This is a genomic window from Streptomyces sp. ST2-7A (assembly GCF_021390475.1).
Lineage (GTDB): Bacteria > Actinomycetota > Actinomycetes > Streptomycetales > Streptomycetaceae > Streptomyces.
The window spans coordinates 1-57,671 of record NZ_JAJUWS010000036.1; the positions used below are offsets into that span (position 1 = coordinate 1).

At 70.8% G+C, this 57,671-nt stretch carries 45 protein-coding genes (1 of these 45 running past the window's edge); 28 read left to right on the forward strand and 17 right to left on the reverse strand.

Annotated features, from left to right (window positions below):
- Positions 1-35 precede the first annotated feature (35 nt).
- The 5 genes from LZF96_RS19770 to LZF96_RS19790 form a co-directional block, all read right to left on the reverse strand.
- Positions 36-962 carry an iron chelate uptake ABC transporter family permease subunit gene (locus tag LZF96_RS19770; protein ID WP_233874601.1) on the reverse strand — a complete coding sequence of 309 codons (927 nt, stop codon included), beginning with the start codon at positions 960-962 and terminating at the stop codon, positions 36-38.
- A gap of 140 nt (positions 963-1,102) precedes the next feature.
- A complete protein-coding gene (locus LZF96_RS19775) occupies positions 1,103-2,128 on the reverse strand; it encodes an iron ABC transporter permease (protein WP_233874467.1) in 1,026 nt (341 codons plus the stop codon).
- The gene (locus LZF96_RS19780) at positions 2,125-3,159 is read right to left on the reverse strand and encodes an ABC transporter substrate-binding protein (protein WP_233874469.1); all 1,035 of its coding nucleotides are present in this window, start codon (positions 3,157-3,159) and stop codon (positions 2,125-2,127) included. The genes LZF96_RS19775 and LZF96_RS19780 overlap by 4 nt, the downstream gene beginning before the upstream one ends.
- 270 nt (positions 3,160-3,429) lie before the next feature.
- Positions 3,430-4,284 (reverse strand): siderophore-interacting protein, encoded by an 855-nt coding sequence (locus tag LZF96_RS19785; RefSeq protein ID WP_233874472.1) that lies wholly within the window; start codon positions 4,282-4,284, stop codon positions 3,430-3,432.
- 665 nt (positions 4,285-4,949) lie between these two features.
- Positions 4,950-5,354 (reverse strand): VOC family protein, encoded by a 405-nt coding sequence (locus LZF96_RS19790; protein ID WP_233874475.1) that lies wholly within the window; start codon positions 5,352-5,354, stop codon positions 4,950-4,952.
- Positions 5,355-5,611: 257 nt separating this feature from the next.
- On the opposite strand from LZF96_RS19790, the gene LZF96_RS19795 reads away from it, so the two are divergent.
- The 15 genes from LZF96_RS19795 to LZF96_RS19865 all read left to right on the forward strand — a co-directional run bounded on the left by LZF96_RS19795 (position 5,612) and on the right by LZF96_RS19865 (position 25,352).
- Entirely contained in the window at positions 5,612-6,958 is a 1,347-nt protein-coding gene (locus tag LZF96_RS19795) for a salicylate synthase (RefSeq protein WP_233874478.1), read from the forward strand.
- Positions 6,955-8,034: a ketoacyl-ACP synthase III family protein gene (locus LZF96_RS19800; protein WP_233874482.1), complete on the forward strand. Its 1,080-nt coding sequence runs from the start codon at positions 6,955-6,957 to the stop codon at positions 8,032-8,034. The genes LZF96_RS19795 and LZF96_RS19800 overlap by 4 nt, the downstream gene beginning before the upstream one ends.
- Entirely contained in the window at positions 8,034-9,734 is a 1,701-nt protein-coding gene (locus LZF96_RS19805) for a (2,3-dihydroxybenzoyl)adenylate synthase (protein ID WP_233874485.1), read from the forward strand. Before LZF96_RS19800 ends, LZF96_RS19805 begins: the two co-directional genes overlap by 1 nt.
- Before the next feature lie 6 nt (positions 9,735-9,740).
- Complete coding sequence (locus LZF96_RS19810) at positions 9,741-10,055, forward strand: phosphopantetheine-binding protein (RefSeq protein ID WP_233874488.1); 315 nt, start codon at positions 9,741-9,743, stop codon at positions 10,053-10,055.
- A complete protein-coding gene (locus LZF96_RS19815) occupies positions 10,052-11,587 on the forward strand; it encodes an amidohydrolase family protein (RefSeq protein ID WP_233874491.1) in 1,536 nt (511 codons plus the stop codon). The genes LZF96_RS19810 and LZF96_RS19815 overlap by 4 nt, the downstream gene beginning before the upstream one ends.
- Complete coding sequence (locus tag LZF96_RS19820) at positions 11,584-12,444, forward strand: 2,3-dihydro-2,3-dihydroxybenzoate dehydrogenase (protein WP_233874494.1); 861 nt, start codon at positions 11,584-11,586, stop codon at positions 12,442-12,444. The genes LZF96_RS19815 and LZF96_RS19820 overlap by 4 nt, the downstream gene beginning before the upstream one ends.
- A 153-nt stretch (positions 12,445-12,597) precedes the next feature.
- A complete protein-coding gene (locus LZF96_RS19825) occupies positions 12,598-13,326 on the forward strand; it encodes an isochorismatase family protein (RefSeq protein WP_233874496.1) in 729 nt (242 codons plus the stop codon).
- Positions 13,323-15,281 carry an anthranilate synthase family protein gene (locus tag LZF96_RS19830; RefSeq protein WP_233874498.1) on the forward strand — a complete coding sequence of 653 codons (1,959 nt, stop codon included), beginning with the start codon at positions 13,323-13,325 and terminating at the stop codon, positions 15,279-15,281. Before LZF96_RS19825 ends, LZF96_RS19830 begins: the two co-directional genes overlap by 4 nt.
- A 114-nt stretch (positions 15,282-15,395) precedes the next feature.
- Positions 15,396-16,424 carry a ketoacyl-ACP synthase III family protein gene (locus LZF96_RS19835; RefSeq protein WP_233874500.1) on the forward strand — a complete coding sequence of 343 codons (1,029 nt, stop codon included), beginning with the start codon at positions 15,396-15,398 and terminating at the stop codon, positions 16,422-16,424.
- Between the two features lie 113 nt (positions 16,425-16,537).
- Entirely contained in the window at positions 16,538-17,662 is a 1,125-nt protein-coding gene (locus LZF96_RS19840) for a 3-deoxy-7-phosphoheptulonate synthase (RefSeq protein WP_233874502.1), read from the forward strand.
- Positions 17,663-17,829: 167 nt separating this feature from the next.
- The gene (locus tag LZF96_RS19845; RefSeq protein WP_233874504.1) at positions 17,830-20,181 is read left to right on the forward strand and encodes an amino acid adenylation domain-containing protein; all 2,352 of its coding nucleotides are present in this window, start codon (positions 17,830-17,832) and stop codon (positions 20,179-20,181) included.
- A gap of 338 nt (positions 20,182-20,519) precedes the next feature.
- Positions 20,520-22,136 carry an aldehyde dehydrogenase gene (locus LZF96_RS19850; protein ID WP_233874506.1) on the forward strand — a complete coding sequence of 539 codons (1,617 nt, stop codon included), beginning with the start codon at positions 20,520-20,522 and terminating at the stop codon, positions 22,134-22,136.
- Positions 22,133-22,624: a type II toxin-antitoxin system RatA family toxin gene (locus LZF96_RS19855; RefSeq protein WP_233874509.1), complete on the forward strand. Its 492-nt coding sequence runs from the start codon at positions 22,133-22,135 to the stop codon at positions 22,622-22,624. Before LZF96_RS19850 ends, LZF96_RS19855 begins: the two co-directional genes overlap by 4 nt.
- 33 nt (positions 22,625-22,657) lie before the next feature.
- The gene (locus LZF96_RS27130) at positions 22,658-24,628 is read left to right on the forward strand and encodes an SRPBCC family protein (RefSeq protein ID WP_233874512.1); all 1,971 of its coding nucleotides are present in this window, start codon (positions 22,658-22,660) and stop codon (positions 24,626-24,628) included.
- 136 nt (positions 24,629-24,764) lie between these two features.
- Positions 24,765-25,352 (forward strand): YdeI family protein, encoded by a 588-nt coding sequence (locus LZF96_RS19865; protein ID WP_233874516.1) that lies wholly within the window; start codon positions 24,765-24,767, stop codon positions 25,350-25,352.
- A gap of 250 nt (positions 25,353-25,602) precedes the next feature.
- Here the strand turns inward: LZF96_RS19865 and LZF96_RS19870 are convergent, their stop codons facing one another.
- Both LZF96_RS19870 and LZF96_RS19875 read right to left on the reverse strand, forming a co-directional pair.
- Positions 25,603-26,784: a 3-hydroxybenzoate 6-monooxygenase gene (locus LZF96_RS19870; protein WP_233874518.1), complete on the reverse strand. Its 1,182-nt coding sequence runs from the start codon at positions 26,782-26,784 to the stop codon at positions 25,603-25,605.
- A gap of 93 nt (positions 26,785-26,877) precedes the next feature.
- Positions 26,878-28,389, reverse strand: a complete 1,512-nt coding sequence (locus LZF96_RS19875) for an MFS transporter (RefSeq protein ID WP_233874521.1) — start codon at positions 28,387-28,389, stop codon at positions 26,878-26,880.
- 92 nt (positions 28,390-28,481) lie between these two features.
- On the opposite strand from LZF96_RS19875, the gene LZF96_RS19880 reads away from it, so the two are divergent.
- The gene (locus LZF96_RS19880; RefSeq protein ID WP_233874525.1) at positions 28,482-29,072 is read left to right on the forward strand and encodes a CGNR zinc finger domain-containing protein; all 591 of its coding nucleotides are present in this window, start codon (positions 28,482-28,484) and stop codon (positions 29,070-29,072) included.
- Between the two features lie 29 nt (positions 29,073-29,101).
- Here the strand turns inward: LZF96_RS19880 and LZF96_RS19885 are convergent, their stop codons facing one another.
- The 8 genes from LZF96_RS19885 to LZF96_RS19920 all read right to left on the reverse strand — a co-directional run bounded on the left by LZF96_RS19885 (position 29,102) and on the right by LZF96_RS19920 (position 37,732).
- Positions 29,102-30,247, reverse strand: coding sequence for an acyl-CoA dehydrogenase family protein (locus tag LZF96_RS19885; protein WP_233874528.1), 1,146 nt, complete (start codon positions 30,245-30,247; stop codon positions 29,102-29,104).
- A gap of 501 nt (positions 30,248-30,748) precedes the next feature.
- A complete protein-coding gene (locus LZF96_RS19890; protein WP_233874531.1) occupies positions 30,749-32,449 on the reverse strand; it encodes an AMP-binding protein in 1,701 nt (566 codons plus the stop codon).
- Positions 32,446-33,489 carry a transketolase family protein gene (locus LZF96_RS19895; protein ID WP_233874534.1) on the reverse strand — a complete coding sequence of 348 codons (1,044 nt, stop codon included), beginning with the start codon at positions 33,487-33,489 and terminating at the stop codon, positions 32,446-32,448. The genes LZF96_RS19890 and LZF96_RS19895 overlap by 4 nt, the downstream gene beginning before the upstream one ends.
- Positions 33,486-34,400 carry a transketolase gene (locus LZF96_RS19900; protein ID WP_233874537.1) on the reverse strand — a complete coding sequence of 305 codons (915 nt, stop codon included), beginning with the start codon at positions 34,398-34,400 and terminating at the stop codon, positions 33,486-33,488. The genes LZF96_RS19895 and LZF96_RS19900 overlap by 4 nt, the downstream gene beginning before the upstream one ends.
- An 87-nt stretch (positions 34,401-34,487) precedes the next feature.
- Positions 34,488-35,513 (reverse strand): N-acetyl-gamma-glutamyl-phosphate reductase, encoded by a 1,026-nt coding sequence (gene argC, locus LZF96_RS19905; RefSeq protein ID WP_233874540.1) that lies wholly within the window; start codon positions 35,511-35,513, stop codon positions 34,488-34,490.
- Positions 35,510-36,373: a RimK family alpha-L-glutamate ligase gene (locus LZF96_RS19910; protein WP_233874543.1), complete on the reverse strand. Its 864-nt coding sequence runs from the start codon at positions 36,371-36,373 to the stop codon at positions 35,510-35,512. The genes argC and LZF96_RS19910 overlap by 4 nt, the downstream gene beginning before the upstream one ends.
- 81 nt (positions 36,374-36,454) lie before the next feature.
- Positions 36,455-36,637 (reverse strand): lysine biosynthesis protein LysW, encoded by a 183-nt coding sequence (locus LZF96_RS19915; RefSeq protein ID WP_233874546.1) that lies wholly within the window; start codon positions 36,635-36,637, stop codon positions 36,455-36,457.
- 162 nt (positions 36,638-36,799) lie between these two features.
- On the reverse strand, positions 36,800-37,732 hold the full coding sequence (locus LZF96_RS19920; RefSeq protein WP_233874550.1) for a LysR family transcriptional regulator: 933 nt from the start codon (positions 37,730-37,732) through the stop codon (positions 36,800-36,802).
- 270 nt (positions 37,733-38,002) lie between these two features.
- Between LZF96_RS19920 and LZF96_RS19925 the strand changes: the two genes are divergently transcribed.
- The 11 genes from LZF96_RS19925 (at position 38,003) to LZF96_RS19975 (ending at position 51,419) form a co-directional block, all read left to right on the forward strand.
- Positions 38,003-38,893, forward strand: a complete 891-nt coding sequence (locus tag LZF96_RS19925; protein WP_233874553.1) for a family 3 encapsulin nanocompartment shell protein — start codon at positions 38,003-38,005, stop codon at positions 38,891-38,893.
- 46 nt (positions 38,894-38,939) lie between these two features.
- On the forward strand, positions 38,940-39,974 hold the full coding sequence (locus LZF96_RS19930; protein WP_233874556.1) for a sulfotransferase: 1,035 nt from the start codon (positions 38,940-38,942) through the stop codon (positions 39,972-39,974).
- Positions 39,971-40,741 carry an SDR family NAD(P)-dependent oxidoreductase gene (locus tag LZF96_RS19935; protein ID WP_233874558.1) on the forward strand — a complete coding sequence of 257 codons (771 nt, stop codon included), beginning with the start codon at positions 39,971-39,973 and terminating at the stop codon, positions 40,739-40,741. The genes LZF96_RS19930 and LZF96_RS19935 overlap by 4 nt, the downstream gene beginning before the upstream one ends.
- Positions 40,742-40,798: 57 nt before the next feature.
- Positions 40,799-42,661, forward strand: coding sequence for a M20/M25/M40 family metallo-hydrolase (locus LZF96_RS19940; RefSeq protein ID WP_233874561.1), 1,863 nt, complete (start codon positions 40,799-40,801; stop codon positions 42,659-42,661).
- Complete coding sequence (gene cysC / locus LZF96_RS19945) at positions 42,658-43,278, forward strand: adenylyl-sulfate kinase (protein ID WP_308294245.1); 621 nt, start codon at positions 42,658-42,660, stop codon at positions 43,276-43,278. The genes LZF96_RS19940 and cysC overlap by 4 nt, the downstream gene beginning before the upstream one ends.
- Positions 43,275-44,204, forward strand: coding sequence for a sulfate adenylyltransferase subunit CysD (cysD, locus tag LZF96_RS19950; RefSeq protein WP_233874563.1), 930 nt, complete (start codon positions 43,275-43,277; stop codon positions 44,202-44,204). Before cysC ends, cysD begins: the two co-directional genes overlap by 4 nt.
- A gap of 2 nt (positions 44,205-44,206) precedes the next feature.
- Positions 44,207-45,613, forward strand: a complete 1,407-nt coding sequence (locus tag LZF96_RS19955) for a sulfate adenylyltransferase subunit 1 (protein ID WP_233874565.1) — start codon at positions 44,207-44,209, stop codon at positions 45,611-45,613.
- 225 nt (positions 45,614-45,838) lie between these two features.
- Positions 45,839-45,988: a hypothetical protein gene (locus LZF96_RS19960; RefSeq protein WP_233874567.1), complete on the forward strand. Its 150-nt coding sequence runs from the start codon at positions 45,839-45,841 to the stop codon at positions 45,986-45,988.
- Positions 45,989-46,162: 174 nt separating this feature from the next.
- Positions 46,163-48,439, forward strand: coding sequence for a TOMM precursor leader peptide-binding protein (locus tag LZF96_RS19965; protein WP_233874569.1), 2,277 nt, complete (start codon positions 46,163-46,165; stop codon positions 48,437-48,439).
- Positions 48,440-48,492: 53 nt separating this feature from the next.
- On the forward strand, positions 48,493-50,037 hold the full coding sequence (locus tag LZF96_RS19970) for a SagB family peptide dehydrogenase (protein WP_233874571.1): 1,545 nt from the start codon (positions 48,493-48,495) through the stop codon (positions 50,035-50,037).
- 218 nt (positions 50,038-50,255) lie between these two features.
- Entirely contained in the window at positions 50,256-51,419 is a 1,164-nt protein-coding gene (locus LZF96_RS19975) for a sensor histidine kinase (RefSeq protein ID WP_233874574.1), read from the forward strand.
- 19 nt (positions 51,420-51,438) lie between these two features.
- Here the strand turns inward: LZF96_RS19975 and LZF96_RS19980 are convergent, their stop codons facing one another.
- On the reverse strand, positions 51,439-52,044 hold the full coding sequence (locus LZF96_RS19980) for a DNA-binding response regulator (protein ID WP_233874577.1): 606 nt from the start codon (positions 52,042-52,044) through the stop codon (positions 51,439-51,441).
- A gap of 508 nt (positions 52,045-52,552) precedes the next feature.
- Positions 52,553-53,689 carry a tryptophan dimethylallyltransferase family protein gene (locus LZF96_RS19985; RefSeq protein ID WP_233874584.1) on the reverse strand — a complete coding sequence of 379 codons (1,137 nt, stop codon included), beginning with the start codon at positions 53,687-53,689 and terminating at the stop codon, positions 52,553-52,555.
- A gap of 1,159 nt (positions 53,690-54,848) precedes the next feature.
- Between LZF96_RS19985 and LZF96_RS27135 the strand changes: the two genes are divergently transcribed.
- On the forward strand, positions 54,849-57,671 hold the 5' end (the start) of the coding sequence (locus LZF96_RS27135; RefSeq protein ID WP_233874586.1) for a non-ribosomal peptide synthetase. Its footprint extends 4,587 nt past the window's final position; 2,823 of the gene's 7,410 nt are visible here — the first part of the coding sequence; its start codon is at positions 54,849-54,851; its stop codon lies off the right edge, out of view.

Genomic DNA, 57,671 nt, shown 5'->3' on the forward strand with positions numbered 1-57,671 from the left:
TGGGTGTTCCATCGGACGGGCGGTCGGGTGTGCGGTCATGTCCGCCTCACCTCCCTGGTCAGCAGCCAGATCAGATAACAACCGCCGATCGCGGTGCTCACCACACCGACCGGCAGGGCGACGGGCGCCAGCAGCGCCTGCGCGATCAGGTCGGCGCCGAGCAGCAGCACGGCTCCGGTCAGCGCGGCCGGCAGCAGCGGCACGCCGGCGGCGCCGGCCAGCCTGCGGCCGATCTGCGGGGCGGCCAGCGCGATGAACGCGATCGGCCCGGCGACGGCGGTCACCGTGGCCGTGCAACCGACGCCGATCAGCACCATCAGCAGCCGCAGCCGGTTCAGCCGGACCCCGGTGGTCACCGCGATCGCGTCGCCGAACGAGGTCTGGTGGATGGCGTGCGCCCGGCTGACCAGCAGCACCAACAGCCCGGCGATCACCGAGAACGGCAGCCACAGGTGGTGCCAGCCCACGCCGTTGAGGGAACCCGCGCTCCAGCCCACGGCGGCGATGGCCACCTCCAGTTCGGCGCGCAGCACGATCCAGGAGTTGACGGCGGTCATCATGGCGTTGACGCCGATACCGATCACCACGAGCCGCAGGCCGGAGAAGCCCCCCTTGGAGGAGAGCAGGTAAATGGCGGCGGCCACCACCAACCCGCCGACCACCGAGGCCAGGGCCCGCTGTCCCGAGGTGCCGGCCAGCACGGTGATGGCGAACAGCGCCCCGGTGTAGGAGCCGGTGTCCAGCCCGATCACGTCCGGGCTGCCCATCGGGTTGCGGGTGAGGTTCTGGAAGATCGCCCCGGCCAGTCCCAGCGCGACGCCGAAGGCCAGCGCGGCCGTCACGCGCGGCAGTCGCCACTCCACGATCACCACGGAGTCCTCGGGTCCGAACAGCACGGCGAAGACCTCGCCGGGGGTGGACCAGGAGGCGCCGAAGCACAGCCCGACCAGGGACAGACCCATCGCCAGGACCAGGAGCACCACCGTGAGCACCGCGGTGCGGGGCTCGACGCGCACGCGCGGCCGGCGGGGGCGGTCGCGCGGTTCGGACCGGCGGGACCTGTCGCGCGGTTCGCGGGTCACGGGCGGTTCACGCAGCTCTGTCACAGCGACCCCGCCCCGTAGCGGCGGACGGCCCAGATCAGCATCGGACCCCCGAGGAACGCGGTCACGATCGCCACCGGCACCTCACCGGTGGTCAACAGCACCCGCGAGCCGATGTCGGCGATCAACAGCAGGATCGGGCCCACCAGCATCGAGAGGATCAACAGCCACGGCACCGAACCGCCCGCGACCCGGCGGACCAGGTGCGGCACCATCAGGCCGACGAACAGGATCGGTCCGGCCAGCGCCGTCGCCGCCCCGCTGAGCACGGTGACCAGCAACAGCACCGCGCCCCGGATCCGGTTCACCCGGGCGCCCAGGGTGTGCGCCACGTTCTCCCCCAGGGCCAGGGCGTTGAGCGAGCGGCTGAGCAGCAGCGCGCCGACCAGCGCCACGACGACGGTGGTCACCGGCACCAGCACCGGCGCCTGTTCGCGGGCGGCCAGCGAGCCGACCGACCAGAACCGGTAGACGTCGAAGACGCCCGGGTTCATCAGTCGCAGGCCCAGCGCGATGCCGGTCAGCACGGCGGTCAGGGCCACGCCGGTGAGCACCAGTCGCAGCGGCGAGTGCCGGCCGACCGAGGCGACCAGCAGCGCGGCGAGCACCGAGCCGAGGATCGCGAAGCCCATCGTGCCCGCCGGGCCGGCGGCCAGTCCGAACGCCGACCCGAGGGTGATGGCGAACCCGGCGCCGGCGGTGACGCCGAGGATGCCGGGCTCGGCCAACGGGTTGCGGGTCATCGTCTGGATCAGCGCGCCGGCCACGGCCAGCGCCGCGCCGACCACGACCGCGAGCAGCGCGCGGGGCAGCCGGATGTCGCGCACGATCACGTGGTCGTCGGTTCCCCGGTGGTCCAGCAGCGCCCGCACGACCTCGGCGGGCGGGACCGGGCGGGCGCCGATGCCGATGCTCAGCACGGCGACGACGACCAGCAGCACCAGCCCGCCGATCAGCAGGCCGAACCGCGGCAGCTCCCGCCCGGTGCCCGCCGATGGGGACTTCCGGGTCGTGGCGGTCGTCACCGGTCCAGCAGCGGCGCGAACGACTCGTCGAGCGCCTCGAGTGCCATCGTCGCCTGACGGTAGGTCGCGGCCTCGGTGTAGCGGACGGGGAAGACCATCCCGGCCTCGACGGCGGGCAGGTTCTTCCACAACTCCGAGTCCATGACGTACTGCACCGTCTCGGGGACGCTGCCGTCGGCGTTCACGGTGTAGGTGATGGCGTCGGCGTCGGCGAACGCGTCGGGGAGTTCCTCGATGGAGGGGTACTCGCTGACCGCGCGCGAACCCGGGCCGGGCTCCTTGACCTCGCCGTAGTACGAGGCGCCGATGTCCTCGGCGACGTTGGTGCCCCAGGAGCCACCGAACTCGCGCTGGAAGGTGCCGCCCGCGACCTCACCGTAGGCGCCGACGTGGCCCAGCTCCAGGTCGGGCAGCACGTCCGCGTACTTCTCGGCCAGTTCGGCGGCGGCGGCCTCGTACTCGGCCTGCACCTCGTCGAACCGCTCCAGCGAGTTGGCGGCGTCGGCCTGCTGCCGGGACAGCTCGCGCCACGCGGACGGGACGGTCGGGCCGATCGCCACGACGGGGGCGATGGACTCCAGCCGGTCGAGGTCGAGGTCGCCGAGGACCGGGGCGGGCACGCCGATGACGATCAGGTCGGGGTCGGCCTCGGCGATCGCCTCGTAGTTGGTCTCGGCCGCCAGCTCACCGGCGATCTGCGGGATCTCCTGGTAGGTGGCGAGGTCCTCCTCGCTCATCATCGGCTCGCCGCGCTGCCAGGAGGAGATGCCGACCAGCGGGGCACCGGCCTCGATGAGGGCGGGCACGGCGTAGCCGGTGGCGACCACGCGCTGCGGGTCGGCGGGGATGGTGATGTCACCGTTGTCCGCCGCGAACACCCGGGTCTCGTCCGAGCCGTTGCCCTCGGGGGCCTCGGTGTTGTCGGTGGTGCCGTTGCCCTCGGCCTCGGCGTCGGAGGAACCGCCGCAGGCGGTCAGGCCCAGGGTGAGTGCCAGGGCACCGGCCAGAACCGCGGATCTGCGTATGGACATGCGAAAACTCCCTTTTCCTGCGGCGGCGTTGAGCCAAGAACTTAGGTAAGGCTTACTTTACTCGATGGTGATGGCGACGTGCCCGGGTGGGGCGGGTCGTGCGTTCCGAACCCGCCCACCCGGTGGTTCGGTCGGTGTGTCGGAGTGGTGCCGGGTACTTCGGCCACGCTTCGCCGGCGCCGGGTGTCCCGCCGGCGCCACGACGACGCGCCGGCGGGGTCCTCGACGGCTCCTCGGGTCACCGGTGCCCCGTCCGCGCCCGGCGGCGCGTCAGTGCTCGTGGTCGTCGTCGAAGTCGGCGACGCCGCGTTTCCAGTAGCCCGTGATGTCGTGGTCCCCCTTCGGCAGCCGCAACTCGTCGCGAACCCAGCGGCGCAACGGCTTGAGCTGCCCCGCCTCGCCGGCCGCCCACACGTACACCCGCTCGCCCTCCGGGACGGTCACCGCCGTCATGGCGTCCGCCAGCGCCGTCCCGACTCCCGCCGGGCGATCGCCCCGGTACAGCCAGCGCACCTCGACGCCCCCGGGCGCGGACAGGTCGATCTCCTCATCCGCGTCGGCGACCTCGACGAACGCCCAACCGCGCGCGGTAAGGGGCAATTCCTCCAGCCATCGCGCGATCGCGGGCAGCGCCGTGAGGTCACCGCCGAGCAGGTAGCGGTCGTAGGAGTGCGGGACGATCAGCCCGCCGGGCGGCCCCGCCACGTGCACCACGGTCCCCGGCCGCGCCAACCGCGCCCACTCCGAGGCGAGGCCACCGTCGTGCAGGGCGATGTCGATGTCGATCTCCCCCGCCACCGGGTCGTGGCGCCGCACGGTGTACTCCCTCGAGGTGGGCGAGGGGCGCGGCCAGCGCAGCATCAGCCCGTTCGGCTCGGGCAGCCGCAACGAGCCGTCGGGCTCGGGGAAGAGCAGCTTCACGTGCTCGTCCGGGGCGTGCGCCTCGAACCCCTCGGCGCCCTTCCCGCCCAGCGTCAGTCGCAACAGTCCGGCACCGACCATGCCGGTGCGCACCACCTCGGCCTCGCGCACGCGGATCGGGTAGCCCACCTTCTCGGCGGTCCGGCCCGCCCGGACCTCGGCGATCCGGTCCAGGTGGCGGTGGCGGTGGTCCTCCCGGATCACGCCGCACCCCCCGCCGGGGACGCCGCGTGGCGGATTCGGGCACACTCGGACAACGGGGTCCGGTTCATCGGGTCGCTCCTGCGGGGGTCGGCGCCGCCGGTGCGGCGTCCGTCGCGTCGGAAGTGGGGTGGGTGCCCCGTCCGGGTGGTCGACCCCGGGGGTCGACCGAACCGTCCGGATCGTCATCGGCGGCCGGGGGCGCCGATCCCACGAGCCCTGCGTCCCGGGCCGACATGCACCCTCCCTCGAATAAGCCAGGTAAGGCTAACCTAACCGTAGGTGGGAGCATGTGACAAGAGGCGCCATGAGCGAAGACCTCGCCATCGAGGGTGAAGTGGCACCACCTCACACGACGTCACGTTGTTCTGCCCGCCGAGCACTTGACCCGCTCACACATCGATTGGATCGACCGCCCCCGCGCGGACGCCCCGCCGGACCCCTATCGCGGCGGGGCCGACGGGTCTCGGTCACGTGCCCACCGGGCATCGACGCGTCATTCCTTGATCAGGGGTCGCGCCGAGCATTCCACGACCCCCTCCTCCCACCGGGCACGCCGGCCGGGCCGGAGCCGGAATGACTCCCGACCGCCGCCGGCCCTTCGCGCGCACGATCGGGTGATGTGGGGGCGACACCCACCCCGAGGACTTCGGGGTGAGGGACGGGGGTCAGCCGCGGGAGGCGAGGACCTCCAGGTAGTGCTGGTTCTCCATGACACCGAGAACGTTCCCGAAGGGGTCCGTGACGCAGCCGGCGACGAAGCCCTCACCGAATTCGCGAATCGACTCGTGCTCCCGGGCACCGAGGGACAGCAGTCGCGCCACGGTGGCACGGACATCGTCCACGGCCCAGTAGACGACGGGGCCACCGGCACCGCCGGTGCCGTGGTCACCGAGGTCCCGGAGGTGCTTGCTGTCCATCAGCCCCAGCTCGTGCCGGTAGTCACCGATGCGGAACTCGGCATATCCGGGACGTTCGAAGTACGGCTCGACGCCGAGCAGTTCGGTGTACCACTGCTTCGCGGCGTCCAGGTCCTCGACGTGGAACCTGACGGTGCTCAGTCCTCGCAGCACGGGGTGCTCCTCATCTGTAGCGGTCGGCGCCGCTGGTCGGGTGACGGCGCGTGATGCCTAACGCCGCGTGGACACATCGGTTACGACCCACCGCCGCGGGGGCGCGGGGGGCGACCGGGCTGGCGGCACGGTCCGTCCCCGGTGGCACACCCGGGGCTTGCCACTCCGATCAGTAGCGCTGATCGGCTGCTCGTGGCTCCGGAGATGTTACCTCCGTAATCTTTTTGAAGGTAACAACCCCACGAGAGGGACCCCAGATGATCGCCACCGCTTCACGTCACTACTACGAAACCCGGCTGCCGCTCTCCGAGGACCCGTTGCTCATCGCGGCACGTCTCGCCGACTCGGGTCTGCACGAGTCGTACGTCATCTACGAGAACCACGGGAGTTGGTCCTACGCGGGCGGAGTCCGCGCCGAACTCACCCTGGACCGGGACGGCGCCCGGCTCACCCAGGAGGGGCTGCCCGACTCCGGGCTGCCGTGGAGCGACCAGCCGCTGCGGCTGGTCTCCCAGCTGCTCGCCGAGGTCGAGGTGCCCCACTGGCGGGCGTACGGCTGGACCGCATTCGAACTGTCCTACGCCAAAGGCGGCGACCGTGCCCACCTCGGCACCGGCCGGCTGATGCAGTTGGTGGTGCCCAGGGCCGAGGTCCGCTTCGGCACCGGGCACGCCCTGCTGCGCGCCTCCGACCAGGTCACCCTGGACGCCCTGGTGGACACCGTGGTCACCCGTACACCCGAAGTCGTGCGCGGGACGAGGCCGCTGGACGTGTACGCCACCGACGGTACGCAGTACCGGGAGGCGGTCCGCCGCACGGTCGACGCGATCAACGCGGGTGAACTGCACAAGGTGATCCTGTCCCGGATCGTCGAGGTCCCCGACGAGATCGACCTGACCGCCACCTACGTGGCCGGGCGCCGGGGAAACAATCCCGCCCGGTCGTTCCTGCTCAACCTCGACGGTACCGAGGCGATCGGCTTCAGCCCCGAGATCGTCGTCCAGGTCTCCGAGGACGGCCGGGTGGTCAGCCAGCCGCTGGCCGGTACCCGGGCGCTGACCGGCGACATGCTGGTGAACGAGAGTCTGCGGGCGGATCTGTTCGGCTCGCCGAAGGAGGTCTACGAGCACGCCATCTCGGTCAAGACCGGGGCGGACGAGCTGCTGGACGTGTGCGTCGAGGGCTCCGTGGAGGTACCGGAGTTCATGACGATCCGGGAGCGCGGCAGCGTGCAGCACCTCGCCTCCCGGGTCGCCGGCCGGCTCGCGCCCGGCAGCGAGGCGTGGGACGCGTTCGGCGCGGTGTTCCCGGCCGTGACCGCCTCGGGCGTGCCCAAGGAGGCCGCGTACGAGTCGATACGCCGGCACGAGCCGGAGGCGCGCGGGCTGTACAGCGGGGCGGTGCTCACCGTGGACCACAGCGGGGCGATGGACGCCGCTCTGGTACTGCGGAGCGCGTATCGCAGGGACGGCCGTACGTGGCTGCGGGCCGGTGCCGGGATCGTCGGGCACTCCACTCCCGAGCGGGAGTTCGAGGAGACCTGCGAGAAACTCGACAGCGTCGCCCGTTTTCTGGTGCCGGCCGACGCGGGGACACGCTCGTGAAGGTCGAGGCCGAGGTCCACCTGGCGGGCGTCGGCAGTTGGCTGCCGGAGGCGGTGCGTACCGAGGAGGCCGTGGCCCGGGGCTGGTACGACCCCGCCCGGCGGGAGTCCTCCGGGATGCGGGCGGTACGGGTCGCCGGTGCGGTGCCCGCGCCCGACATGGCCGTATGGGCCGCCGAGACCGCGGTACGGCGGGCGACGGCGAGCGGGCTGACGGCGGACGACTACGGTGCGCTGCTGCACTGCGCCACCTACCACCAGGGGCCCGACGGCTGGTCCGCGCCGCACTACGTACTGCGGCACACGATCGATCGGCCGATCAGCGCCGCGCAGATCGGCCCCGGGTGCCTGGGAATGCTGGTCGCCCTGGAAGCGGCCGCGCACCGGTTGGTCGCGGACCCGTCGGCGGACGCGGTACTGCTCACCTCCGCCGACAACTTCTCGGCGGAAGTGGTGGACCGCTGGAACTCTTCGAAGCTCTTCCTGCTCGCCGACGGCGGGGCGGCCGCGGTGGTGTCCCGGCGACCCGGTTTCGCCCGGCTGCTCTCGATCGGGGCGGCCTCGGCACCTGTGCTGGAGGAGTTGCACCGCGCCGGTGAACAGCTCTTCCCGCCCGGTATCACGGTCGGCAGATCGCTCAACTTCGAGGAACGCAGCGCCTTTCTGCGCCGGCAGTGGGAGCAGGGGGCCGCGGGACCCCCGGTCCACTTCGGCGAGGTGGTCGCCGAGACGGTGGGCCGGGTCGTGGCGGAGGCCGGTACGGAGCCGGAGAAGCTCGCCCGGATCTGCCACACCGGATACGCCGAGGGGGCGCTGTACAGCATCTATCTCGACCCCCTGGACCTCGAACCGGACATCGGCACCTGGGAGTTCACCCGCGATATCGGCCATGTGGGCGCGGCCGACCCGTTCATCGGCCTGGATCGGCTGTGGACCAGGGGTGAGGTATCGCCCGGTGATCACGTGCTGCTGCTCGCGGCCGGCCCGGGCATGGAGGTCGCCTGCGCGGTTCTGGAGATCACCGCCGAGTACGACGAGATCGCACACGACACCCCGGGTGAGGAGAGACGACAGTGATGCTCGAGGACTGCACACCATGGCCCGCCGGGACAGCCGCGCGCTATCGCCGCGAAGGGATCTGGAGCGGTACGGATCTGGGCTCGCTGCCGCGCGCCTGGGCGCGGGCGTACGGCACGGATACCGCGCTGGTCGCCGGAGAACGGCGAATCGACTTCAACGAGTTGGCGGACCGGATCGACCGGCGGGCGGCCGGGTTCGTCCGGGCGGGGATACGGCCGGGGGACCGGATCGTGCTCCAACTTCCCAACGTTCCGGAGTTCGTGGAGGTCGCCTTCGCGCTGTTCCGGATGGGCGCGAAGCCGGTCTTCTCGCTCGCCTCGCACCGTGCGCAGGAGATACGACACCTGTGCGAGCTGTCGGAGGCGAAGGGATACGTGGTGCCCGGGGTCTTCCGAGGCTTCGACCACACGGCGTTGGGACGGCGGATCGCCGCTGAGCTTCCCTCGCTGACCAAGGTGTTCGTTCTCGACACGGACGGGGATCCCGGGGCCGAGGCGGAAGACGGCGACGGCCTGGTCGTACCGCTGAGTCGGGTCGACGCGGAGCCGCGGCCACTGCCGGGGGCCGACCCCTCCGATGTGGCGTTCTTCTTGCTCTCGGGTGGCACGACCGCGCTGCCCAAGCTCATCCCCCGGACGCACGACGACTACGCGTACCAGACCCGTACGGTCGCGGAGCTGGTCGGGCTGGGCCGGGACACGGTGTATCTGGCCGCGCTGCCGGTGGAGTTCAACTTCGTCTGGGGCTGCCCCGGGGTGATCGGCACGCTGTCCGGTGGCGGCACCGTGGTCCTGGCACCCGATCCGACGGCGGATGACTGCTTCCGGCTCATCGAGCGGGAGCGGGTGACGCTGACGTCCGTGGTGCCCACGGTGGCACGGCTGTGGCTGGAGGAGCGGGAGTGGTCGGACGCGGACCTGTCGAGTCTTCGGGTGCTCCAGATCGGCGGGGCCCGGCTGGAACCGGAGCTGGCCGCGCGGATCACGCCCGAGCTGGGGTGCCGGCTGCAGCAGGTCTTCGGGATGGCCGAAGGGCTGCTGACGATGTCCCGGCTGGATGACGACACCCACTCCGTACTGCACACCCAGGGCCGACCGGTGTCCGAGGCCGACGAGGTACTGATCGTCGACGGGCACGGAAATCCGGTGCCCACGGGTGGGACCGGCGAGTTGGTGACGCGCGGCCCGTACACGCTGCGCGGCTACTACCGGGCGCCGGAGCACAATGCCCGGGCCTTCACCGAGGACGGTTTCTACCGCACCGGTGACCTGGCCAGTCTGACCCCCGAGGGACGGCTCGTGGTCGAGGGGCGGATCAAGGACGTCGTCATCCGCGGCGGCGACAAGATCGCGGCCGGTGAGGTGGAGGCGCAGTTGGCGACCGTTCCCGGGATCTCGGCGGCGGCGGTGGTGCCGGTGCCCGACGAGTTCTTGGGCGAGCGGATCTACGCGTTCCTCGTCGGCCGGGAGAGGCAGCCGCCGTTGGCCGTCTTGAAGGCGACCCTGCAGGAGCGCGGGCTGGCCGAGTTCAAGCTGCCCGATCGGTCCGAATACGTGGCCCGGCTGCCGCTGACGCCGCTCGGGAAGATCGACAAGAAGGTTCTGGCGGCGGCCGCCGCCGATCCGACGCTGTCCCGTGACTGGGAGCCGGCCGGGACCGCCGGTCCGCCGGCGGCCCCGTCCACGACGAAAAGGTGAAGCCGTATGACCGCCGACTCTTCTTCCGTCAAGAGCACTCATCGATCCGGGGCCCGACCTCGTACCGCTCCGCTCTCCGCTCAGGAGCTGCGGGAGGCGGTCGCCGGAATGCTCGGAGTGACCCCGCAGGAGGTACCCGACGATGCCCATCTGGTCCATCTCGGTCTGGGCTCGTTGGAGATGATGCGGCTGGTCACGCGCTGGCGCCGGCAGGGCGTACCCGCCGACTTCGCCGAGCTGACCGCCGCCCCGACGCTGGCGGCCTGGCAGCGGCATTTGGACGCGGTCTGGGCCGCCCGTGCCCCGGGGGTGTCGACATGAGCGCTCTGCTGATCCGCGGTGGCGTGCTCTACCCCGCGGATGCCGCCGCCCGGGTCATTCCGGGCGGTGCGGTACTCATCGAGGGCCGGAAGGTGATCGCGGCGGGGCCGTTGGCCGAGGTCGAGGCGGCGATCACGCCACGGCAGCGGGCCGGGCTGCGCACCATCGAGGCGGGAGACCGGATGATCCTGCCCGGCTTCGTCAACGCGCACTGGCACGAGATGTTCGCCATGCGCTTTCCGTTCAAGGGGGCGTTGCGGCCCGCGTCCGACCGGGACGACAAGCCCGTGTTCATGGCCCTGGGGGGCGATGTCCCGCAGATCTCCGTCGCCTTCGACGCCTTCCACGACCATGTCGACCGGCTGTTGCCCGACGAGGCACTGGCCATCGCCCGTTACTCGATGTGGACCCAACTGCGCTCCGGTGTCACCGCGCTGGGTGATGTCGGCTCGCTGAACCAGCCGTGGGCGCTGGCGCAGGCCGCCCGGGAACTGGGAATGCGCTGCACCGTGAGCACCTGGGCTGCCGACGCGGTGTGCGCTCCCGGAGACAGTCGCTACACCCGCACCCGGGACACCGATCTGGAGCTACAGCGCATCGAGGAACTGCTGGAGGATTGCGCCGCCGAGCCCCGGGGCCTGGTACGGGCCTGGCCCACCGCCGTCTACGGCACCAACATGACCGATGAACTCGCCTGCGGTTTGGCCGAGTTGACCGCACGCTACGACGTGCCGTTCGCCACCCACGTGGGAGCGCTGCGCAACGAGGCAGCCGTGATGCTCGCCTACTACGGAGCCACGCCGGTGCGCCGGTTCGCCGAGGCCGGATTGCTGTCCGAGCGGTTCATGGCGGTGCATTGCGGCTTCGCCGACCCCGGGGAGCGGGCACTGCTGATCGATGCCGACGCACACATCAGCCACTCGCCCGCCAAGTACGGCCAGGCCGGTGAGTCCACCGTCTCGGAGACCCGGATGATCCCGGAGTTTCGGCGGGCGGGTCTCGACGTGTCGGTGTCGACGGACGGTGCCGCGTTGCCGCTGGGTGGCATGCCGGAGGCGATGCGGGCGGTGTGGCAGCACTACAACGAGATGTACGCCGATCCCACCGAGATACTGCCGACCGACGCCCTGGCAATGGCCACCAGGTTGCCCGCACGCGGCCTGGACCTGGGCGAACGTATCGGCAGCCTGGAGCCGGGAAAGCAGGCCGACCTCCTGCTGGTGCGGACCGACGACTGGCGCTATCTGCTCAACCCCCGCCCATTGGAGGGCTTTCTCTCACTCGGCGGATCGATGGACATCGACACGGTGCTCGTCGCCGGCCGGGTCCTGATCGAGGACGGCCGCTCCATCCGGCTGGACGAAGAAGTGCTGGAGGCGGAGTACCTGGAGGCGCTGTCCTCCTTCACGGTGCGCTGCCTGGGCGTCCCCGCCGAGACGGTCCGGGCGCAGTTGGCACGGCGGGCGGAATCCCTGCACAGCCGCCGCCGGGCGGTCGCGGCACAGCGGAACGGAAGGATGGAGGCATCATGACGACGGTATCCCCCACCACGGCGGCCGACCCCGCACACGAGGTGACCGGCCGCGACGGCCCGGTACCGGGCGGCCGTACGGCGCTGGTGACCGGTGCCGCGGGCGGGATCGGCGCCGCCGTGGCCCGCGCGCTGGCACAGGCCGGGGTCGGGGTCGCGGCACTGGACACCGACCGGGCGGCACTGGATGTGCTGGTGAAGGAACTCGAGGAGAAGGCGGGTCGGGCGCTGGCTCTCGCTGTGGACATACGCTCGAGTGCCCTGGTCGACCATGCCGTGGAGCGTGCCGAGAGCGAACTGGGTCCGCTGGATTATCTGGTGAACGCGGCCGGCGTGTTGCGGTCCGGCGCGGTCCTCGAATACAGCGACCAGGACTGGGAGTTGACCTTCGACGTCAACGTCGGCGGGGTCTTCCACGTCAGCCGGGCCGTCACCCGGCGAATGGTACGGCGCGGCTCGGGCGCGGTGGTGACCGTCGCCTCGAACGCGGCGCGGGTCCCGCGCTGGGACATGGCCGCGTACGCGGCGTCCAAGGCCGCGGTGACCAGCTTCACCCGCACCCTGGGCCTGGAACTGGCCCGGCACAACATCCGCTGCAACGTCGTCGCTCCCGGCTCGACCGAGACGGCGATGCTCACCTCGCTGTACGCGGGCGGCCCGGACGGTGACGCCGTACGGAGAGCGGCCCGGCACTCCGTCGAGGGGTCGCCGGCCACGTACCGGACGGGAATTCCGCTCGGCAGGCTCGCCCAGCCCGAGGACATCGCGCACGCGGTGCTCTTCCTGCTCTCCGAGCAGGCCTCGCACATCACCCTGCACGACCTGGTGGTCGACGGTGGCGCCGCGCTCGGCGCCTGACGGACTGTCCCAACCCCGCCCCTGCCCCCGCACGCCGAGCCGACGGCCCGAAGCCATCGGCTTCACCACCCGACCGCCCGACCCGGTGACACGCCTCCGGCCCGCGCCGGCGGCGCCGGGACCCGTATCCCCTTCGATCTTTCGGAGTCCACGATGGCCATACCCATGATCGACGCGTATCCCATGCCCAGGGAGGACGAGCTCCCGCGCAACATCGCGCCCTGGACGGTCGACCCCGACCGTGCGGTACTACTCGTCCACGACCTGCAGCACTACTTCCTGAACCCGTTCGGATACGACCGGCCGGCCACGGGCCGACAGCCGTTGACGGACCTGATGAACAACACCCGGGCGTTGCGCGAGCGGTTCGCGACGATCGGCGCGCCCGTCGTCTACACCGCGCAGCCGGGCGGCATGAGCAACGAGGAACGCGGCTTGCTCAAGGACATCTGGGGCACGGGCATGGGTTCCGAGGAGGGGGAGCGCGCGATCCCCGATCGGATCGCCCCGGCCCCCGGGGACACGGTGCTCACCAAGTGGCGGCCCAGCGCCTTCTGCCGGACCGGGCTGCGGGAGTTGATGCGGAAGCTGGGCCGCGACCAGTTGGTGATCTGCGGGGTGTACGCGCACGTCGGCATCCTCATGACCGCACACGAGGGGTTCTCGCACGACATCGAGACCTTCGTGGTGAGCGACGCGATCGCGGACTTCTCCGCCCAATACCACCGAAGGACCCTGGAGTACGTCGCGGGCCGCTGCTCGGTGACGCTGCCGACCCGCGCGGTACTCACCGCCCTGGAGCCGGCCGCACGCCGGCGCGGTGCCCAACCGCCCTCCGTGCAGCCTGCCGTGGTTGCCGCGCACCAGGGGAGCGGCTCATGAGGGAGACCTCCTCGCCGCTGTCCCGGGTGCTGGGCACCGACCCGCCGCCCTTCGCACTGCTGCACCGGCCGGGCGCGACCGATCCGGGGAAGATCGACCTGCTGATCGGGGAGATCGACGCACACGAGCTGATCGCGGACATACCCCTGCCGGAGACGGGCCCGCACACGGGTACCGGTGCCCGGCACGACGTGCTCGCCCTGCTGCCCTATCGGCAGATCCGCGAGCGCGGATTCGCCCACCCGGACGACGGGGCCCCGCTGCTCACCCTGCGCGTGGACGAGCAGGCGGTGCTGCCGTTCGACGAGGTCCTGGCCCGGCTGCCGGATCTGCCGATCGACGTGGACGAGGGTCACTTCGACGCCGACGACGAGGAGTACGCGGCGCGGGTACGACGCGTGCTCACCGAGGAGATCGGCCGGGGCGCGGGCGCCAACTTCGTCATCAAACGCTCGTTCCTGGCGCGTGTCACCGACTGGTCGACCCATACCGCGCTGTCGTTCTTCCGTCGCCTGGCCGGTCGCGACCCCGGCAGCCACTGGTCGTTCCTCGTGTACACCGGTGACCGCACGTTCGTGGGCGCCTCACCGGAGCGGCACGTCAGCCTGGACGCCTCCCGCCTGGTGATGAACCCCATCAGCGGCACCTACCGCTATCCGGAACAGGGCCCCGACCCGGACGAGGTGCTCGCCTTCCTCGCCGACTCCAAGGAGGCCAACGAGCTCTACATGGTGCTGGACGAGGAGCTCAAGATGATGGGTCGGGTGTGCGACCTGGGTGGTCGGGTGACCGGTCCGGGGCTGAAGGAGATGGGCCGGCTCGCGCACACGGAGTATCTGATCGAGGGGCACAGTTCGCTGGACGCGCGGGAGATCCTGCGGGAGACGCTACTGGCTCCCACGGTCACCGGCGGTCCGCTGGAGAGCGCCTGCGAGGTGATCAGCCGCCACGAGCCCGAGGGCCGGGGCCACTACTCCGGGGTCGCGGCGCTGATCGGCCGCGACGAGAGGGGCGCCCGTCGGATGGACTCGGTCATCCTCATCCGTACCGCCGAGATCGACCCGGAGGGGCGGGTGCGCATCCCCGTGGGCGCGACCCTCGTACGGGACTCCGATCCGGCCGGGGAGGCCGAGGAGACCCGGGCGAAGGCGGCCGGGCTGATCGAGGCGTTGCGGGCCCCGGTCGGCGGCGAAGGGCCGGTCCGGCGCAGCGGGGGGTCGTTGGCCGCGCACCCCGCGGTGGCCACCGCCCTGGTCGCGCGGAACGCGCCACTGGCCGGCTTCTGGTTCGAACAACCGCACCGGCGGTCCCGGCCGCTGCCATCGCTGGTCGACCGTCGGGTGCTGGTGATCGACGCGGAGGACGCGTTCACCGCGATGGCCCGGCACGTGCTCCAGGCGCAGGGGCCCCGGGTGGATGTACGGCGTCATGACGAACCGTTCGATCCGGGCGCGTACGACGTGGTGATCGTGGGCCCCGGACCCGGCGACCCGCGGGAGCCGAGTGACCCGAAGATCGCTCGGCTGCGTGCGGTGACAACCGAACTCCTTCGCCGGGGCGTACCGTTCCTCTCCGTCTGCCTGGGACACCAGGTACTCAGCACGCTGCTGGGACTGCCACTGGTGCGGCGCGCGGTGCCCAGCCAGGGCGTACAGCGCACGATCGAGTGCTTCGGTCGCAGTGAGCCGGTGGGCTTCTACAACACCTTCGCCGCGCACAGCCGGCGGGACACCTTCGCATGTCCGCAGCGCGAGGGCGTGGTGCGGGTGTACCGGGAGCCGTGCGGCGAGGTGCACGCGCTGCGCGGACCGGGTTTCGCCTCGGTGCAGTTCCACCCGGCGTCGGTACTGACGCAGCGCGGCCCCGAGCTGCTGGGCGAACTGCTCGCGGCACTACTTGAAGAGGCAACTGCCGGTAATCAAACGTCTGTTGCTCCGACGATGATACCTGCATAGCGTTTTCATCGGTAACACCACCACGCTCCGCCGGCCGTGATCGGCACCCCTCGCCCCCAGCGCCACTCCCTCTCGTCGGCCCGTCGGTCGACGCGTCCCGGAAGGAACCGTCCGATGCGCTTCGACAACATCTGGATCGCCGGCACCGGAGGCACCCTCGGCGCCCTCGAACCGGTCGCGGCGGCGGTGGCCGACGGGTCGTACTCCCCCGACGCCGCCGAGAGCACCGGCATGACCAGCTACGCGCGCTCCGAGGAGGCCCCACCCCAAATGGCGGTGACAGCAGGCCGGTTGGCCATCAAGGAGGCACGGGAACGGGGGATTGGTGTCGGCCCGAACACGGTGCACCTGCACAGCCACGGGCACTTCCAGGGCATCGAGATGTGGCCGGCCGCCTGCTGGATCGCCCGGGAGTTGCTCGGCAGCACGCTCGACACGATGCCGATGACGGTGAACGCCTGGTCCAACGGTTCGCTGGCCACCCTCGATGTGGCCGCCGCGACCCTGGCCGCCCGCCCCGACGTACCGTCCGCGCTGATCACCATGGCGGATCGCTTCGCCCCACCCGCCGACCGCTGGTACACCTCCCCCGGCATGGTCTTCGGCGACGGCGCCGCGGCCGGGGTGGTCACCCGTGACGTCGGGCGGATGCGGCTGCGGTCTCTGGCGAGCCGTACCGACACCGTGCTGGAGGGCCTGTCGCGGGGCGCGGAGCCGTTCCGTACCGCCCCCGAGGGGCGGCAGCCCGATATGCGGCGTCGCACCCGGGAGTTCCTGGCCACCGGTGAGGTCTCGCTGAAGGACGTGTTCACCAGGACCGCCGAGTGCACCCGGGCCGTGGTCGGCCGGGCGCTGGCGGAGGCCGAGGTCGGCCCCGACGAGGTCGACTGGTTCCTGACGCCGTTCGTCGGCCGCACGCTCTACCGCGACAGCTTCGTCCGCACCATGACCGACCTCCGCCCACGCAACACCCTGCAGGAGCTCGGCCTCACCATCGGCCACCTCGGCCCCTGCGACCAGCTGTACGGACTCGACCACCTGCTCCGGAACGAGCTGCTGAACACCGGCGACCGCGTCCTGGTGCTCGGCACCGGTATGGGGTTCACCTTCTCCGCCGCCGTCCTCACGGCGGACGGCCTCTGACCGGGTCACACAGCCGGCGCACCCACCGGGATCGGCATCCCCTCCCGGTCGCCCGGTCGCCCGGTGGCGCACACCTGTCCCGCACCACCCGTCCAAGGAACGGAAGAGACCACATGAGCCTCGACACCGCGTACCTGTCCCCCGGGCCGCTGAGCCCCGGGCCCCGGACGAGACGATCCTCGACCCCGACCCCCACCGACCTGCTGCCCACCCCCGACGAGCTGCGGGCGCAGCTGCCCCTGTCCGCGGTCGCCCGCAAGACCACGGCCAAGGCCCGCAGGGACATCGCGCAGATCCTCAACGGCGAGGACGATCGACTCGTCGTCATCACCGGTCCCTGCTCCGTCCACGACCCCGAGGCCGCCCTCGACTACGCCGCGCGCCTGACCGCGCTGGCCGAGGAAACCCGCGACCAACTACTGCTCGTGATGCGGGTGTACGTGGAGAAGCCGCGCACCAGAACCGGCTGGAAAGGGCTGCTCAGCGACCCGCAGCTGGACGGTACGCACGATCTGCCCGGCGGGTTGCGGCTCGCGCGCGGACTGATGGCACGGATCACCGACTCCGGACTGCCGGTCGCCTGCGAGTTCCTGGACCCGCTGGTGCCGTCCTACCTCGCCGACGCCGTCTCCTGGGGCGCGATCGGCGCCCGTACGGTCCAGAGCCAGGTGCACCGGCAGATGACCAGCGGTCTCGAGATGCCGATCGGCTTCAAGAACACCACAGGCGGCGGAGTGGCCGACGCGGTGGACGCGATCGTCTCCGCGGCCGGCGCCCACGTCTTCCCCGGCCTCGACGGCGACGGCCGGGCCGTGGTGACGACCACCCGGGGCAACCCGCACGGCCATGTCGTCCTGCGCGGCGGCGGGGACGGTCCCAACTACGGCCGTGGGCCGGTTGCCGACGCGCTCGCGCGGTTGGCCGAAGCCGAGTTGCCGCAGCAGTTGATCGTGGACGCCAGTCACGGCAACAGCAACAAGGACCACGAGCGGCAGCCGCTGGTCATCACCGACCTCGCGCAGCGGATCGCCGCGGGTGAGCGCGGGGTCGCCGGCGTCATGATCGAGAGCTTCCTGGCGCCCGGCCGGCAGAACCTCCCGCTGGGCCGTACGGACCGGCTCACCTACGGGCAGAGCGTGACCGACGCGTGTGTCGACTGGACGACCACGATCGGCATGGTCCAGGGCCTGGCCGACGCTGTCACGGCCCGCCGAGAGGGAGTGCGTGTCGCCGGCTGAGCGATTCCGGTGCGGCGAGGGCCCGGCCGGCGCCCGGTGGACGGATGGACACACCGTCTCCTCCCCGGAGGGCGTGCGCACGCCTCCGCCCCTCGCCGGCCCGGCCCCCGCCCCCGTACGACCCCGATCCGATCCGCAGACCCGCAGACCCGAAAGGAACCAACGCCGTGGCTCTTACGACAAGTTCGTCACTACCCCTGGCCCGTGTGCCGGGTGGTGACCGGTCCGGTGCGTTGCACCGCCGCGTCATCGCCGCCCCCGCACCGGTCGCCGCGCGGCCCGAGGCGTACGCGATCGCCGCGCTCGCCGCGCTCGTGCACCGCTACACCGGAGAGACCGATCTGCTGATAGGCCGACAGCGGCAACCGGGCGTGGTGGACCCGCTCCCGCTCCGGGTGACCGATGACATCACCACGCGGGAGCTGGTCACCGCCGCCTCACAGGCAACCGTTACCGGGAGGGAGAACACCGGACGGCCCGCGCACGCGGTGGTCGACACCACCCCGGGTCCCTCCCGCGCGCTCGCCGCGCTGACCCTGTCCGCCACCGACATCGGCCTGGAACTCGCTCTGGACGATGAGGAGTTCGATGCCTCCGCGGCTGACCAGTACGCCACGCACCTGGAGCGGATCGTCGCCGCCCTGGCCGCCGAGCCGACGGGCACGGTCGGCGACATCGCGCTGCTCACCGAGGCCGAGTTGCACCGAATCCTGGTGGAGTGGAACGACACCGCGGGGTCCGTGGCGGACCCGTTCTTCCACGAGTTGGTCGCCGAGACCGCCCGTCGCACCCCGGACGCGGTCGCGGTCATCCTTCCCGGCAAGCGGCTCACCTACCGCGAACTCGACGAACAGGCCAATCAGTTGGCTCACCGACTCGCGGCCAGGGGCATCAGCGCGGGCGAACGGATCGGGGTGTGCTTCCCGCGCAGCGCGGAGAGCCTGATCGCCCAGTTGGCCTGCTTCAAGCTGGGCTGTGCGGCGATCCTGTTGGACAACGAGTTCCCCGAGGACCGCATCCGGTTCATGATCGGGGACGCCTCGGCCGCCGCCGTGCTGACGCTCTCCGCGCACGAGGCGAAGGTCGCCGGCGACGCCCCGGTGATCTCGCTCGACACCGACGACTGGCGGACCGAACCGACCGTCGGGATCAACCGCCGTGTGGCTGCCGACGACCTGATTCACATCTGCTACACCTCCGGCTCGACCGGCGCCCCCAAGGCGGTCATGGTGCGCTTCGGCGCAGCCCGCAACCTGATCCACAGCATGGCCGAACTCTGCGGGATGGACAGCGGGTCCCAAGGCACCTGGCTGGCCGCCCCCGGCTACGGGATGATCGAGGTCGAGTGCTTCCCGGTGCTGGCCCGCGGCGGCACCGTGCACATCCCGGACGTCTCGGTGGTCTCCTCCGAGCACCGGCTCCAGGAGTGGTTCCTGCGGGAGGGCATCACCACCACCCTGTTGATGAAGCCGATGGCCGAGCGGCTGTGGCGACTCGAGTGGCCGCGGGACGCCCCGCTGGAGAACATCCGGGTCTGCGGTGAACGCATCCAGTCCTGGCCACCCACCGGCCTGCCGTTTCGGCTGATCAACCTGTACGGGTCGGCGGAGGCCACCGTCGTCGCCGCCTGCGACCTCACCGAACTCGGGGAGCGACTCGGCGAGCAGGGCAGGGCCCGCCGACTGCCGCCGATCGGCCGCCCCACCACCAACGTCACCAGCTATGTCCTGGACGAGCGGCTGCGTCCGCTTCCGCCGGGCCCGGTCGGAGAGTTGTGCATCGCCGGGGTCAGCCTGTCGGCCGGCTATCTGGGCCGCCCCGAGGCCACCGCGGAGAAGTGGATCGACAACCCGATCGCCCCGGACACCCACCCGGTGATGTACCGGACCGGTGATCTGGCCCGCTACTGGCCGGACGGCAGCATCGAGATCGTCGGCAGGGCCGACAACCAGATCAAGGTGCGTGGCAACCGGGTGCACCTCGGCGAGATCGAGGTCGTACTGACCGGGCTGCCCGGTGTCCGACAGGCCGCGGTACTCGCCCGCCAGGACGGCCAGGGCGACGTCCAGCTGACCGCGTACCTGGAGCCCGACACCGAACCCGCTCCGACCGTAAGGGAGTTGCGTCGTGGACTGGCACAGCGACTGCCGTCTTTCATGGTGCCGGCCGCGTACGTCATCGGCGGACTGCCCACCAGTACGAACGGCAAGATCGACCGGGCCGCCCTGCCCGAGCCGCCGCGCTCCCGTCCCGATGTGGACACCCCGTACCAGGAACCCGACGGGGAGCTGGAGGAGGCGATCCGATCGCTGTGGGCGAGGATCCTGGAGCTGGAGGGGATCGGCGTTCGCGACAACTTCTTCGAGTTGGGCGGGGATTCACTGCGTGCCTCGCGACTGACCCGGCTGGTGCGGGAGAGGTTCGAGGTGGAGATCGAGATCATTGATCTCTTCGACCAGCCGACGGTGGCCGCGATGGCGAGCCTGGTGGACCGCACCGTCACCACCCCGGCGAGCTGACCCGGTGGGTACGCGGTGGCTCGCTCCGCCGCTCCGGCGGCGGGAGAGCCACCGCGCGCCGGGCGCGCGAGCGTCGGCCGACCGGTGCCGTACGGCGGCTCGGTGCGGCGCCGCACGGCACGATGCCGTTCGGTGTGTCGATGGGCGCGGTGCGCCCGGGCATCACTTCGATAAGTGATTCTCTTTCCGCTCCTCCGCATCCGGGGGATCCGCCGGCCTAGATTTTGTGAAGTCAGCCGTGTTCGGACGGCATCGTTCCCAACTCTTCGCTCGAGATTCTTTGTTCGACGCGTCATGTGCGGAATTCGGTCGTGTCCGGAATTATTGAAGGAGGTTGCATGAAGTTCGGGGTATACCCGGCCTACATCGGTGGCCGGGACGTCACCGGGGACGACGCCCGGCTCGTCCACACCGTCACGGCACGTGCTCTGATCGACGACACCTTCCCCAGCCTGGGGCTCAAGCAGGATCTCGACCTCGGCGTCGTCACCCCGGACATGGCCGCGGGTCGTGCGGTCGGGGCCTGTGTCGTGGCCGATGAGGCGATGGCGGAACAGGCGCTGAAGGCCGCCGCCGAGGCGGCGCCGCAGTGGCGCAGGGTGCCTCTCGCCGACCGGCTGAAGGCGGCCCGGATGATCGCCCGTCGACTGCTGGAGCATCTCGATCCGCTGGTGGAGATTCTGGTCGCGGAGGGGACCCCCCGATCGGCGGCAGTGGGTATGCTCACCGGCATTCCGTTTACCAGCTGGAGCGCCCAGACACTCGAATTCTGCGCCGAGCAAATGGAGTTCCGCCGGTACGACGGCGACCGTGAAATGATCCTGCGACGACTGCCCGACGGCGTCGTGTGCATCAACCCGCCCCAGAACGCCGCCACCGTCAACGCGCTCAACGGCCTCGCCACCCTCATCGCGGGGAACACCGTCGTGGTACGGGCACCCCGCGGCGTCGCGCTCAGCTGCATGTACGCCATGCGGGAAGTCGTGGCACCGGTACTGGAGGAGATCGGCGCGCCGCCCGGCACGCTCAACGCGTTCTGCGGCCCACCCATGCTCGACGCCTGGCTGGCCAGCGAACACGTGGACGACATCCTTTACTTCGGCGGCAGCGTCAAGGGCATGGAGTTCGAGCGGAACGCCATCGCCGCCGGCAAGAAGCCGATCCTGGAACTGGCCGGCAACGACTGCTGTGTGGTCTGGCATGACGCCGATCTGGACACCGCGGTGCAGAGCATCACCCAGTTCTTCCTGAACTCCGGCCAGATCTGCAACGTGCCCAATCAGGTCATCGCCCATCCGGCCATCGCCGACGAGCTCACGGACCGCCTCGTCGCGGCGACCCGGGAGATCACCCCCGGTTACCCCGAGGACCCCGGGGTCGTCCTGACCCCCGTCCTGGGCGCCGACTGGTTCTACGGCTGCCTGTCCGAGGCACTCGGCATGGGTGCCCGACTCGTCCACGGCGGTCGGCGGTTGGAGGTGGACGGTACGCCGTCGGACACCGGATTCTTCATCGAGCCCACGATTGTCCGGCTGGACGGGCTGACGGGCGCACGCGCGCTGTCGGTCGTGCGCGACGAGACGTTCTTCCCGCTGCTGCCGATCGTCGTACCCGACGCCGGTACGCCGGACGACATCCTGCTCGACCAAGTGGTGTCCTTTGTGAACACCAACGCCTATGGACTGCGCAACTCCGTTTGGTCCACGGAAAATTCGACCATCCAGCGCTTCCTGGACGACATCCACAACGCCGGCACTCTGAAGATCAACGACTCGCACAGCGGCTTCGTCCCCTTCCTGCCCAACCAGGGCGGTCCCGGTCTGACCGGCGGGGCCTTCGGCGAGGCGAGTCATCCCATGTTGCGTACGACGTGGCTCCAGGCGGTCAGTGTCGTACGACCCACCCACGACGTGCCCGCCGACGCACAGGCGGCGGAGAAGGAGCCGGGGTCATGACCACCCGCAAGCTGACCGCGACCGTCCCGGCCGAGGCCGACGAGGTGTGGCGCCTGCTCCGCGAGCAGCAGGCGTTCCCGAGGTACTCCGACGACATACGGTCCGTCTCCCCCGCCGACGACGGCGCCGACACCGACACCGGCCCGCACACCTGGGTGCTCGGCTTCCGCGGCGGCACGGCCACCTGGACACAGCGCACCCGACTTGTGGGCGAGGGGGGACAGACACCGCGCCGGATCGAGTTCCTCCGGGTCAGCGGCGAGTTTCAGCAGCTGATGGGTGCCTGGACCGTCACGGAGCTGCCACAGGGGTGCGAGATCGACTACGAGGTGCACTACCGCACCGGCGTTCCGCACCTCGCGGGTGCGATCGACTCGGCCGTCGGCCGGGTGCTGGTACGGGCCGCTCACCGAATCATCACCGCCGTCGGGGGTCCCGCGCGGATCACGGCCGGCGAACACCATCTACAGGACCTGATCGCGGCATAGCCCGCGGGTCGCGCACCGAGCCAAGGAGTCTCAGTGAACGCCAACAAGAACCCGGTGGAGGACGTCGTGCGGCACGCGGTGAAAGCCCCCCGGGAGCGGGTCTGCGTCATCGGCGCCGGCTGGTCCGGTCTCGCGTCCTGCCAGGTACTGCACGAACGCGGTGTCGCCTTCGACTGCTACGAGGCCGGCTCCCGGGTCGGCGGCAACTGGCGTTACCTCAACGACAACGGCATGTCGTCCGGGTACCGCTCGCTGCACATCAACACCTCCAAGAAACTATCGGAGTACCGCAGTTACCCGATGCCGAAGGACTATCCGCCCTATCCGGACCACTACCGGATCGCACAGTACCTCGATGACTACGTCGACCACTTCGGCTTCCGGGAGGCGATCGCGTTCCGCACCGAGGTCACCCGTGTCGAGCCCGCCGAGGGCGGTGGCTGGAACGTGACCGCCCGGCACCGGGACACCGGCACGGAGAGCACCCGGCACTACGGCTCCGTACTGGTCGCCAACGGGCACCACTGGGACCCCCGGATGCCCGAGCCCGGCTTCCCCGGCGCGGACGGCTTCACCGGCGAGCAGATCCACTCCCATCACTACAAGGTCCCCGACTCCTACGCGGGCAAGCGGGTGCTGGTCGTCGGGTTCGGCAACTCGGCGTCCGACATCGCGGTGGAGACCTCGCTGGTGTCGGAGCGGACGTTCCTGTCGCTGCGGCGCGGGGGATACGTGTTCCCGAAGTTCATGTTCGGCAAGGCGGGGGACGATCTGATCAACCCGTTCATCACCCGGGTGATGCCCCGGGAGACCCAGCGCTGGGTGATGGCGCTGTTGCTGCGGATGACCGTCGGCAAGGTCACCGACTACGGGCTGCCCGAGCCCGATCACAAGCTCTTCAACGCCCATCCGACGGTTTCCGAGGCGCTGTTGCCCCGGCTCGGCCACGGCGGTATCGGGGTCAAGCCGAACATCAGCCACTTCGACGGCGACACCGTCCACTTCACCGACGGCAGCAGCGAGGTCATCGACGCGGTCATCTACAGCACCGGCTACAAGGTCGGCTTCCCGTTCCTGGGCGCCTCGGTGATCGCTCCGAAGGACAACGACGTCTCCCTCTTCCACCGGGTCGTCGACCCCCGACACCGGGGCCTGTACTTCATCGGCCTCTTCCAGCCGCTCGGCGCCACGACCGTCCTGGCCGAAGCCCAGTCCCACTGGGTGGCCGACCTCATCGAGGGGAAGGCCGCGCTGCCGTCGGCGGAACGGATGCACCGGGAGATCGCCCGCTACAAGCACCGGCTCGCCAAGCGGTACATCACCTCCAAACGGCACACCATGCAGGTCGACCACTACCCGTACCTCGCCGAGCTGAGCAGGGCGCGGCGGGTGGGCGCCCGGCTCGCCCGGAAGGGCGGGACCGACCGTACCGGGACCACCCCGGGGGTCGTGGTGGACCACCGGCCCGAGGAGGTGTCGATACGGATCGACGCCTCTCCCGAGCAGGTCTGGGACCTGATCAGCGATGTGACGCGGATGGGAGAGTGGAGTCCGGAGTGCCGTCGCTGCTACTGGCGGGGCGGCAAACGCGGGGTCGGTGCGCGCTTCATCGGGGTCAACCGGCGCGGCTGGGTCGTGTGGGTCACCTCCAACCGGGTCGAGAAGTCCGAGCGGGGCCGCTCCTTCGCCTTCCGCACCACCACCAACGGGGTGCGCTGGGGTTACCGAATGGTTCCGGACGGTGAGGGCACGCTGGTCACCGAGGTCTGGGATGTCTCGGGGCAGAACACGGGACAACGCAAGCGCACCGAGTCGTTCGCCAATATGCTGCTGGGCAGCCAGGAATCGCACCTGCAGGAACTACGTGACGGTATGCGGCAGACCCTTCAGCGGGTGAAGGCCGCCGCGGAGAAGTCGGCGGCGGTCGGTCGAGCGCGGGAGGCCACGGCCACCGAGGGGTCGGCCGCGCGACAGGAGCCGGTACCGGTGGACCAGGCGGCGTAACCGAACGCGGGACGGCCCGGCTCGGCTTCGCCGCCGAACGGGGCGGAGGCGGGGGTCGTACGTCCGTGGGAGGACCGGAGAGGTGCCCCCGGGCGTACGGGCCCCGCGAAGACGCGTGAGAGTGAGAGCGGTGGAGATGACGGACAACATCCTGACCTGTACGACGGTCGACGAGTTCACCGAATGGATGGAGAAGCACCACGAGGAGGCCGACGAGGTCTGGGTCGCGCTGCCCAAGAAGGGCACCGACGTCCCCTCGATCACCCGGAACGAGGCCTTGGACGTCGCCCTGTGCTACGGCTGGATCGACGGCAAGGCGTTCTCCGGCAACGTGCCGGACGGCTGGTGGGCCCAGCGTTTCTCCCCCCGTCGCCGCCGCAGCCCCTGGTCGAAGATCAACGTCGCCAAGGCGGAGGCCCTGATCGAGGCGGGCCGTATGAGCCCGGCCGGATTCAGGCAGATCGAACTGGCGAAGGCGGACGGCCGGTGGGAGGCGGCGTACGCCCCGCAGAGCACCGCAGAGGTGACCCCCGACCTACAGGAAGCGCTGGACGCCTCGCCCGCGGCGGCGGAGGCGTTCGGGAAGCTGAGCCGGAGCAACCGGTACCAGATCCTGCTCAACCTTCAGAAGGCGGTGAAACCGGAGACGCGGGCACGACGGATCGTCACGTATGTGGAGCGACTGGCGAACGGCGAGCCGCCGCACGGTCCGCGTCGGCGCTGAGATCGGCGCCGTCATCGTACGGCCGCGTCGGCACCGGTGCCCTCCGGTGCGCGTGGCATGGAGCCCTGGCCGGTCAACGGCCGGGGCTCGCCGCTGTGTCGGGACCGGTGGGAAGCGGGAGCCGGGGGCGGACGCCCCCCGGGGGCCGGCGTGGAGATGCCGAAGGCCGCTGCCGTCGCGGGGCAGCGGCCTTCGGTGTGCGTGCGTGTCGCGCGGGAGAGCGCCGATGGGTGTGCGCTCCGGGCCCCCGTCAGGTCCCGCCTCCCTCGTCGCCGCCGCCGTGCAGCCAGGCCACCGCGTCGTGGAGCCGGGCGGTGGAGTGGCCGGAGAGCAGGGCGTCGCGATCCTCGGCCCGGGTGCCGGCCGGGTGGTACAGCTCGGCACCCATCCAGCGCGCGGTCAAGGTGGTACGGGCGGTGCGCTCGCGCCGTACCACGTTGTACTCCTCCAGCCGCCGCGGTATGTCCTCGTCGGCGCAGCGCAGCAGCGAGCCGAGCGTCACCGCGTCCTCCAGCGCCATGCACGCACCCTGCGCGGCGTACTGGAGCATCGGGTGCGCGGCGTCCCCGAGCAGTGCGACCCGGCCGTCGACCCAGGTCTCCACCGGGTCGCGGTCGCACAGCACCCAGGTCCGCCAGTCCCTGCCGAGCTCAAGCAGTCGGCTTGCCCTGTCGGCCAGTCGGTCGAACTCGGCGCGGACGTGGGCGCGGCTCGCGGGAACGCCGGTGAGTTCCTCGGTGGCCCGGTCGTCGCGGGTGGCGGCCAGGTTGAGGTACGCGCCGCCACCGATCGGATAGTGCACGAAGTGCCAGGCGGGACCGGCCCACAGGGTGACTGCCCGGGCCCGCAGCGACTCGGGGACCTCGGACATCGGAATGACGGAACGGTAGATGGTGTGGCCGGAGACACGGGGCGGACCGTCACCGACGAGCTGCTCGCGCACGGATGACCGCAGCCCGTCGGCACCCAACAGCACGTCGGCGGTGAAGCGGGCTCCGGCCGCGGTGTGCGCGACGACCCGGGCACCGGGCTGGGTGTAATGGGTGACGCGTTGACCGCCCAGCAGTTCCACGCCCGCCCCGCGGCAGCCGTCCAGCAGTGTCCGGTGGAGGTCGGCGCGGTGGACGACGGCATACGGGTTGCCGAAGCGGGCACGGTAGGCGCCGGTCAGCGGCATGGCGGTGATCTGTTCGCCGGTGATGCCGTTCATGAAGTGGAGCGCGTCGATGAAATCGGCGCGCGCGGTCACACCGTCGCGTACACCGAGGTCCGCCAGGGCGCGGAAGGCGTTGGGCGCGAGCTGGATGCCGGCGCCGATCTCGGTGAACCCGGGTCTGCCCTCCAGGACGGTGACCCGGTGTCCCGCACGGGCCTGGGCCAGTGCGGTGGCGAGTCCGCCGATGCCGCCGCCGGCGACGAGGATGTGCGTCATGGTGGGTACTCTTCCTCTCCTCGAACCGGGCGGCCGGCCCCCGGGGGAAGTGGGGGCCGGCCGCTGGGGAAGGCGGCGGATGCCGCCGATGGACTACCGGGCCGCCGCGGGAACACCGGCGGTGGTGTTCTTCCCGTCGTCCCCTCGGTCGCCGAGCCGGTCGTCCCGCTCGTCGGTGACTCCCGTTGATGCCCCGCCGGCCGCTCCGGCCGGACGCGGAGCGGGTGCCGCGACGGCGGTGTTCCGCAGACCGAGCGCGGACATCACGATGATTCCGACGGAGAGTGCCGCGGTGAACCAGAACGCGGTCTGGAACCCGCTGATCGGAATGGCCCGCACGGCTCCCTGGAGCATGCCGGCCAGTACCACGCCCAGGGCGAGGCACAGCCCCACGCCCAGCTGACGGCTGGAGTTGTACAGACCGGAGGCCAGGCCCATCTGCGGTCCGCCGACCCCACTGGTGGCAGCCACCGCGGTGGTGATCATCATGACCGTGATACCGAGGCCGAGCAGCACACCGCCGGGCAACACCACGAGCCAGTAGGAGCTGGACTCGGTGACCCGGGCGAGCAGTACCGAGCCCGCGACGAGCAGGACACCACCGATGGTCAGCATGTTCCGGGCACCCAGCCTCCCGGTGAGGCGCACCACCGGCACGCTGGCCAGGAAGACCACGAACGCCTGTGGGAAGAAGGCGAGTCCGGTCATGGCCGGCGAGTACTCGAGCACCTGTTGGAGGTACATGGTGATGAAGAACGTCGACACCGACATCACGCCACCGGACAGGAACGCGATGCCGTTGCCGGCGGACAGCGCGCGGTTGCGGAAGATCCGCAGCGGCACCAGCGGCGCCGGCACCCGGGTCTGCACGACCAGGAAGGCGATCAGCAACAGCACACCGGCGGTCAGCGAACCGATCACGGGGGTTGAGCCCCAGCCCTGGTCGACGGCGGCCGTCAGGCCGTAGCTGAAGGCGCACATCGCCGAGGTGATGAGGATCGCGCCCGGTACGTCGAGCTTCGTGGAGCGGGTGGCGGTGTGGTCGGTGGCCAGCTTGCCGGCGGCCAGGGCGACGATGAGGACACCCACCGGGAGGTTCACCAGCATCACCGCGCGCCAGCTGAGGTACTCGGTGAGCAGACCACCGGCCGCGACACCGCCGGAGAAACCGGCCGATGAGACCGCGCCGAAGACGCCCATCGCCTTCACCCGCTCCTTCCCCTCGGGGAAGCCGGCCGCGATCAGGGCGAGGATCGCCGGTGACACCGCCGCGGCCGAAAGACCCTGCAACGCACGCGAGGCGACCAGCAGGAACGGGGTGGTGGCCAGCCCGCCCACCACGGAGGCGAGAGTGAACACCGAGAGGCCGCCGACGAAGAGCCGCTTGCGGCCGATCACGTCACCCGCCCGGCCACCGAGCAGCAGGAAGCCGCCGAAGAACAGCGCGTACGCGCCCACGACCCACTGCAAGCCGCTGTCGGTGAAGCCCAGGTCACGCTGCATACCACCGAGCGCGACGTTCACGATGGCGAAGTCGAGAGCGAGTACGAACTGTGCGGAGCACAGCAGGAGGAGTGGCGGTCGCCCGCCGGTCTTGCTGGTCATGAGGGTCCTTTCGGGTGCTTCCTTGGACTTGTGATGGCCGGGGGCGTCGAGACGGTTACCGGCCAATGGGGTTGGCCGGTATACTCGGCCGGATGGCAGGGGATGCGGGTACGCGGCAGCCGGGCGACCGGGAGGTGGCGCCGGGCCCGCTGGCCCTGGTGCAGGCGTTCGTCAACAGCGTCAACGTCGAGTTCGGCCCGGACGAGTTCGCCGCGGTCGGGGGGCTCGCGCGCTGGATGGAGCGAACCGGATACCCCCCGGGCCCGTCCGGGATCATCGAGGCGGACCGTCGACGCGCGGTCGAACTCCGCGAGGCACTCCGGGCGTTGATGCGTGAGCACAACGGCGGGGAGTACGACCCGCGGGCCCGCGCCACGGTCGCCCGCGTCGCCGAACGCTGCCCCCTGGTGCTCGGCTTCGACGCGTCCGGTCGGCCCGAACTCCAGCCCGGCGGAGAGGGTGTGACGGGCCTGCTGGGCCGAATTCTGGGCATCGTCGTCGAGGCGTCCGCGGAGGGGAACTGGCAGCGGCTGAAGTCCTGCCACGACCACCGCTGCGAGTGGGTGTTCTACGATCGCGCCCGCAACCGGTCCGGGCGGTGGTGCTCCATGGCGGTGTGTGGCGTCCGCTCCAAGATGCACTCCTACCGGCAGGGCCTGAAGACCGCCTCGGTGGCCCGCTGAGCACGCGTGACGCGGGGGCGACCCGGCCGTCACGGCGCGTACTCCTTGCCGAGCAGCAGCCGGGCCACGGTCAGCTTGGTCGCCGCCGCCGTACCGTCGGCGAGCTGAAGCCCGATGACGTCCCGCAGCCGCTGGGCGATGGGGCCGTCCTCGCTCCAGCCGAGGTGCCCCAACGTCAACAGCGCCTGGTGAACGGCCTCCACGGCGGCCTTCGGCGCCCACCACTTGGCCATGTTCGACGGGATGCGCGGGTCTTCGCCGCGGTCGGCGCGACACAGCGCCTCGAACGAGACCAGCCGCGCGGCGTGCAGCAGGGTGGTGTGTTCCACCAGCGGGAAGGTCACCGACTGGTGGCGGCCGAGCGGCTGGTCGAAGGCCGTCCGACGCTTCGCGTGGGCGTACGCCTCGGCCAGCGCCGCGTTGCCCACCCCGATGGCCATCAGCGCGATGAGCGCCCTGGACACGCCGAAGCCGCGCATCACCGCGCGGAAGCCGCCGCCCGGCGTGCCGACCAGATTGTCGGGCCCGACCCGCAGTCCGTCGAAGACCAGCCGCCCGCGTCCGCCGGCCCGACAGCCGAGATCGGTCAGCGGCTCCCGGTGTACGCGCTCGTCGTCCAGGGCGGTGTGGAACGCGCTGATACCGCCGGCTCCTTCACCGCCGGTGCGGGCGAACACCAGGGCGTGGGTGGCGTGGGTGGCGATCATGATCGAGGTCTTCTCGCCGTCCAGGACCCAGCCGTCCCCGTCGGGACGGGCGGTGAGCCGGATACCGGCGGCGTCCGTGCCGTGGTCCGGCTCGGTGAGCGCGAGGGCGACGAGGTGCTCACCACGGGCGATCGGCGGCAGCCAGGCGGCCCTCTGTCCGGGCGTCCCGTTCTCCGCGAGGACGCCCCCGATGAGCCCCGCGTTGAGCACCGGGAAGCACACCGCGAGGTCACCCCCGGCCAGCCGCTCCAGCGCGATACCGGAGCTCACGGAGTCCAGCCCGAGGCCCCCGTACTCCCGGGGTATCCGCAGCGCGAACAGTTCGGCCGCCGCCAGGTCGGCGATCAGCCCGGGGCGGTAGGTGGCCGCACGGTCGCCCTCCTGCCGGTACGGGGCGATCTTCTCGGCGACGAACTCGTCCACACGCTTGGCCAGTTCCGTATGGGCGGGGGTGAGGGTGAAGTCCATGGAGGCGGGTCCTTCCTTTCACGTGGGTCTGATCCGGTCATTCGTGGGATCGGAGGGCCCGGGCCGCGGGTGTGGCCGCGGGGTGGGCACCGGGTTCATCGCCGCCACCGGTGGTGACACGGACTCCTTCGGCGGCGCCGATCGCCCGGCCGGCCTCGCCGGCCCGGTGGCCCGGACCCCGCGGCTCCGGGCGCGTCGGCGGTAACCCCCCGCGGGCCCGGACGCCGCCACCGCGGTCTGCCGCGAGGCGTGTACCTCGCGGCGATGGCCGGCATCCCGCCGTGGCCGCCCATCGCGGCGTACCGCCGGTGGGCGAGGAGCGGGGGAAAGGGTCGCCCCCGGGCCCTCCTCGCGCTCGTCCGTCGCGGGCTCGATGTCCGGCGGGCGATGGTCCGTGACGGAAAGCGCCACCGGTTTCACCCCCCGTCACGGAACGGCTCGACATCACGATAGGAATTTCCTTCTCTGTGGTGCGGGCGCGGGCGCGGGGTCTCCGGCCGGTCAGCCGGCCGACTGATCGAGCAGCCGGTCCCGCAGGTCGAATTTCTGGATCTTCCCGGAGGGTGTACGGGGCAGGGCCGACAGCTGTTCCACCCGCTCCGGCCAATAGGTGCGGTTCATGCCCAGGCTCTGGAGATGGGCGCGCAGCTCGGGCAGACCGAAGCCCGGATCCGTGCCGACGACGAAAGCACAGGCCCGCTCACCGAGCCGCTGGTCCGGGTAGCCGACGACCGCGACATCCTTGAGCGCGCCGTGCCGCAGCAACGCGGCCTCGACCTCGGCGACCGGGATGTTCTCCGCACCACGCATGATCATGTCCTTGACGCGGCCCGCGATCCGGATCCCGCCGTGGCCGTCCTCCCTGGCCAGATCGCCGGTGTCGAACCAACCGTCGGCGGTGAGGCAGGCCCGGTACACCTCCTGGCGCCGGAAGTAGCCGAGGCACTGGGCGGAACCACGCACCTGGAGCAGCCCGGTGTCACCGGTCGGTGTCGGACGCCCCTCCCGGTCCACGATCCGTACCTCCATGCCGGGTACGGCCTCTCCGTCGCTCTCGGCGGCACGCAGGGGCGGCTGCTCGGGGCGGGTGACGGTGACGCAGCCGTTCTCCGTCATGCCCCACAGGGCGTACACCCGGCAGCCGAGCACCACGTCCGCGTCCTCCACCAGCAGCGGGGCTATCGGCGCGCTGCCGGTGGCGAAGCCGTGGAGGGTGGACAGTTCCCGCGGCGCCTCGCGCTGGGCATCGATCAGGTCGGAGAGGAAGGTGGGCGCCCCCATGAAGAAGGTGACCCGCTGTTCCTCGATGACACGAAGCATCTGCTCCGGGTCCCAGCGGTCAACCTGCACGGCGGTGCCGCCGAGCAGCATCGGCATCAGGAAGTTCCAGGTGTAGCCGGCCTGGTGGGTCGTCGGCGAACCCATCGCGGTGACCTCGTCGTGGGACAGGTCGAGGACATCGGCCTGTGCCTTGTTCATCGAGTACAGCGTGTTGTGGCTGTGGACGACGCCCTTGGGCTCCCCGGTGGTGCCGGAGGTGAACATGATCTGACCGGCCTCGTCGGCGCGCGCCTCCAACTCATCCAACCGGGAAAGGAGTTCGATGTCGGGCTCGGGAGCGTAGAGATCATCGACGAAGTCCAGGGTGCCGGTGGCGCGATCGTCGTCCGGACCGAGACGCAGCAGGACGCGATGACGCAGCGTCGGTACGGCCCGGGCGACTTCCGCGCTCATCCCGGCGTAGCAAAAGCCCTGCCGACGCGCGACACCGATGTACACCGGGCTGGCGGTGAGCCGGGTCATGAACTCCACCTCGCGGCGGCGCATGTTCGGTACGACCGGACCTGCGACCGCGCCGATCCGCGCGGCCGCCAGGCACAGCGCCACCAGTTGCCAGGAGTTGGGCAACTGGAGCGTGACCACGTCGCCGCGCCGCACGCCGAGCCGCAACAGTCCGACCGCCAATCGGTCGACCCGACGGGCGAGGTCGGCGTAGCCCACGGTCTGGAACTCGGTGCCGGAGTAGCAGATGAGCGCCGCCTTGTCGGGGCACTCGGCGGCCCAGCGGCGGAGGTCGTGGAGGATCGTCTCGTCGCGCCACCAGCCCTCGGCGCGGTAGCGATCCGCCGGCCGCACGTCGAGCGGGGCCTCGCCGTCGCAGGCCACAGTGGGTTCGCCGTACGCGCTCGGTGTGCTCGTCACCGGCCACCTCCCGTGGCCCGGCGCGGACCCGAATCGCGGGTCGCGATGGTGTGGTCGCTCCCCTCGGTGCCGTGGTGCGTACCGGCGCCGGAGAGCGTCCGGCGGGCACGGTCGACGATGGTCTGCGCGGTGACACCGCCCCGTTCGAGCAGTTGCCGCTGGCTACCGGCGACCGTGACGAACGCGTCCGGCATCGCGACGCGGTGCACCTGGACCGGACGCAGCAGACTGAGTTCCTCGACGACCGCGGAACCGAAGCCGCCCGCGCCCCAGTGCTCCTCGACCGTGATCAGCGCGCGCTGGTCGCCGAGCGCGTCGAGCAGCGCGGGGGTGTCCAGCGGTTTGACGGTGTGGACGTGCAGCACGGTCACCGAGACGCCTTCCCGCGCCAGGGCGTCGGCGGCCTCCAGCGCGGCCAGGACGGGGTAGGGGCCACAGGCCGCCACGGTGAGATCGGTGCCTTCGCGCAGTACCTGGGCCCGGCCCAGCCGGGTCGGTGCGTCGGACGGCAGGTCGGGAGTCGCGCCCCGGCCGAGCCGGAAGTACACCGGCGTGCCCAGCGCGAGGGCCTGCCGCAGGAGTTCGGCGGTCTGCGGGCCGTCGCCCGGGACCACCACGGTCATGTTCGGCAGGGTCCGCATCGCCGCCAGGTCCTCCAGCGCGTGGTGCGTGGGGCCGAGATGGCCGGCGGACACTCCCGAGTGGGTGGCGGCGATCAGTACCGGAAGGTTGTCCAGCGCGATGTCGAGCTTCACGGCCTCCACCGCGCGGGAGGAGGCGAACGCCGCCATGGTGTGCACCAGCGGGACACGTCCCTCACGGGCGATCCCGGACGCCGCGCCCATCAGGGTGTGCTCGGCGATTCCGATGTTCACGTAGCGCCCGGCGGCGGCGCTGAGGTCCACCGCGCCGAAGAGTCCGGTATCGGTGTCCAGGACGACCAGTCGCTCCTCGTCCGGCAGCAACTCGGCGACGGTGTCGCGGTAGACCTCACGCGCCGAACGGGTGGACGGGGGCGCGGGGACGGGTGCGGTGCTCATCGGCGGGCCCCCGCGTCCGCGCGCAGGGCCTTGAGAAGTTGCAGTTGCTGACGTCGGCTCAGCTTGGCGTAGTGGCTCCGCGCCTGCCCTTCGATCCTGGCGACGCCCTTGCCCTTGACGGTGTGGGCGATGAGCACGGTGGGCTGCTCGGGGTCGGGCTCCGTGCTCAGTGCCGCGGTGAGCGCCACCGTGTCGTGCCCGTCCGCCTCCAGCACCCTCCAACCGAAGGCACGCCAGCGGTCCGCCAGCGGTTCGAGGGAGCCGACCGACTCCGTGTCGCCGGTGATCTGGAGACCGTTGCGGTCCACGATTGCGGTCAGCCGGCCGAGCCGCTGGGCGGCGGCGACGGAAGCGGCCTCCCACACCGATCCCTCCTGGAGCTCACCGTCGCCCATCACCACGAAGCAGCGGCGGTCGGACCGGTCGAGCCGGTGGGCGAGCGCGTAGCCGACGCCGAGCGCCAGTCCGTGCCCGAGCGAGCCCGAGGCCACCTCCACACCGGGTATGCCGGGGTGCGGGTGGGCGGTGAAACGGCTGGCGGGTTTGGCGTATTCGGTGAGCTCGTCGGCCGGGAAGTAGCCGGCCTCGCAGAGTGTCGCGTACAGGGCGATACCGCCGTGGCCCTTGCTGAGGAGCAGTACGTCCCGTTCGGGCAGGCCGGGGAAGCCGGGGTCGTGGCGCAGCACCCGCAGATAGAGGACGGCGAGGATCTCCACCAGCGACATCGAGCCGCCCAGGTGACCCCCCTCGTCACTCGCGCACATCCCGAGGATGTGCTCCCTGATGCGGACGGTCGCCTCGGTCGGATCGACGCCGGCGGGCGGGTCGACACTCTCGGCCCCGGCGGGGCTCGCGGCGGGGACAGGGGCGACTGGGGGCGGAGTACCGTACACCAGGGGTGGGCTGCTCATGCCGGGTCCTTTCTCGGCGGGTCCGGGAGGGGTTGTCGGGGCGGCGACGAAGCAGCCCTGTTTCGCTCGACTGAGCGTTCGAGTCCTTTAGTTGGGGTGCAGGCCGGTAAACTCCAGGCCTCGGTGCTCCGGTTCGCCGAAGCGCACGTTCATGCACTGGACCGCGTTGCCCGCGCCGCCCTTGACGAGGTTGTCCAGCGCCGCGATGACGGTGACGGTCGAGGCTCCCTCGTCCAGGGCGAACCCGATGTCGCAGAAGTTGGAGCCGGAGAGGATCTTGGCGTCGGGGAAGCGGTGCATGCCGCGTTTGGCGGCAACGATCCGTACGAACGGCTCGTCGGCGTAGGCCGCGCGGTACCGGGCGCGGATGACCCGGGCGTCCACCCCGTCGCCGAGCGCCACCCGGCACAGCAGCTGTACCCCCCGTACCGCCTCCACCCCGGTGGCCGTCATCCGGACCGTGTGCTTGGTGGCCTGGGAGATCTCCGCCTCGTGCCGGTGCCGGGTCGGGGCGAACACCCGGAGTGCGCCGCTGCGTTCGGCATGCAGGTTCTCCGAGCCGGCCTTGGCGCCGGAGCCGGAGGAGCCGGTGCGGGCGTCCACCATGATGTCGCCCCGGATGAGCCCGCCCTCGGCGAGCGGGGTCAACGCCAGGATGCCGGCGTTGGCCATACAGCCGGGCACCGAGATCCGGTCGGCGACCCGCAGCTGTTCCCGGTCGAACTCGGGAATGCCCCGGGTGAAGGTGGGCAGCAGGTCGTGCGCCTCGTGCGGGGCACCGTAGTAGTGCTCGTACACGTCGGTGTCGCGCAGTCGGAAGTCACCCGAGAGGTCGATGACGACCCCGGCCTTGGCGAGGAAGTCCGGCATCCGACGCATGGTCTCGCGATGCGGCGTGGCGAGGAACAGCACGTCGCACCGGTCGAGTTGCTCCTCTGCGGAGAAGGTCAGTCGGGTGCGACCGCGTAGGTTGGGGTGGACGGTGTCCACCGGTCGGCCACGCAGGGTGCGGGAGGTGGCGGCGACCAGCTCCACCCCGGGGTGGTTGATCAGCAGGCGCAGAAGCTCGCCACCGATGTAACCCGCCGCGCCCACGACGGCTGCCTGAATCATGCCCGGGTCTCCTTGGTCAGCAGGTCGACGATGGCGGCGGCCACGTCGATGTCCGTTCCGTGCGTCTCCTGGAGCCCTCGAAACTCCACCCGGTCGTTGACCTCGAGTACGGTCAGCCGCCCGTCGGGGTCCTGCAACAGGTCGACTCCGGCGATCCGGGCGCCGAGCGTCTCCGCGGCGGCGACGGCGGGGGTGGTGAGGGCGGGGTCGAGCGGGCAGCGTTCGCTGACCGCACCACGGGCCACGTTGGTACGCCACTCCTTGCTGCTGCGGTATGTCGCGCCGACGGCACGTCCGTCGACCACGAGCACCCGGATGTCCCGGTCGGCCTTGGGGACCTCGCGCTGTACGTAGACGATGTGGGACTGCGGCGAGGGCAGCGCCGCCACGTGTTCCAGCACGGCCGCGGCCATCGCCGGGTCGGTGACGCGGGTGACCAGCCGTCCCCAGGAGCCCACCAGGGGCTTGACGACGGCCGGGTAGCCGATCTCCTCCAGGGCGGCCAGCGCCGCGTCGGGGGTCAGCGCGAGGCTGGTGTCGGGAGTCGGCAGCCCCTCGGCGACCAGCGCCGCCGAGGTCTGCCACTTGTCGCCGCAGACGGCCGTGGCGGCGGCGCTGTTGAGCACCGTCACCCCCACCGACTCCAGCGCACTCGCCGCGTACAGCGCCCGGTAGTGGCCGACTTCACGGTTGAGTACGGTCCCGGGACCGGCCCACGTCGTGCCCGCACGAACCGAGAGCGACCGGGGATCGATCTGCTCGCACGCGACGCCGCGCTTCTCCAGCGTCGCCAGGATGCTCTTCTCCTCGAATCTGATCCGTGAGGCGAGGACACCGAACCGCGCTGTAGCGGAACTCATCGACTCCTTCTCCCCTTCTCGTCGGGTTTCCCGTGGCGCTTCTTGTCGAATTTCTCGTCGATTCCCGTCGATCGGGACGGGTTACTCGCCCCAGTCCTCCTCAACCTCGGGTGCGAGTACCATCTTCGGCGGCTCGACGGATTCGACCTCGAACTCCACCCGGCAGTCCGGACACTCAAGGATTTCGCCGACCCGGGTGTCGTTCTCCCAGGGAACCTCCGCGTCACATTCAAGGCACTCGGCCGCGATAAGGGTCTGCGACATGACATTTCCCTCGCTTCGGAGAAAGCTGATGATTCCGTATCGACTGTAGCCCCGCGTTTTCCGCGAACCGCCGAACACTTCATGAAGGGCTCGTATGGAATCGAGTGCGACCTCTTATTCGAGCACACCCGTCGACATTCCGTTCCCGGGGCCGACGCCCACTCAGGCCGCTGAGGCGCTCAGTGCGGGAGAGACGGCGTACCCGGCCGGTTCGGCGCGCCCGACGGCGCCCCCGGTGTCCAGCGGGTAGCCCCGCAGCCCTCGGAGGAAGGCCTTCTCCGCGATCCGCGCGAACCCCTCCGGCGTACGTCCCGGCGCCAGCGCCAGGGTCACCGGAAGAGGGGCGGGCGGCTCGGGCAGCCCGGGCCGTACGGCCCGGGACAGTCCCCACAGTTCGTCGCTGTTGGCGACCAGGCAGGTCAACCCCAGACCGGCCTTGGCGGCCGACCGCAACCCGATCAACTCCGATCCCTCGTAGGCGATCCGCCAGGAGGTGTCCGCCTCGTCGAGCACCATGGTGACCAGTCCGCGCAGTGTGCACGGTGCCGGGAACAACGCCAGCGGCAGATCGTCCCGCCCCCCGGTCGCCGGATGCCCGAACCAGGCCATCCGCATCCGGCCGAGCCCGACGCTCTCCATCGCCTGATCGGGTGGCTCGTCCTGCAGGAGCAGTGCCGCGTCGAGCTGGCCCGAGGCGAGCTGCTGGGCCAGTACCTCGCTCATCCCGGTGCGCACCCGCAGCTGCGCCTGCGGCGCGCCCCGGTTGACGAGCCGCAGCACTTCGGGCAGCGTCTCGGCGAGTTGACTGGTCACGCCGAGCGAGATCAGCACCCGGCCGGCCTCCGGCACGAAGCGGCCCACCACCTCGTCGTTCAGCGCGACCATGCGACGCGCACAGGCGAGCAGTTCCTCGCCCTGCGGGCTGAGTCGCATCTCGCGTCCGGTGGAGGCGAACACCGGTCCCTTGACCAGCCCCCGGAGCTGACGGATCTGCTGACTGACGGCGGGCTGTGTGATGTGCAGTGCCTCGGCGGCCCGCCGGAAGCCACCGTGGTCGACCACAGCGATGAGCGCTCTCAGCCGATTTATCTGCAAGTCGTGACGCATTCTCCACCCCGTCTTTTCTCTCGGGATTCGAGTGAACCTGCGATCACTGTAAAGCGCGGCGCTTCATCGGCACCACGGTACCGATCACGGGATGGGCGTGAGATCCTCACACGCGGCGGGTTCAGGTTTCACAAAAGAAAAATTACCGAATCTTATACGAGCCATAATAAATGACCGCCGAATTCTCCTCACCCGCACCCGTAAAGCGCCTACCGTCAACCTCGGCCACATCGACTCACTTGACCCGAGGGAGACATCATGCTGCCAGCCGCTGCGGGTTCCGCGGTACCTCAGGAAGTTCGGATACAACTCGCCGATCCGGCACTCGCCGAACGCAGCCCGGGAGAGGAGTTCGCCTGGTCGGTACGCGGCGTGGGAGAGGGCGAGAGCCGCGAGGTGCCCTTCCGGGCCCATCTCCCCGCCGTTTTCCCGCTGTTCGCCACCCGGTCCCGTTACGCGGTACGGCATCTGCTGAAAACCGCCTCGGTGGCCGACGCCCCGGTACCTTTCGTCCACGAGCCGGCGACCCGTATCGCCGCCTCGGGAACGTCGTACGCCGGCACCCCCGAGGGCTCCTTCACCTCCTCCGTGGAGATGGCCGAACTCACCGACCTGACCGTGCGGGTGCCGCTGCCCACCGGGCTGCTGGACCAGCCGGCACTGCTCGCCTCCTTCATCGACTACCGGGTGCTGGTGCGGCTGTCGGTCGTGGAGAACCAGACCCTGCTGCACGGCAGCGAGGACAAGGCGATCACCGGTCTGCTGCAGCTGCCCGGGCTGCGTCGCGGCAGCCTCGGGGACGACGTGTACGCCTCCGTGACCCGGGCCGCCGCCGAAGTGGAGGAGACCGGTGGTTCCTGCGACGGCATCGTCGTCCACCCGTTCACCTACTGGGAGTTGGTGAGGACCGGCGTGCTCGGCCGGCTGGGCGCCGCCGGTGTCACCGTCTCTCGCACCCGGATGATCCCGCGCGACCAGATCCTGTTGGGCGACTTCAGGGCGGCCGTGACGCTGCTGGTGCCCGGAGTCGCCTCGCTGACACTGCTGCGCGGTGCCGGGCCGGACGGTACGGACGCCGTGGAGGCCACCACCCGCGTCGGACTCGCCGTCCACCTTCCGCAGCACTTCCTGCTGCTGAGCCGCGACTGATCCGCGGACCGCGACGAGCGGACCGACGACGAAGGGATCGAGCCACATGACCGGCCCACCCACCCGTGTCCTCTATCTCACCGGTTGGACGCGCAGCGGCAGCACCCTGCTCGGCAATGTGCTGGGCGAGCTGCCGGGCGTACAACACATCGGCGAGCTGCACTTCCTCTGGCGGAACGGCGTGCTCGGCGTCGGCACCAACTCCAGCTGCGGCTGCGGACAGCGGGTCACCGAGTGCCCGCTGTGGTCGGAAGCGCTCACGGCGCTGCCGGCCGGGATCGGTGAACCCACCGCCCGCCGCATGCTCGCCCTCCAGCACGCGCTGCTGCGCACCCGGCACACCCGGGACCGGATCGCCGAAGCGCGCGGTCTGCGCCCCGTGGCGTCCGGGCTGACCGAACTGCTCGACCAGTCGGCCGCCGTCTACCGGGCGTTGACGAAGCTCGGCGGGGAGCGGTTGGTGATCGACGGCTCCAAGTGCCCCGCCGAGGCGGCGGCGCTGCTCGGCCGGGACGACCTCGACGTCCGGGTGCTGCACATGGTGCGCGACCCCCGGGCGACCGCCCTGTCGTACCGCAGTGCCAAGGAGTACATCGACCCGATGTCGCCGGCCCGCAGCAGTGGTTACTGGACGGCGTTCAACATCGCCTCCGAGTTCGTCGGCGCCGCCGCCGGCAATCGCTACCTCCGACTCCGACACGAGGATCTGTGCGCCGACCCGCGGCGTACGGTCACCGAGGTGATGCGGTTCGCCGGGCTGCCCGACGCCTCACCGGTCGACAGGGACGGCCGGGTCGAACTCGGCGTCAACCACACCGTCACCGGCAATCCGGACCGACTGCGCCGCGGGGTGACCCGGATCAGGGCGGACCACCGCTGGCGTACGGCGCTCTCCGGCGGCGACATCGCGGCGGCCAGCGCACCGGCGCTCCCGCTGCTGGGCCGCTACGGCTACCCGTTCCTGCCCGTTCGGACGGCCGTCCCGGCGAGTTCGCCCGCCTCCCGAGCGGATGCCCCGGCCGCAGGCGCCACCGATACCCCTCCGCCCGACAGTCCCGTCCCCTCCGGGAGCGCCCGATGAACCTCGGACTCGCCGGCCGCGCCGCCCTGGTGGCGGCCTCCAGCAGCGGAATCGGCCTGGCGGTGGCGAAGGTCCTCGCCGCCGAGGGCGCGGACGTCGCCATCTGTGGTCGTGGCTCGGAGAAACTGGCGACCGCGCACCGGGAGGTGGACGCCGCCGGCCCGGGCCGGGTGCTGAGCACCATCGTGGACCTGCGGGACGAACACGCCGCCGCCGAGTGGGTACGGCAGACCTCCGAAGCCTTCGGCGCGCTGCACGTCGTGGTCACCAACTCCGGTGGAGTGCCGTTCGGTCCGGTGCAGGACTTCGACGTCTCCCGGTACCGCGAGGCGGTGAACGACAACATGCTGCCGCACGTGTCGCTGTCGCTGGCCGCCGCGCCGTATCTGAAGGAGGCCGGCTGGGGGCGGATCGTCATGATCACCTCCGAGTCGGTACGTCAGCCGCACACCGGCAGTGGACTCTCCTCGGTCGCGCGGCTGGGCGTCCTGGGCTTCGCCAAAGGACTCGTCGATGCCTTCGGTGCCTCCGGAGTGACGGTCAACGTCCTCGCCCCCGGCTTCCACCGCACCCCGATCCTCGACGTCCAGTACGGCGACCGGGTCGAGGAGCGTCTCGCCGAGGTGGCGGCCCGGCTGCCGCTCGGCCGGATCGGCCGTGCCGAGGACCTGGGCGCCCTGGTGGCCTTCCTCGCCAGCGAGCAGGCCTCGTTCGTCACCGGAACCGTGCTGCTCGCCGACGGCGGCAACACCCGAGGCATCGGCTGACCCCGTGTCGCACCCGACCGGCCGTCGCACGGCCGCCTTCGTGAAGGAGTTCCGCACATGCCATCCCTGGGAGAAGTCGCCAGCTCACGCGCGTCCGCGCTGTACGTGGTCAAGCTGGGGAGCGCCACCCTGCGACACCGTCAGGTCTTCGACGAACTGCTGGAGCTGCACGGACGCGGCGCCCGGTTGCTCGTCGTCGCCGGCGGCGCCGCCGGGATCACCGAGCACTACCGGCGCACCGGCCGCGAGATCCGTACCCTGCGCTCCCGGCGCGGCGACGAGATCCGCTACTGCCCGCCGGAGGAGATGCGGCACATCGTCGCCGCCTACGAGGAGGTGACGCTCCCCCTGATCGAGGAGGAGCTCACCCGCCGCGGCCTCTCGGTGTTCGCCTCGGTGGCCCGTGGTGGTGGGCTGGTCAGCGCCACCGTCAACGGCCCGCTGCGGGTACGCGACGGCGACGACGACCGCGTCCGGCTCGTACGCGACCACCGGGCCGGCACCGTCACCGGTGTCGACGCGCGCCGCGTCAACGCGCTGCTGGGCGCGTTCGACGTCGTCTGCCTCTCCCCACCGGTCGCCGACGCCGAGGGCGGTACGCCGCTGAACGTCGACGCGGACGTACTGGCCGCCGAGCTGGCCCGGGCCCTGGACGCCGACCATCTGCGACTGGTTACCGGCACCGCGGGTCTGCTCGCCGACCCCGACGACCCCACCAGCACCGTGCGTCACCTCGCCGACGGCGAGGGCGGGAGCTACGCCCGCGGCCGGATGCGGCAGAAGGTCAGAGCCGCCGAGATCGCGCTGCGCGGCACCGCCGACACCGCGATCACCGGACCACACACCCTGTCCACGGCGCACACCACCCGCTTCTGGGGAGCCACCCCGCCGGCCGACGACCTCACCCTGCTCTCCCGCGCCGTACAACTGTCCTCGGTCTCCCGTGACGAACGGGAACTCGCGTCCTTCCTCGCCGAATGGTGCGAGGACAACGGGATCAAGAGCGAGATCGACGCCGCCGGCAATCTGGTGGCCACCAAAGGCGCGGGCGACCGGCGGCTACTGCTGCTCGGCCACCTGGACACGGTGCCGCACCGCTGGCCGGTCCGTTGGGACGAGGAGGTGCTGACCGGTCGCGGCTCGGTCGACGCCAAGGCCAGCCTGGTCACCTTCCTCCACACCCTCGCCGCCGTGGATCCGCCCGAGAACGTGGAGTTGCGGGTGATCGGCGCGGTCGAGGAGGAGATCACCGGGGCCGGTGCCTTCCACGTCAGGGACGCCTACCGGGCCGACGCGGTGATCGTGGGCGAACCCAGCGGCGCGGCGGCCCTCACCCTGGGCTACTACGGCCTGGTCAAGTTCCGGCTGTACACGCGCGAACGCGTCGGCCACACCGCGGGCGAGGGCGTCCGTACGGCCGGCGACCGGCTGGTCGACACCCTCCTCGCGGTGCGCGGCGCGGTCGCCGGGGTCGCCCCGGACGCGCTGATCGCCACCCTCGGCGTACATGCCCGGAACGAGGGTGACCTACAGACCGGCGAGGCGGTGGTCGACGTGCGGCTGCCACCCGGCAACGCGGTGGACACGCTGCTCGACGCGGTACGCGCGCAGGTGTCCCCGCCGGTCGCCCTCGATGTGCTGCGCGCCACTCCGGGCGTGGCCACCGCACGTACCAGCCCTCTGGTGAAGGCGTTCCAACGTGCCTTCCGGCAGCAGGAGTTGCGGCCTCGCTATCTGATGAAGAAGGGCAGCAGCGACATGAACACACTCGCCACCACCTGGCAGGGCATCCCGATGGTCGCCTACGGGCCCGGCGACGCGAGCTTGGACCACACGCCCCATGAACACCTTCACGCGGCCGAGTTCCGGCAGGCCCGGCGTCTCCTCACGGCCGCCGTCCACGAATGGAGCACGATGTGACCGTCCGGATCACGGCTCCCCCCGCCGACCCGTCTCCCACCCCCGCCCCCGCCTTTACGTTCCCGAACCCGCACTGCAACTGTTTCCCGGGCGCGACCGTCTGGCTGACCGGCCTGCCCAGCGCGGGCAAGTCGACCATCGCACGGGCCACAGCCACCCTGCTGCGGCAGCGCGGCCGCCGTGCCGAGGTGCTGGACGGCGACGAGATGCGCCGCACCCTCACCTCGGGACTCGGCTACTCCCCCCGGGACCGACAACGCAACGTCGAACGCATCGGCCGCGTCGCCGAGGTCCTCTCCCGCAACGGTGTCACCGCGCTGGTACCGGTGATCGCGCCGTACGCCCACGTACGCGATCTGGTCCGCTCGTGGCACGAGAGCAGCCGCACCGCGTTTCTGGAGATCCACGTCGCGGCCCCCGTCGAGGTGTGCGCCGAACGCGACGTCAAGGGTCTGTACGCCCGCCGCGAAGCCGGTGAGATCAGTGGGCTGACCGGCGTCGACGCCCCGTACGAGGAGCCCGTCGCCCCCGATCTGCGCATCCGTTCCCACGACGAACCGGTCGAGCGGTCCGCCGCGGCCGTACTGAACCTGCTGGCCGAAAGGGGCCTGGCATGACCATTCTCACCACGGCACCCGCCGTGCGCCCGTACGCGCTGTCCCATCTCGACACCGTCGAGTCGGAGGCGATCCACGTTTTCCGCGAGGTGGCGGGCGAGTTCGAGCGTCCGGTGATCCTCTTCTCCGGTGGCAAGGACTCGATCGTGCTGCTGCACCTGGCGCTGAAGGCTTTCGCGCCCGCCCCGATCCCGTTCACGCTGCTGCACGTCGACACCGGGCACAACTTCCCCGAGGTCCTCGACCACCGCGACCGCACGGTGACCCGCCACCGGTTGCGGCTGCGTGTTGCCAGCGTCCAGGAGTACCTCGACGACGGGCGGCTACGGGAACGCGCGGACGGCACCCGCAACCCGCTGCAGACCGTTCCGCTGCTGGACGCGATCTCCGAGGGGAGGCACGACGCGGTCTTCGGCGGTGGACGCCGCGACGAGGAGAAGGCCCGCGCCAAGGAGCGGGTGTTCTCACTGCGGGACGAGTTCGGTGCCTGGGACCCGCGCCGTCAGCGCCCCGAACTATGGGCCCTCTACAACGGCAGGCACACCACCGGCGAACACGTCCGGGTCTTCCCCATCTCCAACTGGACCGAACTGGACGTCTGGCAGTACATCCAGCGCGAGGGCATCGAACTGCCGTCGATCTACTACGCCCACCACCGCGAGGTCTTCGCCCGCGACGGCATGTGGCTCGCCCCGGGCGACTGGGGCGGCCCTCCCGGCGACGAACGGGTTCTCACCAAACAGGTCCGCTACCGAACGGTCGGCGACATGTCCTGCACCGGAGCGGTGGAATCGGCGGCCGGCACCGTCGAGGAGGTCATCAGGGAGATCACCGCCACCCGCCTCACCGAGCGTGGAGCCACCCGCGCCGACGACAAGCTCTCCGAGGCAGCCATGGAAGACCGCAAGAAGGAGGGTTACTTCTAATCATGAACACCATCGGTACACCCACCATCGGTACACCCCCCGGCGGCCTCCCCCGCCCCTCGGAACCGGCAGAGGACGGCGCCCTCCCGCCCACCGAGACCCTGCGATTCGCCACCGCGGGCTCGGTGGACGACGGCAAGTCCACCCTGGTGGGCCGACTGCTGCACGACTCCAAGTCGGTTCTCGCCGACCAGCTGGCCGCGGTCGAAGCCGCGTCGCGGCAGCGCGGCGGGCAGGCGCCGGACCTCGCCCTGCTCACCGACGGGCTCCGGGCCGAACGCGAGCAGGGCATCACCATCGATGTCGCCTACCGCTACTTCGCCACACCCCGGCGCCGCTTCATCCTGGCCGACACCCCGGGCCATGTGCAGTACACCCGCAACATGGTCACCGGTGCCTCCACCGCCGATCTGGCCCTGGTGTTGGTCGACGCCCGGCACGGCATCGTGGAGCAGACCCGCAGGCACCTGGCGGTCGCCGCGCTGCTGTGCACCCCACAGGTCACACTGGTGGTCAACAAGATGGACCTGGTGGGACGTTCGGAGCAGGTCTTCGCCGCCATCGCGGCCGAGTTCGCCCACTGCGCCCACTCGCTCGGAGTGGCAGGGGTGACCGCCATACCGGTCTCCGCGCTCGAGGGCGACAATGTCGTACGGCCCTCCGACACCATGGGCTGGTACGCGGGTCCCACCGTTCTCGAACACCTGGAGACGGTGCCGAGCGGTATCGACCCCCGGACGCAGGCGGCCCGGCTGCCCGTCCAGTACGTCATCCGCCCGCACAGCGCCGCCCACCGCGACTACCGGGGGTACGCGGGTCAGCTCACCTCCGGGGTGCTGCGGGTCGGCGACCGGGTCACCGTGCTGCCCGCGGGGCTGAACAGCACCATCACCACGATCGACACCCCGGCCGGTCCGGCCGAGGAGGCCCGGTCACCGCAGTCGGTGACGGTACAACTGGCCGACGACATCGACATCGCCCGCGGAGACCTCCTCGCCCCGGAGGCCACCGCACCACGTCTCACCCGTCAGCTGGTCGCCACTGTTTGCCACTTGACGGAACAGCCTCTCCGAGCGGGGCAGCGGGTACTGCTGCGGCACACCTCCCGGACGGTCCGTGCCGTGGTCGAGTCGATCGACTCCCGACTCGACCTCCGGGACCTCGCGGAAAAGCCGGGCGCCACCGCACTCCAGGTCAACGACATCGGCCGGATCACCGTACGGACCGCCGAGCCGCTCGCACTCGACGGCTATACCGATCTCCGGCGCACCGGGGCGTTTCTGCTGATCGACCCGGACGACGGCGACACCCTGACCGCCGGCATGGCGGACGCCCCGGAACCCGACCGCGCGGAAGGGGTCCGAAGTTCCCCGCACGGTGAGCATGAAAACTTCACAGTCGCCCGGTGAGGCCGGCACTGGTGGCGAAACCGGGCGACCGGAAGACTCTTCCCCGTCAGCTCGCACGGAGTCGCCACCGGTCGCCGACCGGGGTCGAGGGAGCTGCCACCCACCGCCGTGGCACGCCGGTCACACGGGACCACGGGACCACGGGACCACGGGACTCCGCGCACACAGGACTGCACGTAACGGGCCCCCCGTGGGCACCGTCTCTCCCGACGAAAGGTCACCATCATGAACTCCACCACCGGCACCACCGTCCTCTCCGTCGTCATCGAGACCCCGGCCCTCGACACCCTTGTCATCGAGGACTTCGGGCAGCTCTCCACCGAGCCGTTCCAGCCGAGCACCTGCATCTGCTGGACCAACGCGGCGTCCCGGTGACCCACGGCGTCGAAGCGCTCGGGTGAGCCCGTCGATTCGGACGAGCCGAGCGGTTCACACGGGACTCGACGCATCGGTACCGCACCACCTCACGCGACACCGCGTCGGAAGACCGCGCACCGATCGCCGAGGACTTCTTCACCACAGCAGGAGAGAAACGAGAGGGCAGTAGCAGTGGACAAGCCGCGCACCACTCCGGGCCTGACGTTCAAGCACCATCTGACGGCCGAAGTACTCCCGGAAGAGGGAGTGTTCCTCGTCTCCGAACGCGGGGTCACCGTACTTCGTGGCGCCGGCTCCACCGCACTCGTCCCCCTGCTCGACGGCACCCGCACCCTGGACCAGCTGACCGCCGAAGCCCCGGCCGACATTCCTCCGGGTCAGGTACGCCAGGTGATCGGCAGGCTGCTGGAGTCCGGGCTGCTGACCCATCGGATGCCCGACGCCCGGGCCCGCTCCGACGAGGCGTTCTGGGAACTGGTCGGGCTGGACGGCCCCGAGGTCGTCCACCGCACCACCAACAGCACCGTATCGGTGTCCGCACTGGGCACACACGCCGTGGGCGCCGCGGCCAAGATGACCACGGCGCTCACGGACGCGGGGCTGCACGTTCACCGGCCCGGTGAGGACGGCACGGCTCCCGTGCTCACCGTGGTGGTCTGCGACAACTACCTCGACCCCGGGCTCGCCGCCCTGGACGCCGCGCACCGGGCGGCGGGCACACCCTGGCTGCTCGTCCGAATTGTTGGTCAACAGCCATGGATCGGACCGGTGTTCAGACCCGACGAAGGCGCGTGTTGGCACTGTGTCGCCGAGTCGCTGAGGCGCAACCGGCCCGCCGAGACCTACCTGGGCAAGGCCCTCGGCCGGCCCGTCAGCAGCCCGCCGTCCGGACTCACCGCGGGACGCGCGGTCGGACTGCACCTGGCCGCCCTGGAAGCGGTGAAATGGCTGGCCGGCCAGCGCCATCCGGGTCAGTCCGCGCTGTGGACCATGGACACCCTCACGCTCGCCGGGCAGCACCATCCGCTGCGAAGAAGGCCGCAGTGCCCCACCTGCGGCGACCCGGAACTGACCAGCCGCCAGGTACTGGCCCCCTTCACGCCCGTCAGCCGGCCCAAAACCGACACCGGTACCGGCGAACGCGCCCTGTCGGCCGAGCAGATGCTGGCACGCCACGGTCATCTGGTCGACCACCTGACCGGCATCGTCAGAGAGATACGCCGGGACAGCCGCGGCCCCGAGTTCCTGAACTGCTTCCACTCCGGGCACAACCCGGCCACCACCCCCTCCGGGCTGGCCCGGGTGCGCGCCGGTCTGCGCAGCCACAGCTCGGGCAAGGGCACCACCGAGACCCAGGCCAGAGTCAGCGCCCTGTGCGAGGCGGTGGAACGGCACAGCGGCTACTTCCAGGGCGATGAGCCGACCGTACGCGGCAGCTACCGGGAGCTCGCCGTCCAAGCGGTACACCCCGACTCCCTCCAGCTCTACCATCCCCGCCAGTACGCCGGCCGCGCCGCGTGGAACGCCACCCACAGCCCGGCGCACCACGTCTGCGCCCCCTTCGACGAGACCGAGCCCGTCGACTGGACCCCGATGTGGTCGCTGACCGAGAAGCGGCACCGCCTCGTCCCCACCGCACTGCTCTACTACGACGCCCCGTCCGACGGGGATCGCTTCGTCGCCACCTCCAACGGCTCGGCGGCCGGCAGCTCCCGCGAGGACGCCCTCGTCCAGGGCTTCCTGGAACTGGTCGAACGCGACGCGGTGGCACTGTGGTGGTACAACCGCACCCGCCAACCCGGGGTCGACCTCGACGCGTTCGAGGACGACTGGATCTCGCGGGTACGCCGGGGTCACCGGGAACTCGGCCGGCACCTGTGGGTCCTGGACCTCACCGGTGACCTGGACATCCCCGTCTTCGTCGCGCTGTCCCGCCGAGTCGACAAGCCGGTACAGGACATCACCCTCGGCTTCGGCGCCCACCTCGACCCCCGGGTGGCACTCCGCCGCGCGGTGGCCGAACTCAACCAGATGCTGCCGCCCGTCGCCCGGGTCGACGCCGAGGGCACCGGCTACAGCTGCGACGACCCGGTGGTCATGGACTGGTGGCGCACCGCCACCGTCGAGAACCAGCCGTACCTGCTGGCCGATCCTACTCGGCCGGCCGGCACTCCGGCGGACCATCCGTACGCCCCGCGCCAGGATCTGGCCGAAGACATCGCGGACCTCGTCACCCTCGTCCGGGACGTACTGGACAGTGAACTTCTGGTGCTCGACCAGACCAGGCCCGATATCGGATTGCCCGTGGTCAAGGTGATCGTGCCGGGGCTGCGTCCGTTCTGGGCCCGCTTCGGTCCCGGCCGGCTGTACGACGTGCCGGTCCGGCTGGGGCGGCGCACCACACCCATCCGCTACGAGGACCTGAATCCGATCCCGCTCTTCCTCTGAAGGCGCCCACCGCATCCTCCCCACACACATCGGCACCGTCCCTCGAGGTCTCCATGACAAAGGTCCCCCTTCCCGTCACCCCGCCGCGGACCGCTCTGGCCCAGCTCTGGGCCCTGCGGGAGGACGCCGGCTTCCGGCCCGGCGGGGACGGGCCGGGGGCCGGTGTCGTCACCACGCCCTGGGGGGACGTGCCACTGGACACCGAGTCCCCTGTGGTCGCGAGGGCGTTGGAGCGCATGACCTACGGCCCGGTGTCCCTGGACAACATCGCTCCGGGCTTCGGCGACATCGTGGCGAACCACCCCGACACCGCACCCGCTGCGGCCGGCCGGCCGGACGGGCAGGCCCCCGAACCCGGGCCGAAGCAGCACTCCGCCACCGGCCGGCCCTCCGACCACGCCGCCCTGCGCGCGGTACTCGCCGCGCTACAGCACACGGTGGTCCGTACCCTCGCCACGCCCGACGGCAACCACGTGCTCACCGTGGTACCCATGTCCCGCCGGGCCACCTTCGCCCCCGTACCGCCGGCCGACGACACCGTTCATCGACTGTCCCGGTTCGTCACTCTGCGGACCGGCCCCGAGGGCTGGCTTGCGGAGTCACCGCTGTCGCCGCACCGGGTGACCCTGCACTCCCCCCGGGCGAGCCTGCTGGTCAGCTGCTACACCCGCGCCCGAACCGTCATCGAGGTCGCCCGGCTCCTCGGCCAACCGACGGCCGAGACCGCGCTCGTGGTCGCCCATCTGGCGGCGGCCGGCATACTCGTCCCCGGAATCGTCCGACCCGGCACCGCGACGCCGGTCACCTTCGCCGAGGACCACGAGCCGCTGACACACTGGTCGCCCCGGGAACTGCTGGTGCACCAACGCAGCCGCCCGGGCGCGCACGACGAGCCCGTTGGCCGCATCGGGGAATTCCGCACCGACGAGGGAGGGCCCACCGGCCTCGCCCGGCGAGGCCCGGCCATCGCGCTCCCGATCCCCGACCCGGAGCTGATCCGCGCCTCGGACCCGAGCCTCAGCGAGGCCATGGCCGCTCGCCGCTCCGTACGCCTGGATGACGGACAGCCGCTGACCATCCAGGAATTGGGTCAGCTGCTGCACCGTTCGGCCGGCGTCCGGCCGAACAACGGCCGCCCCTACCCCAGCATCGGCTCCCGCTACCCGCTGGAGCTGTATCTCACGGTCACCGGCGGTGGAGAGCTGCGGCGCGGCGTCTATCATTACGACCCGTACGCGCACACCCTCACCCCGCTGGACACCCCCCCGGAACTGGTCGACAGATTGCTCGTCGAGGCGGGCGTCAACGCCGGGCTGTCGAAGGAACCCCCGGTGCTGATCAGCATGACTGCCCGCTACCACCGGCTCAGCGCCTCGTACCGGGGCACGGCCTACAGCGCGTTGCTGAAGGAGGTCGGGGCGTTTCAGCAGACCCTGTACCTGGTGGCCACCGCCATGGGGCTCGGCCCCTGTGCGCTGGCGTTCGGTGACACCGAGACCGCTGCGCACGCGTTCGGCCTCGACTGGCTGGTGGAACCGGGGGTGGGCGAGTTCGTCGTCTCCGCGTTTCCCGAGTCGGCGGCCCACCCCCGACGCTGATCCCCGCACGGACCCACCGGCGTTTCGGCCAACTTCCCCGGACCGTGGGACAGTTTCGTGGCATCGTCCACGCGGACACCGCCCAAGGGCTCCGCGTATGGTGCACACCGGCAGAAGTCTCATGGGGGTGGAGGTAGCACATGCGGTGGAATCGTGCTTCGTTCTCGGATGTGCTGATACCCCAAAGACCCGTGAGCAACGTCGAATTAGCTCCCAGGATGGCCGCTTCCATCACCACCGTGGTCATCCTGTGCTTCCTCGGTGTCGCCCTGGCCTACGCCCTCAACGGCGGCTTCTCGGCGATCGAGCTCACCATCTGCGTCTTCTTGATGCTGCTGCTCCTATTCCTTCAGTTCTGCCACTCCTTCCCCTCGTGGTTCCCCCGAATTTCGGCACATCCGCGCAGCACACTGACGGTCCAGACGGTGCTGACCTTCGCACCGTTCGCCGCCTTCGGCGCCACCTGGCTCGGTATGCCCGGCTTCCTCGCCTCCTCCTGCCTGCTGCTCCTCCGGCCCGGGATCGCCTGGTTCACCTTCGCACTGGTCATCGCGATGACGGGAGCCATGCAGTTCATCGTCGGGTACGGCGTGGAGAAGCTCGGATACAACACCGTCGCCACATGCCTGACCGGTCTCGTCGTCTACGGGCTGAGCCGACTGACCAGCCTGGTCAGTGAAGTACAGACAGCCCGCGACGAGTTGGTGCGAATGGCCCTCGCCCAGGAGCGGATTCGCTTCGCCCGCGACCTCCACGACCTCCTCGGCTTCAGCCTGTCCACCATCGCGCTGAAGTCCGAACTCGCCCATCGCCTGGTCAGCCGTGACCCGGTGCGCGCCGAGGCGGAGATCACCGAAATCGTCCGGGACGCGCGGCAGGCCCTTACCGAGGTGCGTTCGGTGGCCGGCAGCTACCTGCAGATGAGCCTGGAACGCGAACTCCGGGCAGCCTCCTCGCTGCTGCGCGCGGTGGGTATCCACGCCGAGATGCGGATCGAGGTGGGGACCCTGACGCGGGACACGGATTCCACGCTGGCCATCGTGCTCCGCGAGGGCGTCACCAACGTACTGCGCCACAGCAAGGCGCAGAAATGCCGGATCGAAGCCACCACCAACGAGCGGGGTGTGCGGTTGACCATCGCCAACGACGGTCTCCGCGACGCCGACGCCGCCCACTTCGCCGAGTTGGGAGCCGCCCGCCGGGACCCGGGCACCGGCTCCGTGACCACAGTGAACACGAACCCCGCGGGCACCGCGGGCGGGAACGGGCTGAGCAACATCGCAGCCCGTGCCCGGGCCCTGGGCGGCGAGCTCCAAGCCAGTGAACGGCCCGATGGTTGGTATGAGTTGACAGTCCTGCTCCCCGCGGCGGGCAAGGACTAGGGTCTGTTCGACGGGTCTGTCACAGCCAGCCGGAATCCCGGGCGATCCGTACCGCGTCCATCCGGTTCCGAGCGCTGAGCTTGGTGACCACCGTGGTCAGATAGTTCCGCACGGTGCCCGGGGACAGGAACAGCGCTCGCGCGATCTCCTGCGCCTCCTCCCCCTGGGCCGCCAGCCGCAGCACCTCGGTCTCCCGCGAGCTGAGCGGGCTGTCCCCGACCTGGAGCGCCGCGAGGGCCAGCCCCGGATCCACCACCTTGCCCCCCGCGGCCACCTCCCGGATCGCCGCGGCCAACCGGTCCGGATCGGTGTCCTTGATCAGAAAGCCGGACACCCCGGCGTTCAGCGCACGCCGCAGATTTCCCGGTCGACCAAGCGTGGTGAGAATGACCGTCCGGCACTCCGGCAGCTCCTCGTACAGCTGACGCGCGGCCGTGATGCCATCGATACCCGGCATGTCGATGTCGAGCACCGCCACGTCGGGGCGGTGCTCGAGGGCCAACGGAAGGACCTGGTCCCCGTTGTCCGTCTCGGCCACCACCTCGATCCCCGTCTCCAGTTCGAAGAGCGACACGAGGGCTCTTCGCAGCATCAGCATGTCCTCGGCCAACAGGATTCTGACCACGGTGCCCCCGACATCCTCGCGGCGCTCAAAGGTTTCCTGCGCTGATTATGACCGCTGCCGTGGTGAGTTGAAAGACGAAGTCCAGCTCACCCGAAAGGACTTGAGCGGGCGGGCAGCCCCGCAGGGAAGCGACGAGAAGGACGGCCCCGTCCCGGCCGGCGGGATGGGGCCGCCCTTCGGTGTTCCGCCGGGATGTTCCCCCGACGGGGGCGGCGCCTCCGTGGCTCCCGGGGCCCACGGTGCGGGCCGTCGCCGATGGCCCGATGACAGACGTCACCGAACCGGTCGTACCGGGAGCCGACTTGTTCGGGGGTGCTCGAGCGGCCCGTTGGGCGATGGGACCGGGGATCTCCCGCGACACATGTCCCCGGCGGGGAAACGGCGCGGTGGCACAGCGCCGGAGACCGTGCCCGGGGAGACCTGCGGGACGGCGTACGACGGTGCGGGAACCTCTCGGTCACGGCCCCGGGGGCCGACCGGGGGTGTGGCGCCCCGGTGGTCACCGCCGTCAGGCCGGGCGGTATGTGCCCGGGGCGAGGTAAACGGCGAAGCGCGGAGTCGGCCCACCCCGGTAGGAGAGGAAGTTCTGGGTCGACGACTCCGCCGGTGGACCGTCCGCCAGAGCGTGGAGAGCGGCCGTGTAGGGCGCCGGGTCCACGTTCTCCTCACGCATGAAGGCCGCTACGCGATCGTGCGCGGTCGCGTCATCGCCGTGACCGGGGATGAGCGGCACATAGAGCGTGGCGCCCGGCACGTCCCGGGTGGAGCTGAAGCCCCAGCAGGTGACGGGGGGCTTCAGCCATCCGGACTCGCGGCATCCGGTGACACGTTCGAGAGCACGGGCGAAGGAGCCGGGTACGTGATCGCGGGCGATGGCCGATTGGGCATCCACCTCATCGGCGGTCACCCCCGTGTGCGCGAGGTAGACCTTGCAGCGGGCCTCCCGGGCGTCGGACAGGTCCAGGGCCAGTCCGACGGGTTCGTGCGCGATACCGTGGACGCCACCCAGGTGATCGGCGAGGAGGCGCCAGGGGCGTTCCAGGCCCAGCCGGATCATGGCCTCCTCCGTACGAGCGGCAGCGTGCTCACGGCCGGCGATGGCGGGGTTGAGATAGATCTTGTGGAGCGGGTCTCCGCCCTGCCGCCAGGCCACCCCGTGGAAGAACGAGAAGTATCCGCGCGGGTCCCCGTCCGTGAAGAGGTCCTCGACGGCGAGATAGCGCTCGATCGGGACTCCCGGACGGTCGGCCAGGCCGCGGGTGAAAGCCCTGCCGTCTTCCTGACGGGCGAGCGGCGTCCCCGGATGACTCGGGTTTTCGAACGAAAGGCGCAGTTCGCTCCTGCCGTCGACCCAGGCGAACGACACCTCGAAAGGCATGCCGTCGATGGCGACCCAGCACGCGCGTTCGGGCGGATTCCCTGCGGGGAGTTCACCCCAGGCCCCGAACAATTCGCGGACCAGGGCGAGCCGCGCCCGCCGTTCACTTTCGCTCGCGCCGAGCACCTCGCTCCCGCGCCGGATCTTGTCACAGGCGATGTCGGCGTAGCTGTCGGTCGGTTGGTACCTCCGGGACTCGAAGCGCACGGACCGTCCCACCATCTCGGCGGCGACTCCCGTGTCCGGCGTGAGAGCGGCGGCTTCCATTGACTCTCCCTGCACAAGTGAGCGCAAGCAAGCGGGCGTACACGATCGGATCGTCCAGCCCGATGACCGCCCGCACACGGTGTCCAGCGGGATCAACCGTACCATGAGGCATGAAGTGCATATATTTCAGGCAGGATTCGGCATAATCGGATACCTCCCCGCACGGCATGGGCGACGCGGACGACGAGCGACCGCACCGTGTCATCGACTTCACACACAAGGCCATACCCGTGTTTGTCCATGGTCGTACCGGTCTGCGCTAGTTCGGAGCGAGAACGACCCGGAGGCCTCCCCCGGGAAGTTGGCGTGGGGCGTTCCATCACCCGGCCGCGACGCGTCGGTCGGAGCCGCGCACGCTCACGCATCTCCCCCGGCGAGCGGGAACGCCCACGACAGCGGGCCGTTGAAGCGGGACCGCGCCGCAATACGGTGTGCGCCGCCACCCCCGGGCGCATTCGGCGATCCGACTCCCCGCCCGTAAGGCTCTCCGACCCCTTCGACCGCGACCCCGCGCCTGTCGGCGGCCATGGCCCGGGTCTCCCCATCGGCGGATCACCGGTACATATCCCCATGGCATCGCGGAAACGGAGGAGGCGTCTCCGCCTGTGCCGTGTCGCCGAAGCAGGCGCGATCTCCCCAGCCGACGCGGAGTACGGCGGAACTTTGTTCGACATTTACCACTAACCACTCATAGGCATTCATTTCAGCCAATCTCCGACCCGCCCAGTTGGCGGATGACCTCACGAACCACCTCCTGTTTTTCGGTGACGCGGCCAGGGTTCGCGTCCCCGCGGAACCGCCCCGCGAGCGACCGCGCCGGTGGGTCGACCACAGGCCCCCACGCGACCGATCGGCCACGAGAACGGCCGAATCGACCACTGTCCCGTTTCCGCGCCGAAACGCGCTGCGACATGATCGCTACGCATCGTTCGCCCACGCATTCACCGGACGCCTGAGTGCGCCCTTCCGCGGTGCGGTCGAGCGGCAGGCCGGCAGCGCCGTCCCCCGGGAGTCCGCACAGAGGAGTTGACGCGTGTCCCCCCAGTACCACTCCCTCCCGGGCCGGCCCCCGGCCGACGCTCCGCGCCCCGACATCCCCCTCGCACGTTCCGGCCCGTCCGACACCGCCACGACGCCCGCGACGCTCCCGGAAGCCTTCGTGCGACAGGCTCGGCTGACTCCCGACGCGACCGCGCTGATCCGTGGCGCCGAGGAGGACACGGCCATGACGTACCGGGAGCTCGACGCCCGTTCCGAACACCTGGCCCGGCGTCTCGCCGCGGAGGGGGCGAGCCCGGGTTCCACCGTGGCGGTCCTGATGGAACGCTCGACCCATCTCGTGGTGTCTCTGCTCGCCATCGTCAGGTCCGGTGCCTGCTATGTGCCGTTGGATACGCGGTCACCCGCATCGCGACTGCGATGGATGGTCGAGCAGACCCGACCCCGGTTGATCCTGACGGACCGGCCACGTCCCCGGGATGAGTTCGGCACCGGCCCACGGGTCCTGTCGGTGCGCTCCGGCGCCCCGGACGGGGACCAGGGCCCGGCCACCCCCGGTATCCCCGCCGAACCGCGGCAGCTCGCCTACGTGATGTTCACCTCCGGCTCCACCGGTACGTCCAAGGGCGTGGCGGTGACCCACGAGAACGTCGTGGGTCTTGCCCGGGACCGTATCTGGCGCGGTGGTGCCCACGAGCGGGTCCTGCTGCACTCGCCACACGCTTTCGACGCGTCCACCTACGAGTTGTGGGTGCCGCTGCTGTGTGGCGGGACGGTCGTGATCGCGCCCCCGGGCGAACCGGACGCCCGGGGCATCGCCTCGGCGGTCTCGGAGGCGGGGATCACCGGATTGTGGGTGACCGCCGGGCTGTTCTCCGTCCTCGCGGAGGAGGATCCGCGGTGCTTCCGCGGCGCGCGCGAGGTGTGGACCGGCGGGGACGCGGTCTCCCCCGCGGCCGTCCGGCGAGTCCTGCGGGCCTGTCCCGGCACGGCGGTTGTCAACGGTTACGGGCCGACGGAGACGACGACGTTCGCCACCTGTCACCGGGTCACCGACCCCGGTGCCCCGGGCACCGTCGTTCCCATCGGCGCCCCCATGTCGGGCATGCGCGTCGAGGTCCTCGACCGGCGGTTGCGCCCGGTTCCCCCGGGTGCGGTCGGGGAACTGTACATCGGCGGCTCGGGCCTGGCCCGCGGCTACTGGAATCGCCCGGCCCTGACCGCCGAACGGTTTGTCGCCGACCCGCTGGGAGAGCCCGGCGCCCGGCTCTTCCGAACCGGTGACCTGGTGCGCGGCGGGCCGGACGGACTCCTGGAGTTCGTGGGCCGCAGCGATGACCAGGTGAAGATCCGTGGTTTCCGCGTCGAGCCCGGCGAGGTGGAGGCCGTCCTCTCGGAGCACCCGGGTGTCGCCCGGGCCGCGGTCGTGACCCGCGAGGATCGGACCGGACACAAACGACTCATCGGCTACGTCGTCCCCACCGACGGGGCCGGGCCCGCGCAGGGCGGCACGGACGCGGTGAGCGAGTGGCGGGGAATCTACAACTCGCTCTACGGCGAGACCACCCGGATGCCCTTCGGCGAGGACTTCTCCGGCTGGCACAGCAGCTACGACGGCCGACCCATCCCGCCGGAGCAGATGCGGGAGTGGCGCGACACGACCGTGGAACGAATCCGTGAACTGAACCCACGTCGCGTCCTGGAGATAGGAGTGGGCACCGGGCTGCTGATGTCCCGGCTGGCTCCTCGGTGCGACGCCTACTGGGGAACGGACCTGTCGGATCGGGCCATCGAGGCGCTGACCGGACCGGTGCGCCGGGACGCCTCGCTCGCGGGCCGGGTCGAACTGAGCGTCCGCGCGGCCGACGACATCAGCGGCCTGCCCGTCGGATTCTTCGACACCGTCGTCATCAACTCCGTCACCCAGTACTTCCCGGACGCGCACTACCTCACGGACGTCCTGACCAAGGCGGTCGAGCTGCTCGTCCCCGGCGGGTCGGTCTTCGTCGGAGACGTACGCAACCTGCGCCTCCTTCGCGCCTTCCACACCGATGTCCGGCTGCGCCGCCCCGGGTTGCCGTCGAGCCCCGCCGCCCTGCGCGCGGCCGTCGAGCACGGCATGGTCCGGGAGAAGGAGCTACTGGTGGACCCGGCGTTCTTCACCGACCCGGCGGGCACCGTCCCGGGCGTCGGCGGCAGCGAGGTGCGGGTGAAGCGGGGGCGGTACGTCAACGAACTGACCCGCTACCGCTACGACGCCGTGCTGCGCAAGGCCGTGAGCCGAGCCGAACCCGTTCTCCCCGTGGAAGAGCTGCGGTGGGGCCGGGACATCTCGGACCCGAAATCGCTGGCCGACCACCTCGACGCCGGATGCCCCGTCGACATCCGGGTGACCGGGGTGCCCGACGACCGGATCGCACCCGTCGCCGCGGCACTGCGGGCGTTGGAGGGTGCGGGCGACACGGGCCGGATCCGCTCGTTGGGCGCGCGGGACGACGCCGAGACCCTCTTGATCGAGCAAGTGCACGAGATTGCCGCACGGTATGGTCTTCGGGCCTCCGTCACCTGGTCCCCCAGCGTTGATGACGCCCTGGACATCGTGGTGACCCGGCGCCCGCCGGGCACACCCGGTGGTGGAGCCCCGGCACCGGCCGGCACGACGCCGACCTCCCTCGTCAACGCTCCCGCCACCGCGCGGGACACCGGCGCCCTGGTCTCCTCGGTCCGCGACTTCCTGACGAGGCGGCTACCCGAGTACCTGGTGCCGGCCGCCACGGTGGTACTCGAGACCATGCCACTGACGCCACACGGCAAGGTGGACCGCCGACGGCTGCCGGAGCCCGACATCGGCTCCGTCGAAGACGGACGGCCGCCGCGCACCCCCCTCGAAGAGCTGCTGTGCGGGCTGTTCGCCGATATCCTGGGCGTCTCGAAAGTTACCATCGACGACAGCTTCTTCGCCCTCGGCGGCCACTCCCTTTCC

What these genes read in the sequence shown, in the direction of transcription:
- cysD (WP_233874563.1), top strand. Translation starts at nt 43,275, where the DNA reads ATGACCATTCTCACCACGGCACCCGCCGTGCGCCCGTACGCGCTGTCC.
- LZF96_RS19810 (WP_233874488.1), top strand. Translation starts at nt 9,741, where the DNA reads ATGACCGCCGACTCTTCTTCCGTCAAGAGCACTCATCGATCCGGGGCC.
- LZF96_RS19915 (WP_233874546.1), bottom strand. Translation starts at nt 36,637, where the DNA reads ATGTCGCAGACCCTTATCGCGGCCGAGTGCCTTGAATGTGACGCGGAG.
- LZF96_RS19960 (WP_233874567.1), top strand. Translation starts at nt 45,839, where the DNA reads ATGAACTCCACCACCGGCACCACCGTCCTCTCCGTCGTCATCGAGACC.
- LZF96_RS19975 (WP_233874574.1), top strand. Translation starts at nt 50,256, where the DNA reads ATGGCCGCTTCCATCACCACCGTGGTCATCCTGTGCTTCCTCGGTGTC.
- LZF96_RS19820 (WP_233874494.1), top strand. Translation starts at nt 11,584, where the DNA reads ATGACGACGGTATCCCCCACCACGGCGGCCGACCCCGCACACGAGGTG.
- LZF96_RS19895 (WP_233874534.1), bottom strand. Translation starts at nt 33,489, where the DNA reads ATGAGCACCGCACCCGTCCCCGCGCCCCCGTCCACCCGTTCGGCGCGT.
- LZF96_RS19885 (WP_233874528.1), bottom strand. Translation starts at nt 30,247, where the DNA reads ATGGACTTCACCCTCACCCCCGCCCATACGGAACTGGCCAAGCGTGTG.
- LZF96_RS19875 (WP_233874521.1), bottom strand. Translation starts at nt 28,389, where the DNA reads ATGACCAGCAAGACCGGCGGGCGACCGCCACTCCTCCTGCTGTGCTCC.
- LZF96_RS19830 (WP_233874498.1), top strand. Translation starts at nt 13,323, where the DNA reads ATGAGGGAGACCTCCTCGCCGCTGTCCCGGGTGCTGGGCACCGACCCG.
- LZF96_RS19855 (WP_233874509.1), top strand. Translation starts at nt 22,133, where the DNA reads ATGACCACCCGCAAGCTGACCGCGACCGTCCCGGCCGAGGCCGACGAG.
- LZF96_RS19815 (WP_233874491.1), top strand. Translation starts at nt 10,052, where the DNA reads ATGAGCGCTCTGCTGATCCGCGGTGGCGTGCTCTACCCCGCGGATGCC.
- LZF96_RS19850 (WP_233874506.1), top strand. Translation starts at nt 20,520, where the DNA reads ATGAAGTTCGGGGTATACCCGGCCTACATCGGTGGCCGGGACGTCACC.
- LZF96_RS19930 (WP_233874556.1), top strand. Translation starts at nt 38,940, where the DNA reads ATGACCGGCCCACCCACCCGTGTCCTCTATCTCACCGGTTGGACGCGC.
- LZF96_RS19985 (WP_233874584.1), bottom strand. Translation starts at nt 53,689, where the DNA reads ATGGAAGCCGCCGCTCTCACGCCGGACACGGGAGTCGCCGCCGAGATG.
- LZF96_RS19955 (WP_233874565.1), top strand. Translation starts at nt 44,207, where the DNA reads ATGAACACCATCGGTACACCCACCATCGGTACACCCCCCGGCGGCCTC.
- LZF96_RS19870 (WP_233874518.1), bottom strand. Translation starts at nt 26,784, where the DNA reads ATGACGCACATCCTCGTCGCCGGCGGCGGCATCGGCGGACTCGCCACC.
- LZF96_RS19825 (WP_233874496.1), top strand. Translation starts at nt 12,598, where the DNA reads ATGGCCATACCCATGATCGACGCGTATCCCATGCCCAGGGAGGACGAG.
- LZF96_RS19900 (WP_233874537.1), bottom strand. Translation starts at nt 34,400, where the DNA reads ATGAGCAGCCCACCCCTGGTGTACGGTACTCCGCCCCCAGTCGCCCCT.
- argC (WP_233874540.1), bottom strand. Translation starts at nt 35,513, where the DNA reads ATGATTCAGGCAGCCGTCGTGGGCGCGGCGGGTTACATCGGTGGCGAG.
- LZF96_RS19835 (WP_233874500.1), top strand. Translation starts at nt 15,396, where the DNA reads ATGCGCTTCGACAACATCTGGATCGCCGGCACCGGAGGCACCCTCGGC.
- LZF96_RS19910 (WP_233874543.1), bottom strand. Translation starts at nt 36,373, where the DNA reads ATGAGTTCCGCTACAGCGCGGTTCGGTGTCCTCGCCTCACGGATCAGA.
- LZF96_RS19935 (WP_233874558.1), top strand. Translation starts at nt 39,971, where the DNA reads ATGAACCTCGGACTCGCCGGCCGCGCCGCCCTGGTGGCGGCCTCCAGC.
- LZF96_RS19970 (WP_233874571.1), top strand. Translation starts at nt 48,493, where the DNA reads ATGACAAAGGTCCCCCTTCCCGTCACCCCGCCGCGGACCGCTCTGGCC.
- LZF96_RS19940 (WP_233874561.1), top strand. Translation starts at nt 40,799, where the DNA reads ATGCCATCCCTGGGAGAAGTCGCCAGCTCACGCGCGTCCGCGCTGTAC.
- LZF96_RS19770 (WP_233874601.1), bottom strand. Translation starts at nt 962, where the DNA reads ATGGGTCTGTCCCTGGTCGGGCTGTGCTTCGGCGCCTCCTGGTCCACC.
- LZF96_RS19780 (WP_233874469.1), bottom strand. Translation starts at nt 3,159, where the DNA reads ATGTCCATACGCAGATCCGCGGTTCTGGCCGGTGCCCTGGCACTCACC.
- LZF96_RS19795 (WP_233874478.1), top strand. Translation starts at nt 5,612, where the DNA reads ATGATCGCCACCGCTTCACGTCACTACTACGAAACCCGGCTGCCGCTC.
- LZF96_RS19880 (WP_233874525.1), top strand. Translation starts at nt 28,482, where the DNA reads ATGGCAGGGGATGCGGGTACGCGGCAGCCGGGCGACCGGGAGGTGGCG.
- LZF96_RS19925 (WP_233874553.1), top strand. Translation starts at nt 38,003, where the DNA reads ATGCTGCCAGCCGCTGCGGGTTCCGCGGTACCTCAGGAAGTTCGGATA.
- LZF96_RS19805 (WP_233874485.1), top strand. Translation starts at nt 8,034, where the DNA reads ATGCTCGAGGACTGCACACCATGGCCCGCCGGGACAGCCGCGCGCTAT.
- LZF96_RS19865 (WP_233874516.1), top strand. Translation starts at nt 24,765, where the DNA reads ATGACGGACAACATCCTGACCTGTACGACGGTCGACGAGTTCACCGAA.
- LZF96_RS19840 (WP_233874502.1), top strand. Translation starts at nt 16,538, where the DNA reads ATGAGCCTCGACACCGCGTACCTGTCCCCCGGGCCGCTGAGCCCCGGG.